Below are 57671 nucleotides of genomic sequence, written 5' to 3'. Positions count from 1 at the left end.
GGACGTCTGGCGGGACACCGTACGGGCCAAGGGGCTGATCGGCGTGCTGCCCGACGGCAACGCCATGCCGGAACGGCTGACCGGCCGCGAGGTCCTCACCTACCTCGGCCTGCTGCGCGGCCTCCAGCCCGACGTGGTCGCCGACCGCACCGACGAGCTCCTCCAGATCCTGGAGCTCGACGCCGCCGAGCGGACCCTGGTCATCGAGTACTCCACGGGCATGCGCAAGAAGATCGGCCTGGCCGTCGCCCTCCTGCACGCGCCCCGCCTGCTCGTCCTGGACGAACCGTTCGAGGCCGTCGACCCCGTCTCCGCGGCCACGATCAGGACGATCCTGCGCAGATTCGCGGCCAACGGCGGCTCGGTGATCATCTCCAGCCACGTCATGGCCCTCGTCGAGCAGCTCTGCGACCACGTCGGCGTCATCTCCGACGGCCGGGTGGTGGCCGCGGGCCCGCTGGCCGACGTACGCGGCGCCGGAACCCTGGAGGACGCCTTCATCGACCTCGTCGGCGCCCGCGCCGGCGGAACGGAGGGGCTGGCATGGCTCACCTCGTGACCCCGGGCCCGGCCGCACTGGCCCGGCACATGGTCCGCATGCGGCTGGCCCTCACCCGCAACTCCCTGCGCGGCGACAACGCCACCAACCTCTACGGCGGCGCCTCGCTCGGGCTGGTCCTGGCCTTCGGGACGATCGCGGTCGCCGTCCTGTGGCCCGCCTACCTGCCCGTCACCCTGGCGGTGTGGCTCTCCGGCTGGATCTTCGGCCCCATCTTCATCGGCGGCGGCAACGAGGCCCTGCGGCCCGAGTACTTCTCGATGCTCCCGGCCACGCCGGGCCGGATCGCGGCGGCACTGCTCGCCGGGGCCTTCGCGGGCCCCGCGCCCGCGGTCAACCTCGTCGCCCTGCTGTCCCTGCCCGTGTACGGCTGGCGCTTCGGCCCGGCCGGAGTGCTCATCGGCCTGGTCGCGGCGGTCGCCACGCTCGTCACCATGGTGATGGTCTCCCGCGTCATCGTGGCGCTCATCGGCCTGTTCGTCAGGTCCCGTGCCACCGCGGTCGCCGTGGGCGTCCTGACCGGCACCGCCATCGCCCTGTGCAGCAACGGCTGGGCGCTCCTCGTAGCTCTCGGCGGTGCCGACACCGCCGCCTGGTCCGAGATCCTGGTCCGCGTCCTGCCCTCCGGGTGGGGGGTGGCGGCCGTGGAAGCGTCCTGGCCTCTCGCCCTCGCCATCCTCGCCGGCAACGCCGGCGTGATCGCCCTCCTCCTCGCCGCCTGGGCCGCCCTGCTGTCGCGGCGCGTCGTGTCGGCCGTACGCGGCGGTGTGCCGCCCCGCCGCGGCGCGCCCCGGCCTTTCCCCACCGCCGGCGGGGCCCGCGTCGTCGCCGCCAAGGAACTGCGCGCCTGGTGGCGCGACCTCGTCCGCATCCAGCTCCTCGCCACCGCCTTCGCCTACGCGATCGTCACCCCCCTCCTGCTCGTCACCATCGGCGTCTGGGCCATGTTCCCCTTCATGGGGCTCATCGCGATCGTGATGGCCGCCGCGTCCTCGGCCAACCTCTACGGCGCCGACGGGACCGCCCTGTGGCTCACCCTCATGACGCCGGGGGCGGAGCGGGCCGACGTACGCGGCCGTCAGCTGGCCTGGTTCCTCATCGTGGGCCCGGCGGCCGTCGTCCTGTCCGTGGCCGGCACCCTCGTCAGCGGCGAGACCTGGGCCTGGCCGTGGGTGCTCGGCCTGCTCCCCGCCCTCCTCGGCGGCGGCGCGGGAGTCGTCATCCTGCTCGCCGTCACCTCGCTCGTCCCCGGCACCGACCCCCACAAGCGCGGCGGCAACCCGCTCAGCACCGGCGCCGACGAGACCGCCGAGACCAGCCTCGCCTGGCTCGTGCTCGTCGCGGTCCCCACGACCGCCCTTCCCACGGCCGCCGCCGTCCTCCTGCACCCCTGGGCCGGCATCGCCACCGGGGTGCTGACCGGCGTGCTCTGCGCCTGGGGGTTCGGCCGGATCGCCCACCGCAGGCTGGAGAGCCACGGGATCGAGCTGCTCAACCTCATGAAGCACGGCCCGGCGCCCCAGGCCGACAAACCCTCCACCGCGGACCTGCCCACCCAGCACCGCATCGGCGTCACGGTCTGCTACACCATCGCCTGGCTTCCCCTGTTCCCCCAGGGACTCGTGCCCCTGGTCATGAAGATCGTCGGCATCCAGGACCCCGTGTGGTTCCTCGCCCTCCATCTCCCGCCGGTCTGGCAATGGCCCACGATCATCTTCATGATCGCCCTGGGGCTGCTCATGTACGGCTACGCGATCTTGATCCCCATGCGCCTAAGCTCGTCCTCGTCGGCCACCGCCACCGGGTGAAGCGATCCGAGAGAAGGGGCACTATCCCCATGGACGACCCTTTCCCGCCCTCGACCTGGGAACGACGCTTCGAGCGCGTCGCCGAGATCGTCCCCTACATCACCCTCGCCGCCTCCCTCGTCATCAGCCTGGCCGCACCCGAGCGGCCGGCGGACGAGATCCCCCGCACCCTCGCGCTCACCGCGCTGGCCCTCGCCTGGCTGCTCGGCACCCGCCCCCTGCTCCGTGCCTTGCGCAGGCGGCGGGTCGCCGTCACCGTTCACTTCGCCGGCGTCCTGGCCACCGCCGCGCTGCTGAGCTTCCACGACCCGATCTTCGTCATCTACTGCATCTCCGGCTACTTCCTCGCCGCCCACTTCGCTCCCTCCAAGTGGACCTTCGCCGCCGTCGCCGCCACCTCCGTCGTCCTGTACGGATCCACGCTCGACTGGACCCAGGCCACCCCTCAGCTCGTCGTCTTCCATCTGGCGATCGTCGCCGTGCAGACCGTCGCCATCGGCGGCGGTCACATCGCCGGCATCAGGATCGAGGACCGGCAGCGCAAATATCGCAAAGCGGTCAGCGACCTGCAGACCGCCCTGGAGGAGAACGCCGACCTGCACGCCCAGCTCCTCACCCAGGCCCACCAGGCCGGCATCCTCGACGAACGCCAGCGCATGGCACGCGAGATCCACGACACCCTCGCCCAGGGCCTCACCGGCATCATCACCCAGCTCCGCGCCGCCCAGCGCGTCGAGGACTCGGGCACCCACCTCGAACTCGCCCTCGACCTCGCCCAGGACAGCCTCACCGAGGCCCGCCGCTCCGTCGCCGCCCTCCAGCCCCACCAGCTGGAGGACGCCCATCTCCCCGAAGCCATGACCACCCTGGCCCGCAACTGGGCCCAGACCACCGGCGTCGACCTCCACGTCGAGGTGACCGGCGACCGCGTCCCCCTCAGCCCGGCCATCGAGGTCACCCTGTTCCGCGTCGCCCAGGAGGCCCTCGCCAACGTCGCCAAGCACGCGGGCGCCACCCGCGCCGGCCTCACCCTCTCCTACACCGGCGCCGTCGTGCTGCTCGACATCCGCGACGACGGCACCGGCATCGACAATCCCGACAGCGGCGGATTCGGCCTCAGCAGCATGAGACAACGCCTGCGCGGCGTCGGCGGCACCCTCGAGGTCGAGAGCACGCCCGGCGAGGGCACCGCCGTCAGCGCCACCGTCCCCGCCCTCCAAGGAAACCCCCGGTGATCCGCCTCCTCATCGTCGACGACCACCCCATCGTCCGCCACGGCCTGCGCGCCGCCTTCGAAGCCGAGCCCGACATCCACGTCGCCGGCGAGGCCGGCAACGGCCGCGAAGCCGTCGACCGGGCCGCCGCGCTCCAGGTCGACATCGTCCTCATGGACCTGCGCATGCCCGAGATGGACGGCGTCACCGCCATCACCGCCCTGCGCCACTCCCACCCCCACATCAAGACCCTCGTCCTGACCACCTTCGACGGCGACTCCGACGTCCTGCCGGCCATCGAGGCCGGCGCCTCCGGCTATCTCCTCAAGGACGCCCCCACCGACGAGCTCCTGCGCGCCGTCCGCGCCGCGGCGGCCGGCGAGCCGGTCCTGTCGCCGTCCGTCGCCGGCCGCCTCATGGGCCAGGTACGCAAACCGGTCAAGGCCGCACTCACCGACCGCGAACTCCAGGTCCTCGCCCTCGTCGCCGACGGCGCATCCAACCGCCAGGCCGCCGCCAAGCTCTTCATCAGCGAGGCCAGCATCAAGACCCACCTGCTGCACATCTACGACAAGCTGGGCGTCCGCGACCGCGCCGCGGCCGTCGGCGAGGGGTATCGCCGAGGCTTGCTCAGCTAGCCGCCGAAGGGTTCTTCCAGTTTGCGGGCGAGCTCTTCCAGGGCGGACAGGTCGGCGGGCGAGAGCCGGTCGATGACGTGGCGGCGGACCGATTCCAGGTGGGCGGGGGCGGCGTCCTCCAACGTCTCCAGGCCGTGCTCGGTGAGGACGAGGTAGCAGCCCCGGCCGTCGTCCGGGTCGGGCTCGCGGCGCAGCAGGCCGCGGGCCTCCATGCGGGTGGCGTGCCGGGACAGCCGGCTGCGCGACCAGCCCATCTTGGCGGCCTGCTCGTGCAGGGTGCTGGTGCGGCCGGGACGTTCGGAGAGCGTGCTCAGCACCTCGTAGTCGGGCTCGGACAGGCCGAGCGCGGCCAGGTCGTGGGCGGTGCGGGTCTGGATCGCGATCATCATGCGGCGCAGGGCGCGCCAGGCGCGTTCCTCGTCCGCGTCGAGCCAGCGCACCGTCTCGTGGGACCGCTTCGTTGACATGTAAACAAGATACCAGCTACGTTCGTTTCCATGTCAACGAAACCTCTTCGGGTCCTCGTCCTCGTGTGCAGCACCCGTCCCGGCGCCCTCGGCCCGGCGGTCGGCCGGTGGCTCATCGACGCGATCGCGCCGCAGGCCGCGGAGCTGGGCGTGGAGCTCCTGCCGGTGAGCCTCGGCGACCTCGCCCTGCCGTTCCTCGACGAGGAGGGCGAGCCGGGGGCCGGCGTCTACCAGCACGAGCACACCAAGCGGTGGAGCGCGACGGTGGACGCCGCGGACGGCTTCATCGCCATCACCCCCGAGTACAACTACGGCATGCCGGCCGCCTTCAAGAACGCCCTCGACTACCTCGGCCGCGAATGGGCGTGGAAGCCGATGGGATTCGTCAGCTACGGCAACACCTCGGCCGGCACCCGGTCGGTCCAGCACGCCAAGCAGGTCGTGACCACGCTGCGGCTGGTGCCGCTGGGCGCCACGGTCGCCCTGCGCATCGCCGACACGGTGGACGGCGGGCGGCTGCGCCCGGACGCCCGCCGCGACAAGGCCGCCGTCGGGGTCCTCGACGAGCTCGTCCGCCTCGCCCACGCCCTGCGGCCGATGCGTGAGCGGGTCCGCCCGGCCTCGCGGCCGGCGCCCCTGCCGGGCTCGTACGTGCGGACGCTGACCCCCGACGACGCCCCGGACGTCCTGGTGCTCCAGCGCTGCTGCTGGGTGGAGGAGGCGCTGGCCAACGACACCCTGGCCATCCCCGCGCTGGAGGAGTCGCTGGAGCAGGTGCGCGCCTGGCTGGCCACCTGGCGGACGACGGGCCTGTGGCGGGACGGCCGGCTCCTCGGCATGGTGCGCACCCGCCGCGTGGCCGACGACTGGCACGTGGGCCGCCTCGGCGTCGTCCCCGACCTGCGCGGCCAGGGCGTCGGCCGCTGGCTGCTGCACGAGGCCGAAGCCGCCGCCGAGGCCGGCTGCCGCCGCGTCGTGCTGTCCACCGGCGCCAGGAGCGAGCGCAACATCCGCCTCTACCAGGCCGAGGGCTACCGCACGGAGTCGTCCGACGCCACGACGACCACCCTCACCAAGCCGGTGCCCGCCGACGTGTCCCGGTTGACGGGGGCTCCGGCTGGCGCGTAACGACTTTTCCCGACTTGTCACGAGATTTGCTGATCTCTGTGATCCTGGGCTTCGCGACTTTCAGGACGCCCAGAAGGGAACTCTTCGTGCGACTGTTAACCCGCCTGATCGCGGTGGCCACGACCGTGACCGCGTTGTCCGCAGTCCCTGCCGCCGCGGCGCCCCAGCTGGTGGTCAACGGCACGTTCACGGCCGGCACCGCGCCCTGGTGGAACTCGGCGAACACCTCGACGGCCGTGGACGCGGGCCGGCTGCGGGTCACCGTGACGGGCGGCACCGCCAACCCGTGGGACGCGATGGTGGCCCAGAACGACATCCCCCTGGCCCAGGGCAAGGCGTACACCCTCTCGTTCGACGCCTCGGCCTCGGCCGCGGTCACCGCGGTCACCACCGTGCAGCTCGCCGACGCCCCCTACACCAACACGCTGACCAGGTCGCTCTCGCTCTCCACGACGAGCAAGCGCTTCAGCTTCCCCTTCACCTCCGGCCTCGGCACCACGGCCGGGCAGGTGTCGTTCCAGCTCGGCAAGAACGCCGGCTTCAGCTTCTACCTGGACAACGTCTCGCTGACCGAGCAGTCCCCGTCGGGGCCGGTCGCCATGACCGACGGCTTCTACGTCGACCCCGGCTCCAACCCGGCGACCTGGGTGCGGAGCAACCCCGGCGACTCCCGGGCCGCGCGCATCCAGTCGGCCATCGCGTCCAAGCCGATGGCCCGCTGGATCGGCGGCTGGAGCGGCGACGTCGGGGCCGCCGTGTCCGCGTACGTGTCCGCGGCGGACGCGGCCGACAAGCTCCCGGTGCTGGTCGCGTACAACATCCCGGGCCGCGACGCGTGCGGCGGGCACTCCGGGGGAGGGGCCGGCAGCGAGGCCGAGTACAAGAACTGGATCTCCGCGTTCGCGTCCGGCATCGGCGCCCGGCCCGCCGTCGTGATCATCGAGCCCGACTCCCTGGGCGACTTCGCCTGCATGGACGACGCCGCCGTGCAGGCGCGCAACCGCATGCTGACGTACGCGACCGAGCAGTTCCGCGACAAGGCGCCCAACACCTGGGCCTACCTCGACGCGGGCAACGCCGGCTGGGTCGCGGCGGGGACGATGGCGACCCGGCTGAGCAACGCGGGCGTGGGCAACATCCGCGGCTTCGCCGTAAACGTCTCCAACTACTACCCGACCGCCCAGTCGGCCGCCTACGCCTCCTCGGTCAGCGGGGCGCTCGGCGGCGGGGCCAAGTGGGTGATCGACACCAGCCGCAACGGCAAGGGCTCCAACGGCGAGTGGTGCAACCCCGCAGGCCGCCAGCTCGGCACGCCCGCCCAGGTCGGCGGCGACGGCGGCACCGAGATGCTGCTGTGGGTGAAGGTCCCCGGCGACTCCGACGGCAACTGCGGCATCGCCCCGGACACACCGGCCGGTCAGTTCAGCCCGGCCCTCGCCGTCCGCCTGATCGACGGCACCTGATGATCTCGCGGGGGTCTCGCCCAGGACCCCCGCACCTAGCCGGGGCGGCGGTGCTCGCCCACCAGATGGCCGTTGTGGCGGACGCGCGCGGCCGCGTAGGGGCTGAGGGAACGGGTGACGAACGACTCGGCGATGCTGTCGGCGTGCCGGCGGTCCACGCCCCAGCCGATCGTGTGCCAGTCGCCCTGGCCGTCGCCGTCGGCGAGGTCGAGCACGGTGATCTCGAAGAGCTGGTCGGCCGGAGCAGGGGTGCAGGAAACGTGCCTGGTGCCCGTGTCGGTAGCCGGTCGCTCCATGCGGCACTCCTTTCGGTTCCGGAAGAAGGTGTTACCGCGCTGCGGCCACGGAAACATCTCCGGCCCCGCCAGGCGCGGTGGCTCGCTGATACCGGAAGAGAAGTTCGTTATAGGATCTTCCGCAGAAGAGCCTCAAGTCTCGTTCGAACAGGGCTGGGGCACCGCCCGAGCCGGGAGCATGAGATCAGGTGAGCGCCTCGCAGGAACGTCCTTCCACCTGGACCTTCCTCACCCATCACGCCCGGGTCCTGCTGGAGATCGCGCGGGACCCGGAGGCGCGGCTGCGTGACATCGCCGCCACCATCGGCATCACCGAGCGGGCGGTGCAGGGCATCGTGTCCGACCTGCACGACGCCGGCTACCTGTCGCGCGAGCGCGTGGGCCGGCGCAACCACTACAGCCTCAACCTCGACCAGTCCTTCCGCTATCCGACCGAGGCCAACCTGCCGGTCCGCCTGCTCATCGACATGTTCACCCAGCACGACCTGCCGGGCGGCAAGACCTCCTAGCGGCGACGCCCGCGCCCGCGGGCTTGCCAATCCTTGGCGTGATGGGGGTAGAGTGGACTCGGTACCAAGAAGGACGAGATCGGTTGTGATGGTTTCGTTACCTGGAACCGTGATAAAAAAGAACTGATTGGGAATCTCCCTTCACGAAGTCCAGCAGAGGGCTTCAGCTCACGCGACAAACGTGGTGTGCCTCTGCCTGGGCTTTTTTGCCGTCCGCAGGGGCGCCTCAGATCTACTCTCGGAGTATCAGATGGCAGTCCTGGACATCGCACTCGAAGAGATGACGGCCGAGCAGCTTCTGGTCGAGATGAACCGGCCCGAGACCTCCGACCTGCACCAGGTGCGGATCCGCGAGCGTCTTGTGGACATGTACAGCGGCCTGGTCAACGAGGTCACCCGCCGCTACTACCATCGCGGTGAGCCCATGGAGGACCTGCGTCAGGCCGCGTACGTCGGCCTGATGAAGGCCATCAACGGTTTCGACCCGGAGCTCGGGCACGAGTTCCGCGGCTACGCGATGATCACCATGGTCGGCGAGGTCAAGCGCCACTTCCGCGACCGCACCTGGGCCATCCGGGTGCCGCGCGTCTACCAGGAGCGCCGGCTTGAGCTGAACAAGGCCACCGCCGAGCTGACCCAGACGCTCGGCCACTCGCCGACCGTCGCCGAGTTGGCCGCGAAGATGGGCATCTCCGAGGAGGACGTGCTGCTCACGCTCGACGCGTCGTCGGCGTACAACACGCTGTCGCTGGACGCGCCGGTCGGCGGCGAGGAGGACGCGGCCGACCTGGGCGACTTCATCCCCGCCCAGGACGACGCGCTGGACAACATGCTGGGCGCGCACGCGGTCAAGCCGCTCATCGACGCCCTGCCGGAGCGGGAGCGCAACATCCTGCTGATGCGCTTCTACGGCAACATGACCCAGTCCGAGATCGCGGCCGAGTTCGGGATCTCCCAGATGCACGTCTCCCGCATCCTGCGCGCCGTGCTGGCCAAGCTGCGCAAGGCTCTGCAGGACTGACCCCCGGTCTCCGGCCCCCTCCGACGGGGCCGGGGCCGCGGAGGGCTCAGGCGGAGACCTCGGCGTCGGCACGGGATCCTCGCCCGAGCGGCGGGCGGCGGGCCCAGGTGGCCCAGCGCCAGAGCCACTCGACGGGGCCGTAGTGGTGGCGACGCAGCCAGAAGGCGGAGAACAACCACTGGACGGTGAGGATGGGGGCGGCGATCAGGATGACCGTCGTGGAGGGCCAGTCGCCCGGCCGGCCGCCGATGAGGTGACCGCCCGCCAGGACGAGGAGCGTGGCGGTCAGATAGTTGGTCAGCGCCATGCGGCCGAGCGGTGCGAACACGGCCTGCAGCGCCGGCCGGAGCGGTGTCCTGAGCAGCAGCAGGACGAGGCATACGTACACGCCCGCGAGGAGTAGTCCGGCCACGACGGAAGCGAGCCGGACGACCGGGCCGGCGGGTGACCCTGATGCCTGGACCCACAGAGCGGGCGCCCCCCGCCGCGAAGGCGTCGATGCCACCGGCGATCGGCTGGATGTTGGCGAGCAGGATGCCGCACAGGGCGAAGCCGCGCAGCACGTCGAGCGCGGCGATACGGGTGCTCTCTGATCGCATGGGGTGATTCTGCGATCTTGGGGCTCCGCGCGGATATCGGCCGAAAGGCAGAACCGGCGCGAGGACGGTCGTCCTTTCGATCGATTGCACGGCACGGAGACTGGCAGGCTGATCCTGTGACAGGTGACCGGTTCCGGGATCGGCGCGAGCGGAAGTACGCGTACGACTTCATCGACGAGGTGCGCCTGTGCTGCGGGGAGTGCGGCTACGTCGACGACGAGCCGGACGGCTCCGTCGTCGTCGGCGGCCCGGTCGATCCCTTCTTCCGGCGGCCGGTCTGGTTGCAGGCGAGCTGCCGCGGACACGTGCTGTGGGCGTACAACGTCCGGCATCTCGACCTCCTCGAGTCCTACGTCGCCGCGAAGCTGCGCGAACGCGGGGACGTCGTGGCCGGGGCTCCGGCCAGCCTGGTCGAGCGGCTGCCGACGTGGCTCAAGACCGCCAAGAACCGGGCCGAGGTCCTGCACACGATCGCGCGCCTGCGCGCGACGCTTCGACCGGGGCTTGAATGTCGCCTTCCTAGGCTGCCTTCATGACCGCACCTCATATCGCCATCAACCCCAGCATCCTGTACTTCGGAACCCCGGTCGTGCTCCTGACGACCGAGAACGCGGACGGCTCGGCCAACCTCGCGCCGATCTCCTCGGCGTGGGCGCTCGGCCAGGTGGTGGTGCTCGGGCTCGGCGCCGAGGGTCAGAGCGCGCGCAACCTCGCCGAGCGCGCCGGCCTGGTGATCAACCTGCCCGCCCCGCACCAGTGGGAGGCGGTGGAGCGGCTCGCCCCGCTCACCGGCCGTGACCCGGTGCCGGCGAGCAAGCCCGCCGGCTGCCGGTTCGAGCCCGACAAGTTCGGCGCGGCGGGGCTGCGGGCCGAACCGTCGGACACGGTACGGCCCCCGCGCGTGGCCGAGTGCCCCATCCAGCTGGAGGCCAGGGCCGAGCGGGTGGGGGAGGCGGTCTCGGGCGGGTTCGTCATCGTCGAGGCCGCGGTCGGCAGGGTGCACGCCGATCCGCGCCTCGTCGTCCCCGGCACCGACCATGTGGACCCGGCCGCGTGGAGCCCGCTCATCTACAACTTCCGCCACTACTTCGGGCTCGGCGCCGAGCTGGGCCACTCCTACCGCAGCCAGACGCCACGGGAGGCGGTCGCCGGGTGAGCACGGCTACTGGGCGCCGACGTTCTGGGCCGCCCGGTAGACGGCCATCGCCTCGTTGCCGAAGAACGGGCCGAACATGAAGTTCGGCGCGAAGTCGTACTTGAAGCTGTTGACCGAGTTGAGCCAGCCCTGCCCGGTGGAGGCGTTGAAACCGGCGAACCAGGGGCCGCCGCTGGAGCCGCCGGTCATGTTGCAGCGCAGCCCGAGGTCCCTGGTCTGCACGGTGTCGTCGATGGCGCGCCCGCTGCAGTAGATGAGCCGCGAGCCGTCGAACGGGGCCGCCGCCGGATAGCCGAAGGAGAACATCTGCCGTCTCCTCGGCTGGTTGAACGCCACGCCCTGCCCGCCCACGACGTCCGTGAGCGAACGTCCCTGGAGCGGCGCGACCACGGCGGCGGCGACGTCGAAGTTGATGTTCTCGTTGGCGTTCCACTGCTGGGTGGTCAGCAGCGTGGTCGCCACCCAGGTCCCGAACGGGCGGCGGCCGTTGTCGAAGCCGGGCACGAACACCCAGTTGCGGTGCGCGGCCCCGTTGAGCTTCACGCAGTGCCCCGCGGTCATCACGACGCTCTCGTTGGCGCTGGTGACGGCGGTGCCGGAGCAGGCGGAGTTGCGGCCGTCGGCCGTGGTGAAGAAGACCCGGCCGACGGTGCGGGTCACCGCGCCGCCGTCGGTCCAGCGCAGGCCGGGGCTGTTCTGCAGCACCTCGGCCGTGCGCTGGGCCGACACCGGGCGGACCGCGTACGAGCGGCCCTGCGTCGGGGTGGACGACGCGCCGCGGGTCGCCCACGGGGTGCCCTGGGTGGGCCCGGATCCGCCGGAGCGGCGGATCTCGGGCGTGTCCAGCGGCTGCGCCGCCAGCATGCGCTGGGGCGTCCAGTACGACAGGACGGTCCTGCGTTCCGAGGCCGAGTCCGCGCCCGCCCAGCCGACGGGGTTGCGGTCGAACCCGCTGGTGGTGCTGCCAGTGATGCTGGACGCCTGGGCCGAGGCCGCCGGGACGAGTGCGCCGGCCACGGCGATCGCGGCGGCGGAGAGCAGGGCGACTCTGCGGTGCATGACGTACCTCCTGAAACCGAATAGTTGCCGTTTGGAGGTACGTACGAGAAAGAGCAAGTTCCTCAAGACATGCCGGAATGGATATGGATCCCCCGGAGCTCGGGGTCAGTGGCCCGGCCAGTACGGGGCGAGCAGGTCGAACCGGTTGGGCAGGCCGAGCAGGTAGCGGATGTCGTCGGAGTCGTGGATGGGCTTGAACTCGCGCGGCAGGTAGAGCTCGTACAGCCGGGCGCGGCTCGCCGAGGACCCGGCCGCGTCGAGGATGGCGTTGGCCGCCATCCGGCCCGCCTCGTTGCCGCCCTCCATGGTGGCCAGGTTGATGCTGTTGCGTACGTAGTCGGCGGCCAGGTAGAAGTTCGGGATCGCGGTCGTGGCGTCCGGGCGGTTGGACCAGGACGAGGTGCTGTTGATGAGCAGCGGCTCGTCGTTGGCCACGGCCGAGGTGCCCTCGCCGGTGATCGCCGGGTCCACGAACCACGAGTGCACGATCGAGTCGGGCAGCAGCGCCGCGCCGTTGGGCAGGGCCGAGCGCACCTGGGCCAGCACCTCCTGGACGATCTGCGGCCGGGTGCACTGCTTGGCGGTCTTGCCGAACAGGATGCCGGGCGTGTTCCAGTCCGACAGGTCCAGCGACAGGCAGTCGACGGCGGTGCCGTCGCCGTAGGTCGCGGGGAAGCTCGTGGTCCAGAACTGCGCCTGGCTGATCGAGGTGAGCGCCCACGGCGTGGCCGCGTAGATGAGGTGGCCCTCGGCGATCGGCCGGGGCTGCTTGAGATAGATCATCACCCCGTTCATCCAGTCGGTCTGCAGGTGGTCGAGCCGGGCCAGCGCCGGGTCCGCCGTCTTCATGGCGGACGACAGCAGCGGCCGGATCCGCTCGACCGGCAGGGCGGCCACGTAGTGGTCGGCCGTGACGGTGGAGGCGGCGCCGGTGGGGCCGGTCACCTGGGCGCCGGTGACGCGGCCGCCGGAGTAGGTGAAGTCGGTCGCGGTCCAGCCGAGCTTGAACTGCACGCCCATCGAGGTGAGGTGGTCGATCCAAGGGGTGAGCCACACGTCGCTGGAGGGGCCGTTCAGCACCATGTCCGGCGGGCCGTACGGGCCGAGGCCGAGCCCGCTGTAGATGAGGGCCTCGAACATCAGGCCCATGGTGCGGGTGTTGGCGAGGTCCGGCTGCGCGGCGACCAGGGAGGCGGTGAACATGCGCACCAGCAGGTCCTGGTACTGCTGCGACATCTGGCTCGCCTTGATGAAGTCGGAGAAGCCCATGTTCTCCCACTGGCCGAGCCGCCGCCGCGGGCCGCTGGTGATGAACGTGACCAGCTTCGAGATGAAGAAATTGATCTCGGTGAGCGGGACCGTGGTGAGGGCCGTCAGCGCGGTGCGTAAGTAGTCGCCGATGGCGTCGGGGGTGATCGCGCCGAGGTCGCCGGGGATGGGGACGCGCAGCTCCTTCCCCTTGTACGCGATCACCTCCAGGCTCGCGGGGACCAGGTTGTCGCGGACGGTGCCGGAGCCGTACGGGATGCGGCTCATCGTCTCGGGCAGGTTCTGGTAGAAGCCGGGGAAGAACCGGAAGCCGTGCTCGCCGGGCAGGTCCTTGCGGCCGCCCGCGCCGGTGCCGGGGACGGGGATGCTCCGCGACTTGCCGCCGAGCGCCTTGCGCTCGTACACGGTGACCTGGAAGCCGCGCTCGGCCAGCTCGTGGGCGGCGCTCAGGCCGCCCATGCCGGCGCCGAAGATCGCCACGTTCTTGCCCGCCGCGGCGCTCACCAGGGCCGGGGCGGCGGCCCTCGCGCCCGGCATGCCCCATAGCGGGCCGGTCGCCGCGCCGGCCGCGGTGGCCATCGCCCCCGTCACGAACCGCCGCCGCCCGATGCCGTCCCGGCTCTGCTGTTGCTCCATGGCCGTTCCCTTCGCACCCGCTAACCGACACTGCTGTTGGTTCAGCTAGCCGTGACGATGAACGGCCGGATCACACCTGTCAAGGGTGTGGTGTGCGGACCAGGACGCTAGTGGGCCTCGGGCTCGGGCAGCGTGGACAGGCCGTTCCAGAGCACGAGCATGGCCGCCTCCACGAGCCGGTCGCGCGGCACCGCCGGATGCCGCTCCCACCACTGGGCCAGGCCGTCGGTGCCGGAGATCAGCAGCTCGACCACCGCCTGGGCGGCCTCGCTGTCCGGGTCGAGGCCGAGCCTGCGCAGGTCGCGGCCCAGCATGACGGCCACCGAGCGGGTGCGGGCCTCCCTGATGCCCCAGCGCACCGCCTTGATCTCGGGGTCGTCCTCGTCGGTGTGGTCGAACAGCAGCCGGCGGGCGGCCGGGCGGTCCTGGGCGAAGCTGAAGTAGGCGTCCAGCGTGGCGCGCAGCCGCCTGCCCGGCGAGCCGCTGCCCGTGATGCGGGCGCCGACGTGGGCCACGAGCCCGGCGTTCTGCTCCTGCAGGACGGTGATCAGCAGCACCCGCTTGGACGGGAAGTGGTCGTAGAGCACCGACCGGGTCACCCCGGCGGCGGACGCGATCTCCTCCATGGCGGTGGCGTGGTAGCCGCGCGCGGCGAAGACGTCCAGTGCGGCCTCGGTGATCCGGGCCCGGCGGGCCGTGCCCGGCATGCGCTTCTTCGGCTCGCTGGTCGCCATGTCCCGCACCCTACCGTCCGTGAGGCGTTGACTCCGGTCTCGGGAGCGCTTACGTTCCTCGTAACCGACACTCCAGTCGGTTATGGCTGTCCGCCGGGAGGGTCCGATGGCCGAGCAGGCCGACGTCGTCATCGCCGGAGCACGCTGCGCGGGCGCGGTGGCCGCCGCGACCCTCGCCCGCCAGGGGCTGCGGGTGATCGCCGTGGACCCGGCGCACTTCCCTTCCACCACCGTCTCCACCCACCTGCTCTTCGCGGGCGGCGTGGCCGAGCTGGCGCGGGCCGGGGTGCTGGAACGGGTGGAGAAGATCGGCGCGCCCCGGCTGTCGCGCGCCTTCATCGGCGGCCCCGGGCACGGCGCGGCCGGCGGCTACACGCCGGTGGACGGGCTGGACTACGGCATGTGCGTACGCCGCGCGCCCCTCGACGCGGCCCTCGTCGACGCCGCCCGCGAGGCCGGGGCGGACGTCAGGGAAGGCCACCGCGTCACCGAAGTGCTCTGGGAGAACGGGCGGGCCGTCGGCGTCCGCGTACGCTCCCGCGCCGGCGGCGACCACCCGGAGGAGCCCGGCGGGCAGAGCGGGTCAGCCGGCTCCGGCGATCAAGGCGGCTTCGGCTCGTCCGGCGGTCGGGGTGGCTCCGGCGCGTCCGGCGGCGCCCGAGGCTCGGCCGGCCCCCAGGGCTCCCGCGCCTCCGGCGAGTACGAGGTCCGCGCCCGGCTGGTCATCGGCGCCGACGGGCGGCGCTCCACCCTGGCCCGGCTGCTCGGCGTCGAGCAGCCGCGCGTCACCCACGCCAACGGCCGGGCCTGCTACTACGCCTACTACGAGGACCCGCGCGAGGAGTGGCGGAACACCGCCGCCATGTGGCTGACCGGCCGCGAGCTGGGCAACGCCTTCCCCTGCGACGGCGGTCTGTCGCTGGTGCTGCTGATGCCGCCGGTCGAGCGGGTGCCGGACTTCCGCGGCAACCTGGAGGCGGAGTTCGAGCGGACCGTGACCCTGGTGCCGGGCCTCGCCGAGCGCCTGTCCGGCTGCTCCAGGGCGACGAAGGTGGTCAGCTCCACCACGCACCCGTCCTACTTCCGCCGCTCGTCCGGCCCGGGATGGGCGCTCGTCGGCGACGCCGGCCACTTCAAGGACCCGGTCACCGCCCAGGGCATCCGCGACGCGATCCGGTTCGCCCGGCTGCTCGGTGAGCGCGCCGGCGGCGTCATCGGCGACCCGGCCGCGCTCGACGACGCCATACGGGCGTGGGAGCGCCGCCGCGACGCCGAATGCGTGCACACCTACCACTGGACGAACCTGCTCGGCCGCGGTGACGCCCTGGCCCCCGTGCAGTTCGAGCTGCTGCGGGTGCTCACCGACGGTCCCGGCGGGGTGCGGCGCGTCCTCGACGTCTACTCCCGGCTGCGCGACCCGAGGGAGACCCTCGCCCTGCCCGGCCTGCTCCGCGCCACGGTCCGCGCCCTCGCGCACGGGGCGGGGGAGCGGCCGGCCATCCTGCGCAGCGCCACGGAGGCGCTGCGGGAGCTGGCCGGCAACCGCCGCGAGGCCCGGCGGCTGATCCTCCCCTGAGCGCCGGGCCCTGACCGACGAGCGCAGTGCCGCAACGCACGCCCGTACTGAGTATTGCGCCACAGAACCGATGGGACCCGGTGCGCTCTAATCGGCGTAGGCGGAAGACCGCCCCTCCCCGCCAAAGGGGATGATCTGTCACAGGGGACCCACAATGCGAAACCGCATCGGAGCCGTCCGCGCCATGGGGCTGCGCGCGCTTCTCGTCGGCGCGGCGGCGGCCGCGCCGCTGCTCGTCCTCGCCGGGCCGGCGAGCGCCGCCGGCACCGTCGACAACTCGAGCGGCCGCCTGGTCATCAGCTCGACGACCACCAACAACGCCGTCACCGTGAGCGTGTCCGGCACGAACTACGTCGTGGTGAACACGCTCACCACGCTCTCTCCCGGAGGGACGTGCACGCAGGTCGACTCCCACACCGTACGGTGCCCGTCGGCGAGCGTCACCGACCTGAGCGCCGTCCTCGGCTCGGGCACCGACCTGTTCACCAACAACACCGCCCTGCCGTCGCTGGTCTTCCTCGGCGACGGCGCGGACTTCTTCCAGGGCGGCTCGGACAGTGACCTGGTCAGCGGCGGCGGCGGGAACGACACCATGAACGGCAACGGCGGCGACGACACGCTGCTCGGCGGCGCGGGCACCTCCGACCGCGCCTCCGGCGGGCCCGGCACCGACACCTGCGTCGCCGAGATCGTGGACACCTGCGAGAGCTGACCAGCGGGCGGCCGGGTCAGACGGTGAACTCGACGCCCTGGGCCAGGGGCAGCTCACCGGAGTAGTTGACGGTGTTCGTGGCGCGGCGCATGTAGCCGCGCCACGCATCCGACCCCGACTCCCGGCCGCCCCCGGTCTCCTTCTCGCCGCCGAACGCCCCGCCGATCTCGGCGCCCGAGGTGCCGATGTTGACGTTGACGATCCCGCAGTCGGAGCCCTCGGCCGACAGGAACAGCTCGGCCTCGCCCTGGTCGCGGGTGAAGATGCTGGACGACAGCCCCTGCGGCACCGCGTTGTTGAGCGCGATCGCCTCCTCCAGCGTCTCGTACGGCAGCACGTACAGGATGGGGGCGAACGTCTCGCGCGTCACGACCGGCACCTGCGCGCCGACCCGGACCAGCGCCGGCTCGGCATAGTAGGCGTCGGGCGCCTGGTCGGCGAGGCGCCGGCCGCCCCCGGCCACCAGCGTGCCGCCCTGCTCGCCCGCCTCCCGCAGCGCCTCCCGCATGGCCTCGTACGCCCGCCCCGAGATGAGCGGCCCCACGAGCGTCCCGGCGGCGAGCGGGTTGCCGATCGGCAGCCGGCCGTAGGCGCCGGCCAGCCGCTCGGTCAGGGCGTCCACGACGGAGGAGTGCGCGATGACCCGCCGCATCGTGGTGCACCGCTGGCCCGCCGTGCCCGCCGCGGAGAACACGATGCCGCGTACGGCGAGGTCGAGGTCGGCCGACGGGCACACCACGGCGGCGTTGTTGCCGCCGAGCTCCAGCAGCGAGCGGCCGAACCTGGCGGCCACGCGCGGCCCCACCTCGCGGCCCATCCGGGTCGAGCCGGTGGCGCTGACCAGCGCGATCCCCGGATGGTCGACCAGCGCCTCGCCGAGGTCGGGCCCGCCCAGCAGGACCTGGCCGAGGTGCGCGGGCGCGCCCTGCTCGGCGGCGGCCCGGTCGAGCAGCGCCGCGCAGGCGAGCGCGGTCAGCGGCGCCAGCTCGGACGGCTTCCAGATGACGGGGTCGCCGCAGACCAGGGCGATCGCGGTGTTCCACGACCACACGGCGGCGGGGAAGTTGAAGGCGCTGATGACGCCGACCACGCCGAGCGGATGCCAGGTCTCCATGAGCCGGTGGCCGGGCCGTTCCGAGCTGATCGTGCGGCCGTAGAGCTGGCGGGACAGGCCCACGGCGAAGTCGCAGATGTCGATCATCTCCTGGATCTCGCCCAGCGCCTCGGAGGTGATCTTGCCGACCTCCAGGCTGACCAGCGTCGCCAGGTCGGCCTTGTGCGTTGTCAGCAGCTCGCCGAAGCGCTTGACCAGCGCGCCGCGCACCGGCGCGGGCACCACCCGCCAGGCCAGGAACGCGGCCCGCGCCCGCGCGACGGCCTCGTCCACCGCCTCGGGCCCGGCCCAGCCGACGCGGGCCAGCGGCGCGCCGTTGATCGGCGAGGTCGTGGTGACGCCGTCGCCCAGCGCGTCCACGTCCACCCCGCAGCGTTTCGCGGTCTCCCGCGCGGTCGCGGCCAGCTCGGCGGCGCTCGGCAGCATCATGAAAGGCTCCTTGTTCACGATCACACGATGTTGAGCTCGGGACGGGCCGCGGACCGCGCGAAGCGGCGCGCGTTGAAGCCGGACACGTCCGTGAACGGCTCGCGTCCCAGGTAGAGGTCGCGCACGACCTCGCCGACCGCCGGGCCCATGAGGAAGCCGTGGCCGGAGAAGCCGGTGGCGTAGAGGAACCGCTCGACGCCGGGGGCGGCGCCGATGAGCGCGTTGTGGTCGGGCGTCACCTCGTACAGGCCGGCCCATCCGGTGGCGACGCCGGTCTCCATCAGCGCGGGCGCGCGGCGGGCCATGGCCTCGCCGAGCCGCGGCAGCCAGGCGTCGGAGCGGTCGAGCTTGAAGCCGGGCGTCTCGTCCGGGTCGGACATGCCGAGCAGCAGCCCCGGCCCCTCCCGGTGGAAGTAGAAGGTGGTGCCGAAGTCGATGGTGAACGCCGTCGGCGGCAGGCCGGGCACCGGCTCGGTCACCAGGACCTGCCGGCGCAGCGGCGTCACCGGCAGGTCCACGCCCGCCCACGCCCCGACCTCGCGCGACCAGGCCCCGGCCGCGCAGATCACGGTTTCGGTCTCGATCCGGCCGCCCTCGGTCAGCACCGCGGTGACGGCCCCGTCCGCGACCTCGATGCCGGTCGCCGCGCAGCCGGGCAGCAGCCGCGCGCCCAGCCGCCGGGCCGCGCCCGCGTAGCCGAGCACCACGGACTCGGGCGTGCAGTGGCCGTCGCTGGGGGAGAAGGCGGCGGCGAGCAGCCCGTCGGTGGAGATGAGCGGCGACAGCGCGGCGGCCTCGCGCACCGGGATCATCCGGCTGGGCACGCCGAGGTCGTTCTGCACGGCGACGTTGCGCTCGAACTCCGCGACCGCCTCGGGCGTGTCCAGCAGGAACAGGTAGCCGGGGCGGTGCAGGTCGATCTCCTGCCCGAAGCGCTCGGCGAAGTGCTCGAACGTCTCCAGGCTGCGTACGGCCAGCTCGATGTTGACCCGGTCGGAGAACTGCGCCCGCACGCCCCCGGCCGCCTTGCAGGTCGAGCCGGAGCCGAGCGGCCCCTTGTCGAGCAGCACCACGTCGCGCACCCCGGCCGCGGCCAGCTCGTACGCGATGCTGACCCCCATGACGCCGCCGCCGATGATGACCACCGCGGCCCGCCGGGGCAGTTCTCGTCCCATCGATTCAGTTCCCTTCTGGCGTGAGCCGGTCGGCGAGGAGCTGAGCCAGGTGGACGCCGCGCCTGGGGGACAGGTCGGCGATCTGGGTGCGGCAGGAGAAGCCGTCGGCGAGCACGGCCGTGTCCGGCGCGGCCTCCCGCAGCGCGGGCAGGAGCTGCTGCCCGGCGACCGCCACCGACACGTCGTAGTGGCCCTTCTCGACGCCGAAGTTGCCGGCCAGGCCGCAGCAGCCGCCGAGCCTGCGCACCTCGGCGCCGGCCGCGCGCAGCAGCCGCAGGTCCGGCTCCCAGGTCATGACGGCGTGGTGGTGGCAGTGCGGCTGGGCCACCACGCGCACGTCGTCGAGCGGCGGCGGGCGCCAGCCGGGGGTGGCGGCCAGCAGCTCGGCGAGGGTTCTGGTGGCGCGGGCGACGGGCGCGGCGGTGTCCTCGTCCAGCAGCTCCAGGGCGTCCGAGCGCAGGACGGCCGTGCAGGACGGCTCCAGGCCCACGATCGGCACGCCGTCACCGGCCTCCGCCGCGAGGTCGCGTACGGTCCGGCCGAGAATGCGCCTGGCCTGGTCGAGCTGGCCGGTGGAGATCCAGGTCAGCGCGCAGCAGCCGCGCCGCGCGGTGACGCGGGGCGCGTAGCCGGCCGCCTCCAGCACGGCGACGGCGGCCCGGCCGACCTCGGGCGCGAAGTGGTCGGTGAAGGTGTCCACGAACAGCAGCACCGGCGCGCCCTCCGCCGGAGGCCGGCGCGCGAACCAGGAGCGGAACGTGCGCGGCGCGAACGCGGGCAGCGTGCGCCGCGCGTCCACCCCGGCCAGCGCGAGCGCCGGGCGGCGCAGCGCGGGCACGCGCAGGGCGGCGTTGGCCACGCGCGGCATCCGGGACGCCAGTCCCGCCCACAGCGGCAGCCGCCCCAGCGAGTAGTGGGAGGCCGGGCGCAGCCGCCCCCGGTAGCTCTGGTGCAGCACCTCCGCCTTGTAAGCCGCCATGTCCACGCCGGTCGGGCAGTCGGAGGCGCAGCCCTTGCAGGCCAGGCACAGGTCCAGGGCCTCGTGAACCTCGGGCGAACGCCAGCCGCCCGAGACGTCCCCGCCGTTGAGCATTTCCTGGAGGGCCCGCGCCCGGCCCCGGGTGGAGTCCTTCTCCTCCTTGGTCGCCAGATAGGAGGGGCACATGACGCCGCCGGTCCCGGTGTTGTCGGCCCGGCACTTGCCCACGCCCGTGCAGCGGTGCACGGCCTGGGTGAAGTCGCCGCCGTCGTGCCGGTAGGCCAGGGCGAGCCGGCCGGGGGCCGGGCGGGCCGCGGGGACGCGCAGGTCGGCGTCGAACGGGCGGGGCCGGACCAGCACGCCGGGATTGAGCGTGCCGGCCGGATCGAAGACGCCCTTCACCTGCTCGAACAGGCCGATCGCGGCGGGGGAGTACATGAGCGGCAGCAGCTCGCTCCTGGCGCGGCCGTCGCCGTGCTCGCCGGACAGCGAGCCGCCGTAGCCGGCGACGAGCGTGGCGGCGGCGACCAGGAACTCGCGCAGCACCCGAGCCCCGCCGGGCCGTTCCAGCGGCAGGTCGATCCTGATGTGCAGGCAGCCGTCGCCGAAGTGCCCGTACGGCAGGCCGGTCAGCCCGTGACCGGCCATCAGCTCCTCGAAGTCGCGCAGGTAGCGGCCGAGCATCGCGGGCGGCACCGCGGCGTCCTCCCAGCCCGCGTGCGCCGGCCGCCCGGCCGGGCTGCGGCCGGACAGGCCCGCGCCGTCCTCCCTGATCCGCCAGAGCGCCGCGGCCTTGGCCGGGTCGGTGACGACGAGCGCGTCCGGGTGCCCCGCGGCCAGGCGGGCGGCCCGCTCGCGCACCTCGGCCTCGTCGTCGCCGGCGATCTCGGTGAACAGCCAGGCGGCGCCGCCCGGCAGCGGCGGCACCGCGCCGGGGCCGCGGCGGGCGCGGACCACGTCCACGATGCGGGCGTCGAGGCCCTCGCACGCGGTGGGCAGGAAGGCGAGCAGGCCGGGCGCGGCGTCCCCGGCCTCGGCGATGTCGGCGTAGCCGAGCACGACCAGCACGCGGTGCGCGGGGTCGGCGACCAGCCGCACCGTCGCCTCGGTGAGCACGGCGAGCGTGCCCTCGCTGCCGACCAGCAGCCGGGTCACGTCGAAGCCGTTCTCGGGGAGCAGGTGCTCCAGCGCGTAGCCGGACACCTGGCGGCCGAACCTGCCGAACTCGGTGCGGATCGTCGCCAGGTTCGCCGCCACGAGGTCGCGCAGCGCGGCCGGCCCGGCCTGCGCGGGCAGGTCCAGAAGCGTGCCGTCGCCGGCCACGGCCTGGAGTCCCGTCACGTTGTCGGAGGTGCGGCCGTAGCCGAGCGCGCGCGAGCCGCAGGCGTTGTTGCCGATCATCCCGCCGATCGTGCAGCGGGTGTGGCTGGACGGGTCGGGGCCGAAGCGCAGCCCGTGCGGGGCCGCCGCCCGCTGGAGCGCGGCCTGGACCACGCCGGGCTGGACCACCGCCGTGCGGGCCTCGGGGTCGAGATCGAGCACCCGGTCCATGTGCCGGCTGAAGTCGAGCACCAGGCCGGGGCCGACGGCGTTGCCGGCGATCGAGGTGCCCGCGCCGCGCGCGGTCAGCGGGATCTCGTGCCGGGCGCACAGCTCCACGGCGGCCTGGACGTCCTCGGCGGTCCTCGGCCGGGCGACCAGCAGCGGCGGCACCCGGTAGAGGGAGGCGTCGGAGGAGTGGATCGCGCGGGTGGTGCCGTCGGTCAGCACGTCGGCGACGCCGCGCCGGCGCAGGTCGCTCGCGAGAGCCGCCGCTTGATCCATACGTAGCATGTTACATGCGACTTGGGTACGATGCCAGCCATCACGACCCAGAGAAGGGACGGCACGATGGTGGACGCGACCGCGCTGCGGGCGGCCTTCGCCCGGCGCCTGTCGGCCATGTACGGCACCGAGGTCCCCGCCTACACCACGCTCGTCGAGGTCTCCCAGGAGGTGAACCGCGAGGTCCTGGCCCGCATGGGCGCGGACGCCGAACGGCTCGGCTCGATCGGCCGGGTCACCGCCGAGCGGCACGGCGCGATCCGCGTCGGCACCCCCGCCGAGCTGGCCCAGGTCGCGCGGATCTTCGGCGCGATGGGGATGTACCCGGTCGGCTTCTACGACCTGCGGGAGGCGGCCAGCAGCTCGGTGCCGGTCGTCTCGACGGCGTTCCGGCCCGTGGACGCCGGCGAGCTGGCCGCGAACCCGTTCCGCGTCTTCACCTCCATGCTGGTCACCGGCGACCGGCGGTTCTTCGGCGAGGATCTGCGGCGGAGGCTGGAGGCGTTCCTGGAGGCGCGGCGGCTGTTCCCGCCCCGGCTGCTGGAGCTGGCCGACCGCGCCGAGGCCGAGGGCGGCCTGGACGACGCGGCGGCCGAGGAGTTCCTGACGCTCGCCACGCGCTCGTTCGAGCTGTCGCGCGAGCCGGTCTCGCGCGGCTGGTACGCCGAGCTGGAGCGGGTCTCGGCCGTGGCCGCCGACATCGGCGGCGTCCCGAGCACGCACGTCAACCACCTGACCCCGCGCGTGCTCGACATCGACGCCCTCTACGCCCGCATGTCCGCGCGCGGCATCACCATGATCGACGCCATCCAGGGCCCGCCCCGCTGGTCCGGCCCCGACCTGCTGCTGCGCCAGACCTCCTTCCGCGCGCTCGCCGAGCCCCGCCTGTTCCGCGAGGACGACGGCCGGATCGCCGAGGACGACCTGCGGGTGCGCTTCGGCGAGGTCGAGGCGCGCGGGATCGCGGTGACCCCGGCCGGGCGGGCGCTCTACGACGAGCTGGCCGCCGCGCTGGACGACGCCCTCGCCGGGCGGCGCGTGGACGCGGAGGAGCGCAACGCGGTGGCCGCCGGGCTGTGGGAGACGCGGGTGCCGCGCACGGAGGCGGAGCTGGCCGCGCGGGACCTGGCGTACTTCACCTTCCACGCCGCGCCGGAGCGGCCCTCGGGGCCGCCCCCGGCCGGGCTCGCCGAGCTGCTGGCGGGCGGCTGGGTGAGCGCCCGGCCCATCGTGTACGAGGACTTCCTGCCGCGTTCGGCCGCCGGGATCTTCCAGTCGAACCTCACCTCCGACGGCGCCAAGGACGTCACGGCGGCCGGCGCCGACTTCGGCCCCGACGAGCTCGCCGGGGTGCTCGGGCGGACCCTGCACGACCCGTACGAGCTGTACGCCGCGATCCGCGCCGAGTCGCTGGCCCGCGTGCGGGAGGAGCTGGGCCTGCCCGGCGAGGTCGGCTAGAGGTCGTCGACGACGGCGGCCCAGAGCGCGGCCACGTCCACCGGCTCGCCCTGGGCGCGGGCCGCCTGCGCGGCGAGGATGAGCCCGGTGTTGGTCAGGTGGGCGCGCATCGCCCGCACCGCGCCCCCGGCGTCGCCCGCGGCCACCGCCGCCACGATCGGCTCGTGCTCCTCGTGGACCTGACGCAGCGTGCGCGAGGCGTCGTCGGTGGAGGTGCCGAGGATGCGCATGGTGTCGCGCAGGCCGCCGACGATCGCGCGGGCCCGCCCGTTGCCCGCGGCGACCAGCACGCGGTCGTGCAGCGCCTGGTCGAGGTGGAAGAACAGCTCCTCGTCGCCGGCCTCGACCGCCTCCGCCATCCGCTCCATCGTCTCCCGCAGCGCCGCGCCCAGCCCGGCGGGCCCGGCCCCGGCCGCGCGCCGCACGGCGGGCAGCTCCAGCGCGAGCCGGACCCCGAAGATCTCGACGATCTCGCGCGGGTGCGGCAGCACGACCCGGAACCCGCGGTTGCGCTCGACCTGCACCAGCCCGGCCTCCACCAGGCGCAGCATGGCCTCGCGGACCGGGCTGCGGGAGACGTTGAGCTGCTCGGCGATCTGGTAGACGGAGTAGAGCCGGCCGGGGACCATCGCGCCGGTGTGCACCGCCCGGCGCACCTCGGAGATCACCTGCTCGGCCAGTGACCGGCCCGCCTGCGGCAGCGGCTGCAGCTTCAGCTCGGCGTGTTCGCGGGTGGGCGGCATGGAGGCATGGTACCCGTACGGGTGCGCCATACGTTCTTCACCAATTCTTGCCCGGTACGGGATATTCAAGTCCGGTGTGGCGGTCGGGTGGGATTCGTGCCTCCTGCGAGCATCGTGCAGCAGGCATTTCCGAAAGGAACAGCACATGTTCGCGCCCATTCACCTTCGCCGCGGAATGCGGAAGGCCGCCGCGTGCGGCACGCTCTCGATCGTCCTCGCCGCCACGCTGGCTCCGGCATGGGCGGACAACCGGACGGACAACCCGACGGACAGCCGGACGGGCGACGACGACGACGTCGACAACACCGTCGCCGAGGCCGCCGACGAGACCGCCGAGGACACCGTCGACAACCGCCGCCGTCACCGCAACCGCGTCAAGGACACCGACCACCCCGTGTGCACGCCGCGGATCTTCTTCAAGCGCGGGCACGTCTCACCGCGCAACTTCTTCGTCCCGCGCACCCGCTTCACCGACGGCCCCGGCGGCTCGATGACGGTGTCGGTGACGAGGGAGCACGAGGTGCTCGCGTTCCTGGAGACGGAGAAGGAGTGGGTCAGGACCAGCAACCCCATCGAGCCCGGCGAGGTGATCCGCGCGCTGCGCAAGAACGGCATCCCGCACCTGGAGGAGCGGCACATGGTGTTCACGGGGCACGAGTACTCGCGCGACATCAAAGAGGGAATGTACGGCAACATGTGGTACCGGGTGTTCGGCTACCGCATCGGCTGGTCGGCGTGGTCGGTCCTTTCCACGTGCCGGCATGTGGAGATCGCCTCGGGCATCGCCAACGTGCCGGCCCGCTTCGAGGGCTGGAAGTACTGGGAGTCCAAGCACCCCTCCTACAAGGGGAGGAGACTCCCCTGGAAGTGACCCTGGCGAGTCAGCGGCGGCGACGGCGGCGACGTCGGCCCTGGTCGGCGCCGCCGTCAGGCCAGGGCGGGCCGGGCAGGCTTGGCAGCGCCAAGCATGCCCGTATCGCCGTGAGACGGCGTAGTTCGATCATGGCGCAACTCCCCTCCGGATATCCAAACCGTAGACGTACCCGCCGCAAACGTGAGGATTCTCTTGTCTGAGTAATTTTCACTGGTAAATAGGTTCATCCCGTCCCATGCTGTAGCGGCACGGACTCCAGTCCATTTGGCTAGGGAATGGGAGTTACCTATGCCGCCGGTGATCGTGGGGCTCGAGGGCCCTCAGTCCGGAAGACGGTTCCCGCTCGGCGATCGGCCGCTGACGTTCGGCCGCAGGGGCGACAGCGGCGTGGTGATCGCCGGCGGCCGGGCCTCGCGCTCGCACGCCGAGGTGCGCCACGAGGAGGGCCGCTACGTCCTGCGCGACCTGGGCAGCCGCAACGGCACCCTGGTCAACGGCGCCCGCGTGGCCACGCACGTGCTGCGCCCCGGCGACCTGATCACCGTCGGCGACGAGGTCTTCTGCTTCGAGCTCGCGGGCGAGGACGCCGACACCATCATGGACCCCGGGACGGTGCGGAGCGTCGTACGGGCGGTGGACCCCGGGCAGGTCCTGCGCGTCACGATCAGCGGCGGCGGCCCCGTCGGGCTCAGCCTCGCCCTGCTCCTCGACCAGCTCATGGGCGAGCGGGTGGCGATCACCGTGTACGACGGCCGCTGGAAGAGCGACGGCGCCCGCGTCGTGTGGAAGGGCAGGGCGGAGGGCAACGTCCGGCGGCAGCAGGTCGTGACCGTCCAGAGCCGCCAGTACCTCAACCTGCCGGAACGGGCGCAAGCCCGGCTGTTCGCGCCCGGCGCGTACACCGAGATGTGGCCCACCGGCCCCGACTCCATCCGCGGCCAGGGCCCGCGCAACCTGCGCATCGCCTACATCGAGGACACGCTGCTGGAGCTGGCGAACGAGCGACCCGACCGGATCCGGCTGGTCCCCGCGCGGTTCTCGCCCGACGAGCACCGCGAGGCCACCGCCCGCGACCACGTGCTCGCCATCTGCGAGGGCGGGCGCTCGCGCACCCGCGCCCACTTCGCCGCCAAGTTCGGCAACGCCGACACCTCGATCTACTCGCTCGACGGCCACCACCTGCAGGACGTCGTCCTCGGGCTGCGCGTCAGATCCGAGCTGCCGGACCCGATGACCGTGCTGCTCACCGTCGCACAGAACCGCTTCCTGCTGAACGCCCTGCGCGGCGAGGGCTTCCTCAACATGCGGCTGACCGACGAGGAGGCCAAGGAGGTCATCGGCATCGACCCGGTCCGGCACGTGTTCGAGCAGTGCGTCGCCGCCAGCCCGTGCCTGATGGACCGGACCGAGCACGGCGAGTTCCATTGCTCCACGCACGGCACGCTGTTCCTGCCCGCGCTGGTCAGAGGCTCGCGGCTGTGGACGCGGGTGCTGGAGGGGCTGCGCTTCTTCGGCGTCGCCGAGGAGAACCTGAGCGCGGTCACCGCGTTCCGGCTCGACATGGTCCAGCGGCCGCGCTTCACCGCCCAGCTCCACCCGCCGACCGCCGGGACGCCCGGCACGTACGGGTTCCTGCTCGGCGACGCCGCCAACGCCATCCACTTCTGGCCGGGGCGCGGGCTCAACAGCGGGCTGGCCTCGGCCATCTCGCTGGCGCGTACGCTCAGCCAGAGCTGGCGCGGCCGGCCGTTCCGCGACGCCGACTTCATCCGGCACGAGGCGGCCATGTCGATGCTGCAGTACCGGCACAAGAGCCGCGCGTGGCAGGCGATGGTGGCCACGGACGGCCACGGCGTCACCCGGGCGATCAAGGACCTGATCGCCGACGGCCTCACGCCTCCTGAGCCGGGCACTGAGGCCGGTTCGAGGGAGGCCGATCTGGACGCCTTCATGGACCGGCTCAGGCAGATCCGCGACCGGCTGGCCTCCCGCATCCCCGGCCTGCCCGACGACGCCACGCTCCGGGCCCACCTGCGCGACCTCAGCCCCGAGGCGCTGCGCGCGTTCCTCGCCAGCGGGGCGTGGGACACGCTGGTCATGGGCGGCGAGGAGGTGGACATCGACATCTTCTACCGGCAGGACCCGCCGGACGTGCTGGTGTCCGCCCCGCCGCAGCCGCCCGACGACCGCCGCCAGGCCACCCGCGTGATCCGCCGGGGGCCGAGCGGCCAGATGGTCTGACCCCGCGAGGTCAGGGGATGCGGCGGAGGGCCCACTCGACGCCGGGGCAGCGGTCCATCACCACGTCGAGCCCGGCCTCGCGGGCCCGCCGCCCGGCGGCCTCGTCGACGACGCCGAGCGGCAGCCACACCGCCCCCGCCCCGATCGCGACGGCCTCGTCCACGAACCGCCCGGCGTGCCCGGCCCGCCGGTAGACCGCGACGACGTCCACTTTCTCCGGCACCTCGGCGAGCGTGGCGTACCCCGGCTCGCCGAGCACCGTCCCGGCGGCCGGGTGGACGGGGATGATCCGCTTGCCGCGCGTCTGGAGCAGGCCCGCCTGGTCGTACGCCGTGCGGTCGGGGTTGTCCGACAGCCCGACGAAGGCCCACGTCCGCGTCTCGGTGAGGAGCCGGCGGATGACGTTCTCGTCCGCGAAAGCATTGCCCATGTCCGGGCAACACGACCACCCCGCGGGGAATTTCCGCCTCAGCGCTTCATGAACGCCAGCAAGGCGGCCGCCAGCTCCTCGGGGGCGTCCTCGGCCATGTGGTGGCCGCTGTCGATCGGATGACCGGTCACGTCGTCGGCCCAGGTGCGCCAGATGGCCAGCGGGTCCCCGTACAGGTCCTCCATGTCGTCCCTCGACGACCAGAGGAACAGCGTCGGGCAGGCGACGCGGCGGCCCGCCGCCCGGTCGGCGTCGTCGGCGGCCCGGTCCACCGTGAGCCCGGCCCGGTAGTCCTCGCACATGGCGTGGACCGTGGCCGGGTCGTGGATGGCGCGGCGGAAGTCCAGGTACGCCTCCGGCCCCATCTGCTCCTCCGTGGTCCGGTACCAGGCGTCGGGGTCGGCGCTGATGAGGTGCTCGGCCGGCTTGTCGGTCTGGCCGAGGAAGAACCAGTGCCACCAGGCCGCGGCGAAGCGCGCGTCGGCGCGGGCCAGCGCCTCGCCGATGGGGATCGCGTCCATCACGACCAGGCGGGTGACCTCGCCGGGATGGTCGACGGCCAGGCGGTGGGCGACGTACGCGCCCCGGTCGTGCCCCGCCACGGCGAAGCGGTCGTGGCCGAGCGCCCGCATGAGGGCGGCCATGTCCCGCGCCATCGCGCGCTTGCCGTAGGGGGCGTGGTCGGGGGTGGTGGGCGGCTTGCCGGAACGGCCGTAGCCGCGCAGGTCCGGGCAGATCACGTAGTGGTGAGGGGAGAGGAGAGGGGCGACGCGGTGCCAGGTGGCGTGCGTGCGCGGGTGGCCGTGCAGGAGCAGCAGCGGGGTGCCGGAGCCGCCGTGCCGGACGTACAGCTCCGTCTCGCCCACGTCGATCACGTCGGTCGCGAAGTCGTCGAACATCCGCGGCCACTACCCAGCGGAGCGGCTACCCGATCATCGCGGCCCCGGCGCGGAACGGGCGCCCTCCACCGCGTACGTGACGAGCGTGGTCAGCACCTCCTTGACCGAATCGCGCCGCCGCACGTCGCACAGCACGATCGGGGTCGTCTCGTTCAGCCCGAGCGCCCGCCGGACCTTGGCGGGGTCGTACCTGCGGGCCCCGTCGAAGCAGTTCACCCCCACGACGAACGGGATGCCGCGCTGCTCGAAGTAGTCCACGGCCGGGAAGCACTCCTGGAGGCGGCGGGTGTCGGCCAGCACCACGGCGCCGAGCGCGCCGAGCGCCAGCTCGTCCCACATGAACCAGAAGCGGTCCTGCCCCGGCGTCCCGAACAGGTACAGCCACAACCCGTCGCGGATCGTGATGCGGCCGAAGTCGAGCGCCACGGTGGTGGTGGTCTTGGACTCCACGCCCGACAGGTCGTCCACCCCGACGCCCCGCTCGCTCAGCAGCTCCTCGGTGTGCAGAGGACGGATCTCGCTGATGGTGCCGACCATGGTCGTCTTGCCGACGCCGAAGCCACCCGCGATGAGGATCTTGATGGCCAAGGCCGAGGCGACGGCCGTCGACCCCGGCTCAGAGGCTGCGTAGCCCATGCAGCACTTCCCTGTAGATGCGTTCGTCGATCGTCTGCGCCACCGGGCGCGGCCGTTCGATGGTGACCAGGCCCTCGCGCCGCAGGTCGCCCAGGATCACCCGGGTGATGTTGAGCGGCAGCCTGAGATGCGCCGCGACGTCGGCCACCGGCGTGGGCCGGCGGCACAGCGACAGCACGGCGCGGTGCTCGGGGATCAGGTCCGCGAACTCGTGCGAGCCGGCGACCGTCGCGACGATGGCCACCAGGTCGAACGTCTCCCCCTGCGGGCGCGCCCGGCCCCCGGTCAGCCCATACAGCCGGATCAGGGGGCCGGGATCCTCTCCTGTCACGGTCTCGCGCCGTTCCAGGCGGGTGCCGGTGCCGCTCCCCTCGGCTGCGCGGAGAGGTGCTCGCCGACCCTCTTGACCATCAGCGCCATCTCGTACGTGACCATGCCGAGCTCGGCGTCGGCCGCCGCGAGCACCGCCAGCCGGGCTCCCTGGCCCGCGGCGGTGACGAACAGGAAGCCCCCTTCCATCTCGATGATCGTCTGCCGTACGCCGCCCAGGCCGAAATGCCGGCCCGCGCCCATGGCGAGGCTGTGGCTGCCGGCGGAGATGGCGGACAGGTGCTCGGAGTCCTCACGGGTCAGGTCACGGGAGCCGCCCATGGCGAGCCCGTCGGCGGACAGCACGATGGCGTGCCGGATGCCGGGGACGCGCTGGGTGAGGTCGTCGAGGAGCCAGCTCAGTTCACTTCTGGGGTCGGGCATCGGGATGGTCGTCCTTTCGGTTCCACACGTCTTGTCCTTGCGGCTCGTCGGCCAGGCGGCGTCCTTGCTGCCAGCCTTGCTGCATGGACGACATGAGCTGTGCGAGCTCCTCCGGCGAGCGTACGGAGACGCCACGCGCCTGGGTCCGTCGCGCGGTGCGGAGCTGAGGGGCGAGGCTGGCCTGCGGGACCCGCATGGGCAGCCCGTCCAGGTCCTCGTCGGCCTCCTGGGGCGGAACGGTCACGCTCCAGCCCGGAGGCGGGCCCGGCGGGACGGCGGGAGCGGGCCGCGCGGGCGGCGGCACGGGCGGCGGCGCGGCGGGAGCGCCGTTGCCGTTGCGCGCCGGGGGAGCGGCCTCGAACCAGGTGCCGCGCTCGGGCCGCGCTGGCTCCTCCGCCACCGGGTCCGGCACGCGCTCGGCCGCCTTCTCCTCCGGTTCGTCGCCGGGCAGGTCGCTGAGGTCGTCGGGGAGGCGGACCGGGTGGCCGTTGAGCACCTTGGCGTCGAGGGGCGGGTCGAGGGGCGAGCGGGGCTCGGGCGCGCGGTGCCGCGGCTCGCCGGGCGCGGAGTCGAGCGCCCGCATGGGCCGGCCCGCGACCACCCGCTCGGCCGGCCGCGCCGGGCTCTCCATGCCGGCCAGCAGGCCGATGGGCAGCAGCACGATCGCGGTCGTCCCGTCGTACGGCGAGCGCCGCAGGGAGATCTTGATGCCGTGCCGGGCCGCGAGGCGGGACACCACGAACAGCCCGAGCCGGTCGCTGTCGGCCAGGTCGAACTCCGGCGGCTCGGTGAGCCGCGCGTTCAGCTCGTCCAGCGTGGTCTGGTTCAGCCCGAGGCCGCGGTCCTCCACCTCCAGGGCGAAGCCGTTGGCCGCGGTCATGCCGCGCACCTGCACGGAGGTGTCCGGCGGGGAGAAGACGGTGGCGTTCTCGACCAGCTCGGCCACGAGGTGGATGACGTCGGTGACCGCCGCCCCGACCAGCATCGGGGCCTGCGGCATCGGCGCGACGGTGACCCGGGTGTAGTCCTCGACCTCCAGGACCGCGGCCCGTACGACGTCGAACAGCGGCACCGGGTCGCGCCAGCGGCGCGCGGGCGCGGAGTCGGACAGGATGATGAGGTTCTCGGCGTGCCGCCGCATGCGGGTGGTGAGGTGGTCGAGCTTGAACAGGTCCTCCAGCACCTCCGGCTCGTCCACCCGGCGCTCCATCGTGTCGAGCAGCGCGAGCTGGCGGTGCAGCAGCGCCTGGTTGCGCCGCGCCAGGTTGAGGAACACCTGGCCGACGCCCTTGCGCAGCGTCGCCTGCCCGACCGCGGCCTCGACCGCGGTGCGGCGCACCGCCGCGAAGGCGTCCACGACGCGGTCCACCTCGGCGGTGTCGGCCGGGTCGAGGGGAGGGGCCTCGGTGGCGGGGTCCACGTCGTCGCCGCGGCGCAGCCGTTCCACCAGGCGGGGCAGCCGCTCCTCGGCCAGCTCCACGGCCGAGCCCTGGAGCCTGCGCAGCTCGGAGATGAGCGAGCGGCCGAACCGGTACGACAGCGCGAGCGACAGCAGCATCGCGGCGAGCCCCGCGAGCAGGACCAGGCCGATCCGCCAGTAGGCGCCGCTCTTCTGCGCCTCGGCCTCCTCGGCGGCGCGGGCCAGCTCGCTCTGGGTGCCCCGGTTGATGAGGCCGAGCAGCGCCTCGGCGTCGCCCTTCCACTGGGCGGCCTCGACCGGCGGCGCCCCGCCGGTGTCGAAGGTGAACAGCTCGTCCTCGGTCTCGATCAGCCGCCGGTACTGCGGGCTGCCGACGAGCGCGTCGTAGTTGGCCTTCAGCTCGGGGCCGGCGTCGCGCTCGGCGTTGGCGAAGACCAGCCGCCGGGCGGTGAACGCGGCCACGAACGCGGCCCGGTCGGTGGGCGACATCCGGCGGTGGACGATGGTGGTGGTGAGCACCGCGTGCTCGCGGCCCAGATACTCGGCGGTGGCCGCGTACGCCGCCATGCCGCGCACCGAGCGGAAGGAGGAGACGTCGCTCAGCGCGTCGCGGTCGTTGAACTGCCGGTTGGCGACGGCGATGACGTTGTTGTACGCGTCGATGATGGCCAGCGGCGGGGCCAGGACGCCGCCGTCGGCGGAGGCGCGCAGCGACTGCAGCCCGTCGAGGGCCTGTACGAGCGCGCGCACCTGGGCGGGGGTCTCCTCGCCGCCCTCGGTGACGTCCACGGTGCCGATGACCTCGCGCAGCCGTTCGACCTTGGCGTCGGTGTTGCGGCGCTGGTCGACGAGGGGCGCGTACGAGCCGGTGCTGCGCGGCGCCTCGGCCGAGAGCTGCCGCTCGCGCTGGAGCTCGACGATGAGCTGCAGCACCGGAGAGCCGATGGCCTCCCAGCGGTCCTGCGTCTGCGAGACGTCCACGATCTCCTGGACGCTGGAGTAGGCGATGAAGCCCCACAGTGCCACCATCGACACCAGCGGGAGTAAGAGGATCCGGAGCAGCTTGGCACGGATCGGAGGGGGCGAACTCATACGATCATGTCCAATTCCGCCGAGCAGCCGCGAAGCCGGTATCGCCCCCCGAGGATGCCCGTCACGACTGATTACTCCTTACAGGTCCGTCCACTATGCCGATGGGGCAGATGTACTTCAAGGTACGGATGCGAAGAAACAGGCTTATAGCGGGTTGACTCTTTGTCAACACACCGATCGTGAACGTAACGGTTAGCATGTCACCTAATGTGACGAATCTTGGTCCATTTTCCGAACATTGTTCCGGAGTGACCGGTGGGGTCAGGCGGCCTCGGCGGCGGCCAGCAGGGACGAGAGCTTGTGCAGGCCGCGTGAGGTGCGAGCCTTGACGGTGCCCAGGGGCACGCGGAGGCGTTCGGCGATCTCCTGCTGGGTCAGTCCGCCGTAGTAGGCGAGCTCGATGACCTGGCGCTGGGCGTGGGAGAGCTCGGCCAGGGCGCGGCGGACGCGGTCGCGGTCGGCGAGGCCGTCGTCCGCCGGGCGCTGCGCGGGCACGGCCGCCTCGGTCGCGGCGTCCAGGGGGACCGTGGACGGGCGGCGGGCGCGCAGGTGGTCCACGGCGCGGCGGCGGGCGATCACGTAGAGCCAGGCGGCCTGGCTCCTGGACGGGTCGTAGCGCTCGCGGGAGCGCCAGGCGTCGGCGAACACCACCTGGAGCAGGTCGTCCACGTCCTGCGGGGAGATGAAGCGCCGCAGGTAGGAGCGGAGGGCGGGCGCGTGCGCGCGGTAGCTGTCGCTCAGGGTCTCCTCGTCGTCGCGCCCTGAGCGCTGCTGATGGCTGGTGGTCGGAGTCATCCCCATGGTCCGTCCCGCTCCCCTGGAAAAACCTATTCAAAACCTATTCATAACGGGAGGAGCGGGACGGCACAACGTCATCGGGGGAAAGACACGCTCAAGGCAGGGTCCGCCGGAGTTGGGACAGCGCCTCGCGGAAGGTATCTACCCTGATCACGCCCTCGGGAAGAGCCTCACGCCAGCCCCGGCCGCCGACGATCAGCCACGCCGCCGGGCGCAGCCGCGGCAGCGCGGCCAGGGGAGCGGTCGCGCCCGTGAGCTCCTGCTGCGACCACACGAACACCGCCGCCGGATGCAGCCGGCGCATCGCGTGCGCCAGCGCGGCGTAGGGGGTGCGGGCCCCGAGGACACGGGTCTCCACGCCCTCCTCGGCCAGGGCGGCGGCCAGGGCGTGCACGGGGAGGGTGTGCTGCTCGTCCTCGGCGCAGGCGAGCAGCACGGGGCGGCGGCCCGCCGGGGCGGCCTGCCGGAGCGCGTGCCGGTGCAGGGCGGCGAGGACGCGGTCGGAGAGCAGGTGCTCGACGTCGATGCCCGCGCCCGAGTCGTCCTGGCGGCGGCAGACGGCGTCGAGGGCGGGCAGCACCAGCCGCTCCCACGTCGGCCGGACCCCGTGCGCCGCCAGCGAGGACTCCAGCAGGTGGGTGACGGCGTGACTGTCCAGCACGAACGCGGCCCGTACGAGCGAGGTCACCCCGGCTCGGCCGGGCCCGGCTCCCGCGGGTCCGGCTCCCGTGGGTCCGGCCTCCGTCGGGCGAGTGGCGGAGGTGCGCTGGGAGGCCAGGGGCGTCGGCGGCTCGCCGGTGAGGGTGAGGGCGTGGCGGGCGGCCTCGGCGGGCGGCAGGCCCTCGGCGATCAGGCGCTTCATCTCCCGCAGCCGGTGCAGGTCGGCGGCGCTGTAGCGGCGGTGGCCGCCCGCGCTGCGGCGGCTCGGGCCGAGCCCGTACCGCAGGTTCCAGGTGCGCAGCGTGGGCGCGGGCACGCCGAGCAGCCGCGAGACGGCCCCGATGCCGTACCCGGCCTCTTCCTCACTCACCGAACGTTCCTCACTCACCGACGCCCCGCTGGTCCGGACCCTTTTCCGGCACACCCGTGACCATCCTTTCGCGATCCGCCGACCGCCGGATGCAACCGGCGGGGGATGCCTTCGCGAAGACATATGTACCGACAAGGAGACAGGACGCATGACAATCGTGACCTCGCACACCGTCACCCCGGCCGGCGGCGCAGGGAACGGCCGGGTGCGCCACCTGGTCGACCAGCGGCTCGGCGAACTGCTCGACCAGGAGCTCGCCCGGCTGGGCTTCCTCGGTGAGGAGGGCGTCGGCCTGGTCCGCCGCCACCTCGCCGCGTTCGCGCGGGACGGCGGCAAGCGGCTGCGGCCGGCGTTCGTGTACTGGGGGCACCGCGCGGCCGGCGGCACGGCGGCGGACCTCGGCGCGGTGCTGAACGCCGCCTGCGCCGTCGAGCTGGTGCACGTCGCGGCGCTGCTCCTGGACGACGTCATGGACGAGGCCCCCGGCCGCCGGGGCCGCCCGGCGGCGCACGTCGCGCTGGCCGCCGAGCACCGCCGCGCGGGCCTGCGCGGCGACCCGGCCCGCTACGGCGAGTCGCAGACCACGCTGCTCGCCCTGCTGGCCCTGGCCTGGGCCGACGCCGCGCTGCTCGGGTCAGGGCCGCACCTCGCCGACGCGCTCGGCGTCCTCACGCGGCTGCGCGTGGAGGTCACGGCCGGGCAGCAGCTCGACCTCGCCGGCACCGCCGCCGGAGCGGACACCGGCCGGACCCGTACGATCGCGCTCTACAAGTCGGCCAAGTACACCATCGAGCGCCCCCTCCACCTCGGGCACGCGGTGGCGGGCGGCGAGCCGGCGGCCAGGCGGGCGCTCAGCGCGTACGCGCTGCCGCTGGGGGAGGCGTTCCAGCTCCGCGACGACGTCCTCGGCGTCTTCGGCGACCCGGGCCGCACCGGCAAGCCCGCCGCCGACCTGCGCCAGGGCAAGCCCAACCACCTCGTCGCCGCCGCCAGGGAACGCACCGGGCCGCGCGGCGCCGCCCTCCTCGACGCCGTCCTCCTCGACACGGTCGCCACCGAGGAGGACGTCGTCGTGGCCCGCGAGCTGATCGTCTCCTGCGGCGCGCTGGACGCGGCGGAGCGGCGCATCGCCGCCCTGGCCGCGCAGGCCGTAGGTGCCCTCGACGCGCTGCCCGGCCTGCCCGGCGACGCCCGCGCGGCGCTCACCGAGCTGACCGTGCTCGCCACCGACAGGAGCCGCTGATGCCCCGGCGCGGACCCACCGTGGTGATCGGCGCCGGCCTCGCCGGTCTCGCCGCCGCCGTACGGCTGGCCGCGGCCGGACGGGAGGTCACCGTCGTCGAGGCCAGGGACGAGCCGGGCGGCTGCTGCGGGAGCGCCAGGCTCGGCCCGTACCGGTTCGACACCGGCCCGTCCGTGCTGACCATGCCCGGCGTGCTCGCCGACACCTTCGGCGCGGCGGGGGAGGAGCTGCGCGACTGGCTGCCGCTGCGCCGGCTCGACCCGGCGTACCGCATGGCCTTCCACGACGGCTCCCACCTGGACCTCACCCCGGACGGCGCGGTCATGGCCGAGCGGGTGCGCGAGCTGTGCGGGCCCGCCGAGGCGGCCCGCTACCTGCGGTACCGGCGGCTGCTCGGCGAGCTGTTCGCGGCGGAGTGGCCCGCGTTCATCGACGCGGACATGACCAGGCTGGGCGCCCTCGCCCGCCCGCTCGCGCTGGCCAGGCTCGCCGCGCTCGGCGGCTTCCGCCGCCTGGACCGGCTCGCCGCCCGCCACCTCACCGACGAGCGGCTGATCAAGGCGCACACCTTCCAGTCCCTGTACGTCGGCCTGTCCCCGCAGCGCGCCCTCGGCATCTACGCCGTCATCGCGCACATGGACACGGTCGGCGGCGTCTACTTCCCCGAACGCGGCGGCATGCACGCCATCCCGTCCGCGCTGGCCGCCCTGCTGGAGAAGCTGGGCGCGCCCGTCCGGTACGCCGCCCCCGCCCGCGAGGTCCAGACCGACCGGGACGGTGTCACCGGCGTCCTGCTGGAGGACGGCGAACGCCTGCCCGCCGGGCACGTGGTCGTCGCCTGCGACCGGTACGCGGCCCGCCGCCTGCTGCCCGGCCGGGCCGCCGACTGGCGGATGCGCCGCCCCCGCTTCTCGCCGTCCTGTCTGGTCGTCCACGCCGGGCTGGAGCGCCCGCCGGCCGGGCAGGCGCACCACACGCTGCACTTCGGGCGGGCGTGGCGGGAGACGTTCGCGGCGCTGGAGTCGGGCCGGCCGCAGCCGGACCCGAGCCTGCTCGTCACCTGCCCCGCCACGGACGAGGACGCCGCGCCGCCGGGGCACGCCACGCTCAGCGTCCTGGAGCCCGCGCCCAACCTGGAGGCCGCCGACTGGGACCGGCTCCGTCCCCGCCTGGAGGAACGCCTGCTCGCCCGGCTGGCCGCGCTCGGCTACGGCGACCTGTCCGCGACGCCCAGGCTCGTCCTCGACCCGCCCGCGTGGGCCGCGCTCGGCCACACGGCGGGCACCCCGTTCGCGCTCGACCACCGCTTCACCCAGACGGCGTGGCTGCGCCCGTCCGGCGCCGCCCGGCGGGTTCCCGGACTGCACTTCGCCGGCATGCACACCGCGCCGGGCGTCGGGGTCCCCCCGGTGCTCATCTCCGGCCGGCTCGCCGCAGAACGCATCCTGACTTTGTAAAGGGCATCCGTTGACTCTCACCGCCAGCTACGAACGCTGCCGCCAGTTGCACGCCCGCTACGGCCGGTCCTACTACCTGGCCACGCTGCTGCTGCCCGCGTGGAAACGCCGGCACGTCCACGCGCTGTACGGTTTCGCCCGCTACGCCGACGAGATCGTCGACTCCTTCACCATGACCGCCGACCGGCGGGCGGCCCTCGACGCGCTCTGCGAGCGCACCGGCAGGGGGCTGGCCGGCGAGCCGGTCGCGGACCCGGTGCTGCCCGCGTTCCTGCACACCGTGCGCTCGTTCGGGATCGCGCGCGGTGACGTGGACGCCTTCCTCGCCGCGATGCGCGCCGACCTGTCGGTCACCTCGTACGCCACCTACGACGACCTGCTCGGCTACATGGAGGGGTCGGCGGCGGTCATCGGCACCATGATGCTGCCGGTGCTGGAGGCGCTGCCCGGCGAGGAGGCCGCGGCCAGGGAGCCGGCCCGGCAGCTCGGCCTGGCCTTCCAGCTCACGAACTTCCTGCGCGACGTGCGGGAGGACCACGCCCGCGGGCGCGTCTACCTGCCCGCCAAGGACCTCGCCGCGTACGGGGTCGAGCCCGCCGACCTGGGCCGGTCGCGGACCGGGCGGGCGGTGCGCGAGCTGCTGGCCTTCGAGGCGGGCCGGGCCCGCGAGCACTACCGGGCCGCGGCGAGGGGCATCGACCTGCTGGTGCCCTCGTCCCGGCCGTGCGTGCGGGCCGCCGTCGAGCTGTACGGGGGGATCCTGGTCGCGATCGAGCGCGGCGGCTTCGCGGTGCTGGAACGGCGGGTACGCGTGCCGCGCCACCGCAGGGCCGTCGCCTTCGCCCGCCACCTGCTGGCCTCCGCAGGGGCGGGCCGGCTCGAACGCCGCGTCCGCGTGGAACTGCCATGAACGGCGCGATCGAGGCGGGCGGGCGGGACGCTGGCGGGCCGGACGCGGGCGGGCCGGACGCGAGCGGGCCGGACGCGAGCCGGCCGGACGCGAGCCGGCCGGACGTGGGCAGACCGGACGTGGGCAGACCGGACGTGGGCAGACCGGACGCGGTGGCGCTGGACGCGGTGGGGCCGGACGTGGTGGTGCTGGACGCGATGGGGCCGGGCGCGGTGGTGCTGGACGCGATGGGTGGCGACCACGGGCCCGCCGAGATCGTGGCGGGGGCGGTGGCGGCCCGGCGCGAGCACGGGGTGCCGGTCGTCCTCGTCGGCCGCGAGCCGGACCTCGCTCGCGAGCTGGCCGTCCACGACGCCGCCGGCGAGATCCCGGTCGTGCACGCCCCCGACGTCGTGCCCATGACGGAGCGGGGCGCGGGCGGCGCCGCGCTGACCGCCTCCAGCCTGGCCGTGGGCTGCGGCCTGCTCGGCGGGGGCGGGGCCGCCGCGTTCGTGTCGGCCGGCTCGACCGGCGCGGTGGTCGCCCAGGCCGTACGGCGGGTCGGCAGGGCCGAGGGCGTCCTGCGCCCCGCGCTCGCCGTCGCGCTGCCGACGCTGCCCGGCGGCGCGAGCGTGCTCGTGGACGCCGGCGCCACCGCCGACCCGACGCCGGAGATGATGGCCCAGTTCGCGCTGCTCGGCGCCGGGTACGCCCGCGCCGTGCTGGGCGTGCCCGACCCGGTGGCGGGGCTGCTGTCGATCGGCTCGGAGCCGGGCAAGGGCAACCGGCTGGCCCGGCGGGCCGAGGAGCTGCTGCGCGGCCTGCCGATGCGCTTCCACGGCAACATCGAGGGCCACGACGTGCTGTCCGGCGCGGTGGACGTCATCGTCACCGACGGTTTCACCGGCAACGTCGTGCTCAAGAGCGTCGAGGGGTGCGTACGGACCGCGCTCGCCATGGTCGCACGGGCCGGCCTCGCCGAGCCGGACGCGCTCGCGCGGGTGGCCCGGCGCTACGACCCGCAGACGCACGGCGGGGCGGCGCTGCTGGGGCTGCGCGGCACTGTGATCGTCGCGCACGGCTCCTCGACCGCCGCCACGATCGCCCGCGCCTGCGTGGTCGCCCACTCCCTGTCCGCTCTGGAACCGGCGTGACGCCCCGCCCCGGGTCAGGCCAGGGGGTCGGCGCCGTTCCAGGTGCCTTCGCTCCCGTACGGGATGAACCGGGCGAACAGCTCCTCGCTGTACCAGTCGTGCGCGCGCACCCGCGCCACCACCCGCAGGTGCTCGTCGTCCCCGTAGGCGAAGCGGCGCACCGCCGCCGCGTCCCGCCACAGGGAGAACGTCGCCTGCCGGGCCAGCGGCCACTCGCCGACCCCGATCGAGGCCAGGCAGCCGTCCTGCCGGGCCAGCAGCCGGTCCACGGGCGGCACCGACCGGTAGAAGGCCGCCAGCCGCCGCGCCCTGATCGAGGCCCGCGTGAGCACGGCGACCGGTCCCTGCCGGGCGCCATGTTCGGCGGGCCGCGGGAAGGGGTCGCGGCCGCCCCAGGTGCCGCGCGAGGCCAGCGGCGCGAGGCGGACCTGCCACCGCTCCACCGCCTCCGCCCGCCACCGCGCCGCGATGGGCGAATCGCGCAGGAACGCCTCCAGGTCGGCCTCCTCGCGCCAGACCGCGAACAGCGCCCACCGGCGCAGGTCCGCGCCCAGCGACATCGCCCGGCCGCGCCCGGTCCCGAGCAGCCGCCAGAACGTGAGCCCGCCGGTGCGCCGCAGCAGCGGGCGGTCGAAGGCCATGTGACGCATGGCGTCCGCGGAGTCATATCGGATGAGGTGGAACGAGGCCATGGACGTACTGGTGATGTCGGTCATCGTCGGCTACCTGCTGGGGTCGGTCCCGGTGGCGGTGCTGCTGGCGCGCGGGCACGGGTTCGACCCGCGCGCCGTGGGCGACCGCAATCCCGGCTTCTGGAACGTCAAGGAGCAGCTCGGCTGGCGGGCCGCCGTGCCGGTGTTCGCCGGTGACACGCTGAAGGGCGTGCTGGCGGGGCTGGCCGCGCTGCTGTTCAGCGGCGGGCACACGACCGCCGCCGGCGCGGTGACGGGGGACAGCGTCCTGCCCGTGTACCTGGCGGTGGCGGCGGCGATGGCGGGGCACGCCTGGCCGGTGTTCGCCGGGTTCCGCGGCGGGCGGTCGATCCTGACCTTCGCGGGCGGGGCCGCGGTGATCTGCCCGCCCGGGTTCGCGCTGGCCGTGGCGGTGCTGGTGGCCGTGGCGCTGGCGGCGCGGTCGTTCGCGGCGGGGGCGCGGGTGGCGGTGTTCGGGCTGCCCGTCCTGCAGTTGTTGTTCGTCCCGGCCGAGCTGGTGGCGGGGACGGGGGCGCTCATGTGCCTCATCGGCCTGCGTTTCGGTCAGGCCGCGCTGTCGGGCCGCCGGGGGTGAGATGGGGGTAGGTACGGCCGCGCCACTCGCGTACCGGGCGGAGCGTCGCCTGGGTGAGGCGGACGGCGGCGGCCGGGTCCAGCAGCGGGGACAGCAGCAGGCCGAGGCCCGGCCGGCGGTAGCTGCCGCGCAGCGCGCCGGTCAGCAGCAGGCGCACGGCCAGCAGCGCCGCGTCCAGCCTCGTCGCCCGGCCGGCGGCGAGGCGCAGCACCGGCAGCGCCGCCGTCAGCCAGATCACCGCGAGGTCGGCGGCCCGCCAGCCCGCGCCGGTCACGTCCGCGAGCGGCAGCGAACGGCCCCACTCGCGCCACAGCTCGGCCGTCGAGTCGTGCATGTCGACCTCCAGCAGCGCGCCGCCGTCCAGGAAGCCGACCCGCCAGCCACGTCCCGCCAGGAACCGGGCGAGTGCCACGTCGTCGGTCATGTGCCCGCGTACGGCGGCGAAGGCGTCGATCTCCGTCATCGCCGTCCGGCGGAAGGCCAGGCACTGGCCGTTGGCCAGGGTCCGGTGCGGCGGGGGCGGCGTCGCCGGGCCGACGGGGCCGAACCGGTAGACGAGCGTGGCCAGCATCGAGGCGTGCAGCGCCTGTTCGAGCGGGCCGTCGCAGGCGAACCGGGGGGCGGCGCTGACCAGGTCGTGCCCGTCCAGGGCGCGGGCCAGCGCGCCGAACAGGCCGGGCTCGGGGCGCGTGTCGGCGTCGAGGGTCACGACGACGTCGCCGCGCGCGGCGGCCACGCCCTGCCGCAGCGCCCACTGCTTGCCGACCCATCCCGGGGGGAGCGGCTCGCCGCGTACGACGGTCGCGCCCAGGCCGGCGGCCAGCGCGGCGGTGCCGTCGGTGGAGCGGTCGTCCACGACGATGACTTCCGCGACGTCCGGGTCGGCGAGCACGGCCCGCAGACACGGCCCGATCCTGGCCGCCTCGTTCCGCGCGGGCACCACGACGGAGATGCCCTGCTCGCCGCTGATAGGCGTCGCCGTCCCGCGCCCGGCAGCCGTGGCGGGGGCCGCGGCGGCGGCCGCAAGCGCCGGAAGCCGCCGCCGCCCCCGTGCCAGCCGCGCGACCACAACCCCCGCCGCCACCACCTGCGCCACGGCCACCAGCCCGCCCTTCACCGGCCCGGTTTTCGTCGGCCAGGCCGTCGCCAGCCCGGCCTTCAGCGGCTCGGCTTTGATCAGCCCGCCCGCCAGCAGCCCACCCGTCGCCAGCCGGCGTGTCACCGGCCCGCCCTTCACCGGCCCGCCCTTCACCAGCCCGCCCCTCAGCAGCCGACCCCTCACCAGCCCGCCTCTCATTGGCCCGCCTCCCTCGGAGGGGCTGTGCGGGGGTGGGTGAAGTCGTGGCCGATGAGGTCGGTGACGATGTGGGCGCCCAAGGTCACCATGGGGAGGCCGCCGCCGGGGTGGGCCGTGCCGCCGACCACGTACAGGCCGCGTTTCGGCCCTCGGTTGCCCGGTCGCAGGAACGGCGCCAGCCGCCCCCGGTACGCGCTGCCGTAGATCGCCCCCGCCCAGGCTCCGTACCGGTCGCGCAGGTCGGCGGGCGTCAGGACGTCCACGAAGCGGAGCCGCCCGGACAGGTCGAGCCCGCGCCCCGCGAGCCGTTCCAGCACCAGGTCCCGGTAGGCGTCCACGCCGACGCGCCACCGGCCGGGGTCGCGGGCGGGGACGTTGACCAGCATCGTGAGGTTCTCCGTCCCGGCCGGCGCCTGGCCGGGGTCGTCGACGGCGGAGCAGCCGACGTACACGGTCGGGTCGTCCGGCGGCTGGCGCCGGTCGAAGATGTCGGCGAACTCCCGCTCGTAGTCGCCCGAGAAGAACACGGTGTGGTGCGCCAGCCCGGGGGTGCGCCCCTCGACCCCGGCCATCAGCAGGAACGCCGACGACGACAACCCGAGCCCGGCGAGCCGCCGGAACCGCCGCCGGTCCGGCAGCAGGCGGCCGTAGAGCGCGGCGGCGTCCACGTTCGCCACCACGACGTCGGCCCGCTCGTGGCCGCCGCCCGCGAGCCGCACCCCGGTGACCCGCCCGCCGTCCACGGTGACCGCCTCGACGGGCGCGGACAGGCGCACCTCGACCCCGGCCTCCTTCAGCAGGGCCGCCAAATCCTCGGCGAGTCTCGGCAGGCCGCCGGGGACGTACCAGCCGCCCTGGCCGTGCTCCAGCGCGGGCACGCAGGCGAGCGCGGCCGGCGCCCGGTACGGGCTGGACCCGGCGTACGTGGCGTAGCGGCCGACGTACTGGCGCAGGCGCGGGTCGCGGAAGAAGCGGCGGGCCAGCCCGTCGAGGGTGCGGGCGGGCGCGACGGCGAGCAGGTCGCGCGGCCGGGCCTCGCGGGGCGGGCGGCCGAGCGGCCCGGCGAAGAAGGTACGGCCCGCGGCCCGCAGGCATCCCTCCGCCCAGGCGTGGAAGGCCCGCCAGGCCGCGCCCTCGCCCGGCGCGAGCCGTTCGACCTCGGCCGCCATGAGCTCCGGGTCGCGGCGGGCGGTCAGCGCGGAGCCGTCGGCGAACCGGTAGCGGCACAGCTCGGCCGGCTCGACCAGCTCGCGCTCCACCCCCAGCTCGCGGAAGAGCGCGGGCATGGTGAGCAGCGACGGCCCCATGGAGAAGGTGAACCCGTCCCGCCGGTGCTCGGCCAGTTTGCCGCCGAGCCGGGGCAGCTGCTCGTACAGCCGCACCCGGTGCCCCCGGCGGGCGAGCAGCAGCGCCGACGCCATGCCCCCGACGCCGCCGCCGATCACGATCACTTCCGCCACAGCCGCCTCCACGCGAGCGCCGCGAACGCGCCCATCGACATGCCCCCGGCCGCGGCGACCAGCGGGTCCGGCGGCTGGAACACCGCGGCGAACCCGGCCGTCTCCATGACCGCCATCGTGGTGTAGACGCCCGCCAGGCCGCGCGGCGGGCGGGCCTGGTGGGACCGCCCGCCGCCGAGTATCCGCTCCAGCAGCAGCATGACCAGCGCGGACACCAGCAGCCAGCCCGCGAAGTTGGTCAGGGGGATGCCCCGGTACCCGCCGTGCACGGCCCACGTCCACAGGCCGAGCCCGACCATCTGCGGGTCGAGGAAGAGGTCCCACGCCGTCAGCGCGAGCGCCCCCACGGCGATCCGCGCCCCGCCGGTCGTGACCGCCGCCGCCACCCCGTACGCGGCCAGCCCCATCCCGCCCCACGCCAGCGCCACCACGACGGGCACGCCGCCGAGCTGCGGCCACAGCAGGCCGGTGTAGTGGTACTCGCCGAACGGGAACCCGGTGCGCACGCCGACGGCCTCGGCCGCGTACCCGGCCGCGACCACCGCCCCGAACGCGGCGAGCGTCCGCCGCGTGCCCCAGCCGGCGGCGGCGAACCCGATGGCGCTGACCGCCAGCACCGCCACGACGATCCCGGTGAAGCGCACCGGCTCCGCGCTGATCCCGGAGGCGACCTGGAGGGCCACCATGGCCGCCAGCGCCGCCAGCCCCACCGCCCGTGCCGCCCTGGCCGTGGTCACCGGCGGGGCCGTCACCCGGGCGCTTCGCGTCTCACTCACACCTTTGTCTTTCGGGGGCCCGGTGCGAGCGGTTGCATGAGACAGGAACCAGGCAAATTGCCGGATAGCAAATGATGCGAACGCATCAGTCGCCCTGATCTAGTAACCTCACATACGGATCCACGGAGACATCTGCCTGTGTGTCCTGTTCCAGCTGTGATGATCACCGGGCGAGTTCCGGGTCTGTGTGGAAGCCCGCTGTCGGGTCATCGAAGGCGCTTGGTCAGAGAATCTCGACGACGAGGGCGGACATGAGTGACACGACAGCCGGCGGGCCGGGCACGACCACCCGCGCGGGCGCCGAGGTCGGCGAGTCCGAGCTGCGGCTGCTCCTCGCGGGCCTGACAGCGGTCAGGGACGGCGACTTCCGCACCAGGCTTCCCGAGGACGCCGACGGACTGCTGGGCGAGATCGCCTCGGTCTTCAACGGCATGGTGGACCAGCTCTCGCTGTTCACCTCGGAGGTCACCCGCGTGTCCCGCGAGGTCGGCACCGAGGGGCGGCTGGGCGGCCAGGCCGAGGTGCCCGCGGTGTCGGGCACGTGGAAGGACCTCACCGAGTCCGTCAACGCGATGGCCGGCAACCTCACCGACCAGGTGCGCAGCATCGCCCAGGTCACCACGGCGGTCGCCCGGGGCGACCTGTCGCAGAAGATCACCGTGGACGCCCGCGGCGAGATCCTGGAGCTGAAGAACACCGTCAACACGATGGTCGACCAGCTCTCGTCGTTCGCCGACGAGGTGACCCGCGTGGCCCGCGAGGTCGGCACCGAGGGGCAGCTCGGCGGCCAGGCGGACGTCAAGGGCGTGGCGGGCACCTGGCGCGACCTCACCGACTCGGTCAACTTCATGGCCGGCAACCTCACCGACCAGGTCCGCAACATCTCGCAGGTCGCGACCGCGGTCGCGCGGGGCGACCTGTCGCAGCGCATCACGGTCTCGGCCCGAGGCGAGATCCTGGAGCTGAAGAACACCCTCAACACGATGGTCGACCAGCTCTCGTCGTTCGCCGACGAGGTGACCCGCGTGGCCCGCGAGGTCGGCACCGAGGGCCGCCTCGGCGGCCAGGCCGACGTCAAGGGCGTCTCCGGCACCTGGAAGGCGCTCACCGAGTCGGTCAACGTCATGGCCGACAACCTCACGGCCCAGGTGCGCAGCATCGCCCAGGTCACCACGGCGGTCGCCAAGGGCGACCTGTCGCAGAAGATCCGCGTGGACGCGCGCGGCGAGATCCTGGAGCTGAAGGAGACCATCAACACGATGGTCGACCAGCTCTCGGCCTTCGCCGACGAGGTCACCCGTGTGGCCCGCGAGGTCGGCACCGAGGGCAACCTGGGCGGCCAGGCCACCGTGCGCGGCGTGTCCGGCACGTGGAAGGACCTCACCGACAACGTCAACGTCATGGCCTCCAACCTGACGAGCCAGGTGCGCAGCATCGCCCAGGTGGCCACGGCCGTGGCCCGGGGCGACCTGTCGCAGAAGATCACCGTGGAGGCCAAGGGCGAGGTCGCCGCGCTGGCCCAGACGATCAACACGATGGTCGACACGCTCGGCGCGTTCGCCGACGAGGTGACCCGCGTGGCCCGCGAGGTCGGCACCGAGGGCCAGCTCGGCGGCCAGGCCCGGGTGCCCAACGTGGCCGGCACCTGGAAGAACCTCACCGACAACGTCAACTCCATGGCCGACAACCTGACCAACCAGGTGCGCAGCATCGCCCAGGTCACCACGGCCGTCGCCCGCGGCGACCTGACCCGCAAGATCGACGTGGACGCGCGCGGCGAGATCCTGGAGCTGAAGACCACCATCAACACGATGGTCGACCAGCTGTCCTCGTTCGCCGCCGAGGTCACCCGCGTGGCCCGCGAGGTGGGCTCGGAGGGCAGGCTCGGCGGCCAGGCCGAGGTGGAGGGCGTCTCCGGCACCTGGAAGCGGCTGACCGAGAACGTCAACGAGCTGGCCGGCAACCTCACCAGGCAGGTGCGCGCGATCGCCGAGGTGACCAGCGCGGTGACCTCCGGCGACCTGACCCGCTCGATCACCGTCGACGCCGAGGGCGAGCTGGCCGACCTCAAGGACAACATCAACTCGATGGTCAAGTCGCTGCGCGAGACCACCACGGCCAACGAGCAGCAGGACTGGCTGAAGTCCAACCTCGCCCGCATGTCCGGCCTCATGCAGGGCCACCGCGACCTGGCGACGGTCGCCGAGCTGGTGATGAACGAGCTCGCGCCGCTCGTCTCGGCCCAGTACGGCGCGTTCTTCCTCGCCGAGGAGAGCGAGCTGAAGCTGATCAGCGCCTACGGCTACCCGGTGGAGGCCGAGCGCGCCCCCCGGTTCCGGCTCGGCGACGGGCTCATCGGCCAGGCCGCGCGCAGCCGCCGCACGATCGCGCTGACCGAGAACATCCCCTCCGGCGTCATCACCATCGACTCCGGCCTCGGCCGGATCGAGCCCGCCTCGCTCGTCGTGCTGCCCGTGGTCGTCGAGGAGCAGGTGCTCGGCGTGATCGAGCTGGCCTCGGTCCAGGAGTTCACGCCCGTGCACCGGGCGTTCCTGGAGCAGCTGATGGAGACGATCGGGGTCAACCTCAACACGATCGTCGCCAACGCCCGCACCGACGAGCTGCTGAAGGAGTCGCAGCGGCTCGCCGCCGAGCTCCAGGCCCGCTCCGAGGAGCTGCAGAGCCAGCAGGAGGAGCTCCAGCGCTCCAACGCCGAGCTGGAGGAGAAGGCCCGCCTCCTGGTCAGCCAGAACCAGGACATCGAGGCCAAGAACCTCGAGATCGAGCAGGCCAGGCAGGAGCTGGAGGACCGCGCCCAGCAGCTCGCCCTCGCCTCGAAGTACAAGAGCGAGTTCCTCGCGAACATGAGCCACGAGCTGCGCACCCCGCTCAACTCGCTGCTCATCCTGGCCCAGCTCCTGGCCCAGAACCACACGCGCAACCTCACCCCGAAGCAGGTCGAGTACGCCGAGATCATCCACTCGGCCGGCTCCGACCTCCTGCAGCTCATCAACGACATCCTCGACCTGTCGAAGGTCGAGGCGGGCAAGATGGACGTCAACCCCGAGTGGGTGCAGCTGCGCCGCCTGCTCGACTACGTCGAGGCCACCTTCCAGCCGATGACCAGCGAGAAGAGCCTCGACTTCACCATCGCCACCGCCCCCGGCATCCCCAACGAGCTGCTGACCGACGACTCCCGGCTGCGCCAGGTGCTGCGCAACCTGCTGTCGAACGCGGTCAAGTTCACCGAGACCGGCCGGGTCGAGCTGCGCATCGAGCCCGCCGCCCCGGCCGAGCTGCCCGCGACCGTGCGGGCCAACGGCCCGGCGCTCGCGCTGCGGGTCATCGACACCGGCATCGGCATCCCCGAGCAGCAGCTCGAAGTCATCTTCGGGGCGTTCCAGCAGGCCGACGGCACCACCAGCCGCAAGTACGGTGGCACCGGCCTCGGCCTTTCCATCTCGCGGGAGATCGCCTACCTGCTCGGCGGCGCGATCAGCGTGCAGAGCACGCCGGGACAGGGCAGCGTCTTCACGCTCTTCCTGCCGGTCGCCCACCCCGCCTTCACCGACGGCCCCGCCCGCGCCGCCGCCGCTGCCGCGGCGCTGCCGGAGGGCGCGGAGGAGAGCGGCCCGGCCATCGCGTCCGGCGCCGGCTCGGACGCGGGCGGCGGCACGCAGCACCGGCGGCTGCTGGTGATCGAGCAGCGCGCGGGCGGTCTGCTGTCGCTGGTCGCCGAGAGCGTCGTACGCGAGCTGACCGACAGCAGGGACGACACCGTCGAGATCATCAGGGCCGCGGGCGCCGAGGAGGCCGCGGCCACGCTCGCCGCCCAGCCCTGCCACTGCATGGTGCTCGACCTCGACATGCCCGACCTGGCGGCGTTCCAGCTCCTGGAGGCCATGGACGGCGACCCCGCGCTCGCGGTCGTGCCCGTCCTCGCCTACAGCAACTGGCGCACCACCTCCCAGCAGAAGGCCCGCCTGCGCGAGCGCGCCGAGAACCAGGCGCTGGAGCTGCTGTCCAGCCTCGACGAGCTGCGCGAGCGGATCGCCCTGCACCTCACGGCCGAGCAGCCCGGCGACGTGCTGCCGCTGATCCGGCCCGAGGCCGTCGGCACGCTTCCCCGCCAGGAGGTGGACGGCGAGCTCGCCGGCCGTACGGTGCTCGTCGTGGACGACGACACGCGCAACCTCTACGCGATCACCAGCATCCTGGAGATCCACGGCATGACCGTCCTGCACGCCGAGAACGGCCGGCTGGGCATCGAGACGCTGCTCAGCCACCCCGACATCGACATCGTGCTGATGGACGTGATGATGCCGGAGATGGACGGCTACGTCGCCACCGCCAAGATCCGCGAGATGCCGCAGTACGCCGAACTGCCGATCATCGCGGTGACCGCGAAGGCCATGCCGGGCGACCAGGAGAAGGCCCTGAGCGCCGGTTCCAGCGACTACGTCACCAAGCCGGTGGACGCCGACCACCTGCTCACCCGGATGAGGCACTGGCTCGACGTGCGGGAGCAGCCCGGCTCATAGGCGTACCGCGCGACGAGATCCCGACCATCCACCATCCGGCCCGACCGGCGAGGAGTGACCCCACAGTGGGACCCACAGTGCACAGCCCGCAGGAGCCGGGCCTTCCGGCGCCCGCCCCGTCCGAGGCCGCGGCGGTGAGCAACCTCGGGCGGCTGGCCGTCACCATCGACCGGTTGCGCAGGCAGATCCAGGAGGCCCAGCGCGCCGCCGAGGGCCGCGCGCTCATCGAGGTGGCCAAGGGCATCCTCATCGAGCGGCTGCAGTGCGGCCTGGCGGGGGCCGCGCAGCAGCTCGAACTCCTCGCCGAGCAGGCCGGGGTGACCCAGCTCGAACTGGCCGCCGAGATCATCAACCAGGCCGCCCAGGACCGCATCAGCGAGGCCACGCGCGAGTTCCTCGACTCCGCCCGCGCCGCCGCCGAGGCGGAGGCGGCGGAGGCGGCCGAGGTGGCCGTGCGGCTGCGCTCGGCGGAGAACGGCATGGTGGAGGCCCCGGACGCGCAGGCCGTGGCCGCCTCGCTGCTGGAGCACGCGCTGAAGCCGCTCGGCGCGACGAACGTCGCCGTCTGGACGGTCGGCTCCGACGGCTCGCTCACCCTGGCCGCCAGCGCCGGCTTCAGCGCCGTCGAGGCCGACCGGTGGCGCTACGTGCCGCCCGGCGTCAACACCCCGGCCCGCAGCGCGCTCGTCGAGCGCCAGGCCGTGTGGATCCGCTCGCTCGAGGACGTCGGGCTGCCGTCGATCGGGATGACGCTCACGCCCGACGGGGGCCGGGTGACCGTGCCCGCGGGCACCGGCGGCCGCATCATGGGCGTGCTGGAGATCGGCTGGCCGGGCCCGGTCGGCCCGCAGCCGCCGCAGGTCCACAAGCAGGTCGAGGCGCTGGCCGAGCTCTGCTCCCACGTCCTCGAACGGCCCGTCGAGCCGGGCGGCGGCGCCGGGCAGGCGGAGCTGATCGGCCTCGCCGAGGCGCTGCCGGACGCCGCGCTCGTGCTGCAGCCGCACCTCGACGCCGACGGCCGGCTCACCGACTTCCGCATCACGCACGCCAACCCGCACTTCGTGGACCCGGCGGGCCGGCCCAAGGGCGCGGTGACCGGGTCGCTGCTGCTGGAGGCGTACCCGCTGGCGGCCGACGAGGGCGGCCTGTTCTCCGTGGTGGAGAACGTGCACGCCACCGGCGAGCCGTTCAAGGCGGAGAACATGACGCTCACCGCGCTCGTGGACGACGTGCCGCTGCCGAGCCTCGCCAGCGTCAGCATCACCCGGCACGGCGACGGCGTGCTGCTCATCTGGCGGCTCCAGGACGAGATCACCCGCCTGGCGAGCCTGCTCCAGCACGCCCAGCGGCTCGGCCGCATCGGCGGGTTCGAGGAGAACACGCTGTCGGGCGAGATCACCTGGAACCGGCAGCTCTACGACCTGTACGGGATGAAGCCCGGCGAGTCGCCCATCCCGCTCGAACGGCTGGCCGACCACGCCCACCCCGACGACGCCGTGCTCATCGGCCGGTTCCTGCGGACGCTGCTGCACCACCGGCGGCCCGCCTCGACCGCGTTCCGGCTGCAGCGCTCCGACGGCATGGCCCGCCACATCCGGGTGGTGGCCGAGCCCGTGCTGTCGCCCGACGGGCGGCTGCTCGCGGTGCGGGGGGCCTACCAGGACGTGTCCTCCCAGCACTGGACGGAGGTGGCGCTGGCCGCCACCCGCGACCAGCTCGCCCACACCGAGCAGCAGGCCGCCGAACGCAACCGGCTGGCGCTCCAGCTCCAGCAGGCCATCATGCCGCCCAGCCGCGGCCCGATGGAGGCGTTCGACCTCAACATCGCCGTCCGCTACCGCCCCGCCGAGAAGGAGCACCTGGTCGGCGGCGACTGGTACGACGCCGTGGTCCTCCCGTCCAAGCAGATCCTGCTGTCCGTCGGCGACGTGGCCGGGCACGGCATCGAGGCGGCCACCGGCATGGTCGTCCTGCGCAACGCGCTGCGCGGCCTCGCCGCCACCGGCGCCGGCCCCGGCCAGCTCCTGACCTGGCTCAACATGGTGGCCCACCACCTGACGGAGAACGTCACGGCCACCGCCATCTGCGGCCTGTACGACCCGGAGACCGGCGTGCTGCGCTGGGCGCGGGGCGGGCACCTGCCGCCCATCCTGATCCGTGGCGACGAGGTGGCCGAGCTCGACCTCATCGGCGGCGTCCTGCTGGGGGCGCTGTCGGAGGTCACGTACGAGGAGAGCCGGATCCAGCTCATGCCGGGCGACACGCTCCTCATGTACACCGACGGGCTGATCGAGCGCCGCGACCGCTCCCTGCAGCACTCCCAGCAGCAGCTCCTGCGGACGGCCGGCCATCCGGCGGCCTCGCTGGAGCACCGCCTCGACCACATGCTGACCCACAGCAACTCCGACACCGACGACGACACCTGTCTGGTCGGCATCCAGCTCATCGCGCCGGGCTCGTCATGACTCCCGCCTTAGAAGCGGCCGGGACGTTATGGCGGTTCGCGCATGGGCGGGCATTGATCGGGTAGGCCGGGCGCTATGTCCGATTCGCGTTACGAAGGCCTGCTGCTGGCCGGTCGCTACCGGCTCCAGGCCGAGCTGGGCCACGGCGGCATGGGCCGGGTCTGGCGCGGCCACGACGAACTCCTCGACCGCGCGGTCGCGGTCAAGGAGGTCACCCTCGACCAGCGGCCGCCGTCCGAACGCGAGGCGCTGCTCGGGCGCACCATGAGCGAGGCCCGCCTCGCGGCGCGGCTGAGCCACCCGAACGTCGCCACCGTCTACGACGTGGTCGTGGCCGACGAGCGGCCGTGGATCGTGCTCCAGCTCGTCCCGGCGCCCACCCTGGCCGACGTGCTCGGCGAGAGCGGGTCGCTGCCGCCCGCCGCCGTCGCCGCGCTCGGCCTGCAGGTGCTGGACGCCCTGGAGGCGGCGCACGCCGCAGGCATCGTGCACCGGGACGTCAAGCCCGCCAACATCCTGCTCGACTCCGGCGGGAGTCACGCCGTGCTCACCGACTTCGGCCTGGCCACCAGCGTGGAGCGGCGGGTCGAGCTCACCGAGGCGGGCATGGTGGTGGGGACGCCCGCGTACATCGCCCCCGAACGGGCGCGCGGCGGGCCGCCGACGCCCGAGGCGGACCTGTGGTCGCTGGGCGTGACGCTCTACACGGCGGTGGAGGGGCGTTCGCCGTTCGAACAGGGGAACGCGCTGGCCACGATCAGCGCGGTGCTCACCACCGCGCCGGCGCCGTTCGAGCTGGCCGGGCCGCTGGCGCCGCTGCTCATGGGGCTTCTGGAGAAGGACCCGGAACAGCGCTGGACCGCCGAGGTCGCCCGCCGCCACCTCCGCCGCGTCGCCGCGGCCGACCCCTCAGCCCCGCTCACGTCCCGGCCGCAGCCGGCCACCCCCGCCGGCCCCCAGACCCAGAGCCTCGTCCTCCCTGTCCCGCCCCCGCAGACGGGGACCATCGCCCCCGATCCCGATGAGCACGCCGCGCTCCCGCTGTCCGGCCCGAGGACGGGCAGCGTCATGCCCGAGTCCGTCGTGGCCGCTGCGGGAGGCGTCAGGAGCGGCGCGGCCGAGATGCTGGGGCGGTGGCTCGGGAGCGGGCAACTGCGGCAGGTGGCGGGGGTGGCGGCGCTGATCGTGGCCGTGCTCGCGGTCACCGGCTGGCCCGCCGACGGCGGCCCGCCCGGCGCCGCCGGCGTCGAGCAGCGGGTCGAGGCGGCACTGCCCGCGACCACCACCGACCAGCGCCAGAAGCCCGAGCAGCCCGCGACCCCCAAGCAGACCGGCACTCCCGAACAGCGCGACACCCCCGACCAACGCAGCACCCCCGACCAGCGCAGCACCCCCGACCAGCCGGGTGCGAAGCGGGAAGCCGACCTGCGGGTACGGTCCGTCGCCGTCCAGCGGACCGGGGGGACCGACACCAGGCGGAACACCGGCAAGAGCACCAGGGAGAGCACCGGAAGGACCACCACCGGCGTCACGCCGGGCCAGTCCGCCCGCGGCAGGCACGCCGCCCCCTTCGTACCGCCCGGCCAGGCCAAGAAGGGCCTGACGGCCTCTCCGGGAAAGGGACACGCCAAGGGCCACGGCAAGTGACGGGCCACCGGCCCAGGTTCGGTCCATGTGCCCTCGGCGGCGGCAACATGTGCTCCCAAAGTGAGGTCGAGCACGCACCGCCCAAGGAACATACGAGGCATGGACACGAATAAGGGGAACTGCTCCTGCGGTCACGGCTCGTCCTGCTCATGCTCATCCGACTGCTCCTGCGGCTGCAACTCCTGACGGCAGCCCGGCCGGGCCGCGGCGCGCGACGAGCGCCGCGGCACCGGCCCCCCGCCGGAGCGGCGTTCAGAGCGGGAGGACCGCCTCCACCTGCGTGCCCGTCCCCGGCGAGGTGATGAGGCAGGTGCCGCCGAGTTCGGCGGCCCGTTCGCGCATCGAGGCGAAGCCCACGCCGGAGCGCCGCGCCGCGGGCAGCCCTCTGCCGTCGTCGCGCACCCGTACGACCAGCGCCCGCTCCGAGCGGGCCAGCGTCACGGTGACGTGCCCGGCGGCGGCGTGCTTGCGCGCGTTCGTGAGGGCCTCCTGCGCGATCCGGTACGCGGCCACCTCCACCGCCGCGGGCAGGGCGTCGGTCTCGCCCTCGGCCACGACCTCCACGGGCGGGCCGGGCTCGGCGGCGAGCGCGCGCACCGCCCCGGCCAGGCCGAGGTCGTCGAGGGTGGGCGGGCGCAGGCCGTACACCAGCTCGCGGACCTCCTGGCTGACCGCGTCCATGCCGCTGCGCAGGTCCAGCAGCAGCGCGTCGGCCGCGCTGGGCGCCTGGCGCAGGTTGGTCCTGGCGATGGAGAGCGACATCGCCATGTTGGTCAGCGCCATGCCGAGCCCGTCGTGCAGGTCACGGCGGAGCCTGCGGCGTTCCTCCTCGCGGGCGGTCAGGATGCGCTCCCTGGAACGTTGCAGGTCGGCGGCCATCAGCACGGCGTGCGCCACGTCGGCGACGTAGGGGACCGCCGTCCCGATCAGCCGTTCGGTGTAGGCGGCCGAGAAGCGGCGCGGCCCCGGCGGGCCGATGAGCATGCGGCCGACCGGTTCGCCGTGCCACACCAGCGGCACCACCCGCGGCTCCGCCCCGGCCACGCCCAGCTCCACCCGCATCTCGGGCCTCGCGGGCCCGTCCGCGCCCGCCCCGCCGACCTCGACGACGACGCCGGTCACGCCGAGCCCGTCGCGCACCACGGAGGTGACGGCGGCCAGCGCGTTCGCCGGCTCCCTGGCGCCCACCTCGATCGTGAGCCGCCTGGCCAGCTCCTCGGGGCGGCCGTGCCGGCCGTACAGCATGGCGTCGGTCATCCGGCGCAGCCGGGCGCGCAGCGGCTGGAACAGCGCGCCCGCCGCGAGCGTGGCCGCGAGGCCGGCGAGCTGGTCGTAGTCCGACAGCAGCAGCCCGGCGAGCGCGCTGACGCCGAAGTAGACCGCGCCGACGGTGACGATGAGGCCGGTCGCGACGACCGTACGGCTGATGACGGTGTCGATGCCGTACAGGCGGTGGCGCAGCACCGCGAACGCGATCGCCACCGGGATCGCCGCCGTCCAGATCGTCACGAGCGCCCAGTAGTCCTGCCCGAGCAGCAGGAACGCGGTGTAGACGACGAACGCCGACAGCGGCCAGGCGATCTGCCGCCGCCCGGCAGGGGCCGCCTGCCGCATGCGCCCGACCAGCGACAGCAGCCCGAGCACCACGCAGGCGTTCATCACCAGCGTCAGCCCGGTCTGCAGGCTCGCGTTGTAGGGGGCCAGGGCCTCGACGGCGAGCGGGTTGGGGACGACCTCGGGGTAGCGGCTCGTGGGCGGCGCGGGCCGTACGGCGCCGCGCACGCCCTCGGCGAGGTTCACCGCCACGGCCAGGACCGCCACCGGCAGCCACCGCCGCGACGGCAGCCGGTCGTCGGGGGAGAGCAGCGGCAGCAGGGCCGACAGCGTGCACGCGGCCACCGTCCAGCCCGCCACGGCCGCGACGCGCAGCCAGCCGGCGCTCTCCAGGTCGCCGCCGGCGGCCGAGGCGTTCTGCAGCCCGACGGCCATGACGGCGACGGAGGAGCCGAGCCCGCCCACGCACATCAGCCAGGCGAGGCGCAGCCGCGGCCGGTGCCGGATCAGGAACGCCCCGGTCAGCGGGAACGCCAGCCCCGCCGCGTGGTCCGGCACGAACGGCGGCCACGGCGCCCACTCCCGGGGCACCGACAACTGCACGACGGTTCCCGCGACGGTCAGCGTCACCGCGAGCGCGGCCAGCGCCCCGGCCGCCCACCGCGCTCCGCCCACGTCCGAGCCAGCCCGCGAACCGGATAGCGTGTCCGTCACCGTGCCCGTCCCGTCTGCCTGGGGAAGCCGCACGTCATCCCCGGTCCTGCCGGCCACCATCGTACGACGCCGCAGATTAGAACGATCTACCGTGTTCTCGGCCGGAGATTCCCTGGTTACACTCCAGTCCGGAGCCCAGCCGCCCCCACCGGGGCGGACGCTCCGCTCGTCACCCACCGGGGAGGGGTCGCTCTCTTCGGCATGCCTTCGCGCCGGGTGACGCGACGCCTCCGCGAGCGGGCAGGACGAGGTCCACGCAGCCCCTCGACGAGGAGGTTCTCGTGTCATCCAGCGCCCAGTTACCCCGTGTGCGCAGGCTCGTGGCGGTCGCCGCGGGCCTGAGCGCCGTCCTGGCCCTGAGCCCGGCGGCGCTCGCCACCCCGCAACCGTCACCGTCGCCGCCCGGGAAGTGGACGGCCATCCCGCTCACCGGCGCCGAGCTGGTGGACGGCGCCAAGTCCCCGTCCGGCAAGCTCGCCAAGAGCGACGCCGCCCTGCTCCGCGGCACCTCCACGAAGCCCGTCAACGTCGTCGTCAAGCTCGACTACGACTCGCTCGCCGCCTACCGCGGCGGCCTGCCCGGACTGCCCGGCACCAGCCCCGCCGTCACCGGCAAGGCCCTGGACACCGGCAGCGCCGACGCCCGCAAGTACACCGGCCACATCCAGAAGGTCGAGGACGCCTTCCTCGCCGAGCTGGCCGCGAAGGTGCCCGGCGCGAGCGTCGGCCAGCGCATCAGGACCGTGTACGGCGGCATCGCGCTGCGCATCCCCGGCGACAAGGCCGACGAGGTGCTGAAGCTGCCCGGCGTCGCCGCCGTCCAGGAGGACAGGCTGGAGCAGCTGCTCACCGACTCCAGCCCGGCCTTCATCGGCGCCGACACCGTCTGGCCGAAGCTCGGCGGCAGCGGCACGGCCGGCAAGGGCGTGATCGTCGGCGTCCTGGACAGCGGCGCCTGGCCCGAGCACCCGTCCTTCGCCGCCCGGCCGGGGTTGCCCGCCCCGCCGCCCACGAAGGACGGCGCGCCGCGTGAGTGCGACTTCGGCGACAACCCGCTGACGCCCGCCAACGACCCGTTCACCTGCAACAACAAGCTCATCGGCGGGCGGGCGTTCCTGGAGACGTACAACGAGGTCGTCGGCGGGGACGTCTACCCCGACAGCGCCCGCGACTCCAACGGCCACGGCACCCACACCGCCACCACGTCGGCCGGGGGTCCGGTGGCCGACGCCAACCCGCTCGGCATCAGCCGCGGCCCGATCAACGGCATCGCGCCCGGCGCGGCCGTGTCGGTCTACAAGGTGTGCGGCGCGGAGGGCTGCTACCAGTCCGACTCGGCGCAGGCGGTCGCGCGGGCCGTCCTCGACGGCGTCCGGGTGATCAACTTCTCCATCTCCGGCGGCAGCGACCCCTACAGCGACCCGGTCGAGCTGGCCTTCCTCGACGCGTACGCGGCCGGCGTGCTCGTCTCGGCCTCGGCCGGCAACTCCGGGCCCGGCGCCAACACCACCGACCACCGCAGCCCGTGGGTCACCACGGTCGCCGCGTCCACGCAGGGCCGTACGTTCCAGTCGACGCTCACGCTGAGCGGCGGCGGCGCGACGGCCACGGTCAAGGGCGCCTCCATCACCGCGGGGCTCGCCTCGCCGCTGCCCGTGGTGCTCGCCTCGGCGCCGCCGTACTCGCGGCCGCTGTGCGACGCGCCCGCGCCCCCCGGGCTGTTCACCGGCAAGATCGTCGCCTGTGAGCGAGGGCCCAACCGGGTGCTGAAGGGCTACAACGTCAAGCAGGGCGGCGCGGCCGGGATGATCCTCTACAACGCCGTACCGTTCGACGTCTTCACCGACGCCCACTGGCTCCCGACGGTGCACCTCGACAAGCCGGAGGCGGACGCGCTGCTGGCGTTCCTGTCCTCCCACCCGGGCACCACCGCCTCCTTCACCCAGGGCACGAAGACGGCCTGGCAGGGCGACCGGATGACGTACTTCTCCTCGCGCGGCCCCGGCGGCGACTTCCTCAAGCCGGACGTGACCGCGCCGGGTCTGCACATCATGGCCGGCATGACCCCGACCCCCGAGTCACCGCTCGAAGGGCCGCCCGGCAACTCCTTCCAGGTCATCTCGGGCACCTCGATGTCGGCCCCGCACGTGGCCGGCGCGGCGGCGCTCGTCTTCGCCCTGCACCCGGACTGGACGCCGGGCCAGGTCAAGTCGGCGCTGGAGACCACCGGCAAGACGTCGGTCACCAAGCCGGACGGGACCACCCCGGCCGACCCGTTCGACATGGGCGGCGGGCGCATCGACCTGACCAAGGCCGGCGACCCCGGCCTGACCCTGGACGAGAGCGCCGCGAACTTCGCCGCCTCCGCGACCGACCCCGCCGGCCGCATCGACCTCAACCTGCCGTCGGTGAACGCCCCTGTCATGCCGGGCGTCATCACCGTCAAGC

47 protein-coding genes (2 of these 47 only partly in view) are annotated in these 57671 nt (G+C 73.6%); 24 read left to right on the top strand and 23 right to left on the bottom strand.

The window, feature by feature from the left end:
* The 4 genes in view from AC27IY_RS10215 to AC27IY_RS10200 are tightly spaced (at most 29 nt apart) and all read left to right on the top strand, a layout consistent with a single transcriptional unit that may run on beyond the window.
* Nucleotides 1-559: the 3' portion of an ABC transporter ATP-binding protein gene (locus AC27IY_RS10215; protein ID WP_449943831.1), read on the top strand. Its footprint begins 209 nt before the window's first position; the window shows 559 of its 768 coding nt (coding positions 210-768); its start codon lies beyond the left edge, outside the window; its stop codon occupies nt 557-559.
* A complete protein-coding gene (locus AC27IY_RS10210; protein WP_487177766.1) occupies nt 544-2367 on the top strand; it encodes a hypothetical protein in 1824 nt (607 codons plus the stop codon). Before AC27IY_RS10215 ends, AC27IY_RS10210 begins: the two co-directional genes overlap by 16 nt.
* 29 nt (nt 2368-2396) lie before the next feature.
* Complete coding sequence (locus AC27IY_RS10205; RefSeq protein ID WP_449943837.1) at nt 2397-3602, top strand: sensor histidine kinase; 1206 nt, start codon at nt 2397-2399, stop codon at nt 3600-3602.
* Nucleotides 3599-4219, top strand: coding sequence for a response regulator (locus AC27IY_RS10200; protein WP_344204427.1), 621 nt, complete (start codon nt 3599-3601; stop codon nt 4217-4219). Before AC27IY_RS10205 ends, AC27IY_RS10200 begins: the two co-directional genes overlap by 4 nt.
* Here AC27IY_RS10200 and AC27IY_RS10195 read toward each other — a convergent pair.
* The gene (locus tag AC27IY_RS10195) at nt 4216-4686 is read right to left on the bottom strand and encodes a MarR family winged helix-turn-helix transcriptional regulator (protein WP_423472958.1); all 471 of its coding nucleotides are present in this window, start codon (nt 4684-4686) and stop codon (nt 4216-4218) included. The genes AC27IY_RS10200 and AC27IY_RS10195 overlap by 4 nt on opposite strands.
* 30 nt (nt 4687-4716) lie before the next feature.
* Between AC27IY_RS10195 and AC27IY_RS10190 the strand changes: the two genes are divergently transcribed.
* Both AC27IY_RS10190 and AC27IY_RS10185 read left to right on the top strand, forming a co-directional pair.
* A complete protein-coding gene (locus AC27IY_RS10190) occupies nt 4717-5814 on the top strand; it encodes a GNAT family N-acetyltransferase (RefSeq protein WP_449943841.1) in 1098 nt (365 codons plus the stop codon).
* A gap of 86 nt (nt 5815-5900) precedes the next feature.
* Nucleotides 5901-7277: a glycoside hydrolase family 6 protein gene (locus AC27IY_RS10185; RefSeq protein ID WP_487177765.1), complete on the top strand. Its 1377-nt coding sequence runs from the start codon at nt 5901-5903 to the stop codon at nt 7275-7277.
* 35 nt (nt 7278-7312) lie between these two features.
* Here AC27IY_RS10185 and AC27IY_RS10180 read toward each other — a convergent pair whose 3' ends face one another.
* Entirely contained in the window at nt 7313-7573 is a 261-nt protein-coding gene (locus AC27IY_RS10180; protein WP_423444958.1) for a hypothetical protein, read from the bottom strand.
* Nucleotides 7574-7761: 188 nt separating this feature from the next.
* Between AC27IY_RS10180 and AC27IY_RS10175 the strand changes: the two genes are divergently transcribed.
* Nucleotides 7762-8082, top strand: a complete 321-nt coding sequence (locus tag AC27IY_RS10175) for a helix-turn-helix transcriptional regulator (protein ID WP_364458723.1) — start codon at nt 7762-7764, stop codon at nt 8080-8082.
* 250 nt (nt 8083-8332) lie between these two features.
* Nucleotides 8333-9103 carry a SigB/SigF/SigG family RNA polymerase sigma factor gene (locus AC27IY_RS10170; protein ID WP_020546016.1) on the top strand — a complete coding sequence of 257 codons (771 nt, stop codon included), beginning with the start codon at nt 8333-8335 and terminating at the stop codon, nt 9101-9103.
* A 46-nt stretch (nt 9104-9149) separates the two neighbouring features.
* Here the strand turns inward: AC27IY_RS10170 and AC27IY_RS10165 are convergent, their stop codons facing one another.
* A complete protein-coding gene (locus AC27IY_RS10165; protein WP_487177764.1) occupies nt 9150-9515 on the bottom strand; it encodes a DUF418 domain-containing protein in 366 nt (121 codons plus the stop codon).
* 303 nt (nt 9516-9818) lie between these two features.
* On the opposite strand from AC27IY_RS10165, the gene AC27IY_RS10160 reads away from it, so the two are divergent.
* On the top strand, nt 9819-10238 hold the full coding sequence (locus tag AC27IY_RS10160) for a hypothetical protein (protein ID WP_487177763.1): 420 nt from the start codon (nt 9819-9821) through the stop codon (nt 10236-10238).
* Nucleotides 10235-10858 (top strand): flavin reductase family protein, encoded by a 624-nt coding sequence (locus tag AC27IY_RS10155; RefSeq protein ID WP_423472952.1) that lies wholly within the window; start codon nt 10235-10237, stop codon nt 10856-10858. The genes AC27IY_RS10160 and AC27IY_RS10155 overlap by 4 nt, the downstream gene beginning before the upstream one ends.
* 6 nt (nt 10859-10864) lie before the next feature.
* Here AC27IY_RS10155 and AC27IY_RS10150 read toward each other — a convergent pair whose 3' ends face one another.
* From AC27IY_RS10150 to AC27IY_RS10140, 3 genes are all read right to left on the bottom strand, one after another.
* Nucleotides 10865-11917 carry a trypsin-like serine peptidase gene (locus AC27IY_RS10150; protein WP_487177762.1) on the bottom strand — a complete coding sequence of 351 codons (1053 nt, stop codon included), beginning with the start codon at nt 11915-11917 and terminating at the stop codon, nt 10865-10867.
* Nucleotides 11918-12022: 105 nt separating this feature from the next.
* Nucleotides 12023-13822, bottom strand: coding sequence for a hydroxysqualene dehydroxylase (locus AC27IY_RS10145; RefSeq protein ID WP_487177761.1), 1800 nt, complete (start codon nt 13820-13822; stop codon nt 12023-12025).
* Between the two features lie 107 nt (nt 13823-13929).
* Nucleotides 13930-14556, bottom strand: coding sequence for a TetR/AcrR family transcriptional regulator (locus tag AC27IY_RS10140; protein WP_449943859.1), 627 nt, complete (start codon nt 14554-14556; stop codon nt 13930-13932).
* A 106-nt stretch (nt 14557-14662) separates the two neighbouring features.
* On the opposite strand from AC27IY_RS10140, the gene AC27IY_RS10135 reads away from it, so the two are divergent.
* Together AC27IY_RS10135 and AC27IY_RS10130 are read left to right on the top strand one after the other, a co-directional pair.
* Entirely contained in the window at nt 14663-16132 is a 1470-nt protein-coding gene (locus AC27IY_RS10135; protein WP_487177760.1) for an NAD(P)/FAD-dependent oxidoreductase, read from the top strand.
* 154 nt (nt 16133-16286) lie between these two features.
* Nucleotides 16287-16844, top strand: a complete 558-nt coding sequence (locus tag AC27IY_RS10130; RefSeq protein ID WP_487177759.1) for a calcium-binding protein — start codon at nt 16287-16289, stop codon at nt 16842-16844.
* Between the two features lie 16 nt (nt 16845-16860).
* Here AC27IY_RS10130 and amaB read toward each other — a convergent pair whose 3' ends face one another.
* The 3 genes from amaB to AC27IY_RS10115 are packed head-to-tail and all read right to left on the bottom strand — an operon-like array spanning nt 16861 to nt 22365.
* The gene (gene amaB / locus AC27IY_RS10125; protein ID WP_487177758.1) at nt 16861-18387 is read right to left on the bottom strand and encodes an L-piperidine-6-carboxylate dehydrogenase; all 1527 of its coding nucleotides are present in this window, start codon (nt 18385-18387) and stop codon (nt 16861-16863) included.
* A 20-nt stretch (nt 18388-18407) separates the two neighbouring features.
* Nucleotides 18408-19562, bottom strand: a complete 1155-nt coding sequence (locus AC27IY_RS10120) for an NAD(P)/FAD-dependent oxidoreductase (protein ID WP_487177757.1) — start codon at nt 19560-19562, stop codon at nt 18408-18410.
* A 4-nt stretch (nt 19563-19566) separates the two neighbouring features.
* Nucleotides 19567-22365 (bottom strand): FAD-binding and (Fe-S)-binding domain-containing protein, encoded by a 2799-nt coding sequence (locus AC27IY_RS10115; protein ID WP_487177756.1) that lies wholly within the window; start codon nt 22363-22365, stop codon nt 19567-19569.
* A 66-nt stretch (nt 22366-22431) separates the two neighbouring features.
* Between AC27IY_RS10115 and hglS the strand changes: the two genes are divergently transcribed.
* Nucleotides 22432-23823, top strand: a complete 1392-nt coding sequence (gene hglS / locus AC27IY_RS10110) for a 2-oxoadipate dioxygenase/decarboxylase (protein ID WP_423472943.1) — start codon at nt 22432-22434, stop codon at nt 23821-23823.
* Here the strand turns inward: hglS and AC27IY_RS10105 are convergent.
* Nucleotides 23820-24566, bottom strand: a complete 747-nt coding sequence (locus AC27IY_RS10105; RefSeq protein ID WP_344204386.1) for a GntR family transcriptional regulator — start codon at nt 24564-24566, stop codon at nt 23820-23822. The two genes, hglS and AC27IY_RS10105, sit on opposite strands and share 4 nt — an antisense overlap.
* A gap of 175 nt (nt 24567-24741) precedes the next feature.
* On the opposite strand from AC27IY_RS10105, the gene AC27IY_RS10100 reads away from it, so the two are divergent.
* On the top strand, nt 24742-25437 hold the full coding sequence (locus AC27IY_RS10100; protein WP_487177755.1) for a hypothetical protein: 696 nt from the start codon (nt 24742-24744) through the stop codon (nt 25435-25437).
* A 291-nt stretch (nt 25438-25728) separates the two neighbouring features.
* Complete coding sequence (locus tag AC27IY_RS10095; RefSeq protein ID WP_487177754.1) at nt 25729-27681, top strand: FHA domain-containing protein; 1953 nt, start codon at nt 25729-25731, stop codon at nt 27679-27681.
* 10 nt (nt 27682-27691) lie between these two features.
* Here the strand turns inward: AC27IY_RS10095 and AC27IY_RS10090 are convergent, their stop codons facing one another.
* From AC27IY_RS10090 to AC27IY_RS10055, 8 genes are all read right to left on the bottom strand, one after another.
* Nucleotides 27692-28111, bottom strand: a complete 420-nt coding sequence (locus AC27IY_RS10090) for a CoA-binding protein (protein ID WP_423444944.1) — start codon at nt 28109-28111, stop codon at nt 27692-27694.
* A gap of 38 nt (nt 28112-28149) precedes the next feature.
* On the bottom strand, nt 28150-29010 hold the full coding sequence (locus AC27IY_RS10085) for an alpha/beta fold hydrolase (protein WP_423444943.1): 861 nt from the start codon (nt 29008-29010) through the stop codon (nt 28150-28152).
* 33 nt (nt 29011-29043) lie between these two features.
* Nucleotides 29044-29646 carry a GTP-binding protein gene (locus AC27IY_RS10080; protein WP_344204376.1) on the bottom strand — a complete coding sequence of 201 codons (603 nt, stop codon included), beginning with the start codon at nt 29644-29646 and terminating at the stop codon, nt 29044-29046.
* Entirely contained in the window at nt 29627-29977 is a 351-nt protein-coding gene (locus AC27IY_RS10075; protein ID WP_344204374.1) for a DUF742 domain-containing protein, read from the bottom strand. Before AC27IY_RS10075 ends, AC27IY_RS10080 begins: the two co-directional genes overlap by 20 nt.
* Complete coding sequence (locus tag AC27IY_RS10070; protein WP_344204372.1) at nt 29974-30399, bottom strand: roadblock/LC7 domain-containing protein; 426 nt, start codon at nt 30397-30399, stop codon at nt 29974-29976. The genes AC27IY_RS10075 and AC27IY_RS10070 overlap by 4 nt, the downstream gene beginning before the upstream one ends.
* On the bottom strand, nt 30380-32848 hold the full coding sequence (locus tag AC27IY_RS10065; protein ID WP_487177769.1) for a sensor histidine kinase: 2469 nt from the start codon (nt 32846-32848) through the stop codon (nt 30380-30382). Before AC27IY_RS10065 ends, AC27IY_RS10070 begins: the two co-directional genes overlap by 20 nt.
* A gap of 324 nt (nt 32849-33172) precedes the next feature.
* Nucleotides 33173-33712, bottom strand: a complete 540-nt coding sequence (locus AC27IY_RS10060) for an RNA polymerase sigma factor (protein ID WP_449943891.1) — start codon at nt 33710-33712, stop codon at nt 33173-33175.
* Between the two features lie 91 nt (nt 33713-33803).
* Nucleotides 33804-34739, bottom strand: coding sequence for a MerR family transcriptional regulator (locus tag AC27IY_RS10055; protein WP_487177753.1), 936 nt, complete (start codon nt 34737-34739; stop codon nt 33804-33806).
* 148 nt (nt 34740-34887) lie between these two features.
* On the opposite strand from AC27IY_RS10055, the gene AC27IY_RS10050 reads away from it, so the two are divergent.
* The 4 genes from AC27IY_RS10050 to plsX are packed head-to-tail and all read left to right on the top strand — an operon-like array spanning nt 34888 to nt 39482.
* The gene (locus tag AC27IY_RS10050) at nt 34888-35982 is read left to right on the top strand and encodes a polyprenyl synthetase family protein (RefSeq protein ID WP_487177752.1); all 1095 of its coding nucleotides are present in this window, start codon (nt 34888-34890) and stop codon (nt 35980-35982) included.
* The gene (locus tag AC27IY_RS10045) at nt 35982-37439 is read left to right on the top strand and encodes a phytoene desaturase family protein (protein ID WP_423472933.1); all 1458 of its coding nucleotides are present in this window, start codon (nt 35982-35984) and stop codon (nt 37437-37439) included. Before AC27IY_RS10050 ends, AC27IY_RS10045 begins: the two co-directional genes overlap by 1 nt.
* Before the next feature lie 10 nt (nt 37440-37449).
* Nucleotides 37450-38349 (top strand): phytoene/squalene synthase family protein, encoded by a 900-nt coding sequence (locus AC27IY_RS10040; RefSeq protein ID WP_487177751.1) that lies wholly within the window; start codon nt 37450-37452, stop codon nt 38347-38349.
* Nucleotides 38346-39482: a phosphate acyltransferase PlsX gene (gene plsX, locus AC27IY_RS10035; protein ID WP_487177750.1), complete on the top strand. Its 1137-nt coding sequence runs from the start codon at nt 38346-38348 to the stop codon at nt 39480-39482. The genes AC27IY_RS10040 and plsX overlap by 4 nt, the downstream gene beginning before the upstream one ends.
* A 14-nt stretch (nt 39483-39496) precedes the next feature.
* On the opposite strand, the gene AC27IY_RS10030 is transcribed toward plsX, so the two are convergent.
* Nucleotides 39497-40123, bottom strand: a complete 627-nt coding sequence (locus AC27IY_RS10030) for a spheroidene monooxygenase (RefSeq protein WP_487177749.1) — start codon at nt 40121-40123, stop codon at nt 39497-39499.
* Between the two features lie 49 nt (nt 40124-40172).
* On the opposite strand from AC27IY_RS10030, the gene AC27IY_RS10025 reads away from it, so the two are divergent.
* Nucleotides 40173-40769: a glycerol-3-phosphate acyltransferase gene (locus AC27IY_RS10025; protein WP_371249215.1), complete on the top strand. Its 597-nt coding sequence runs from the start codon at nt 40173-40175 to the stop codon at nt 40767-40769.
* Here the strand turns inward: AC27IY_RS10025 and AC27IY_RS10020 are convergent.
* Genes AC27IY_RS10020 through AC27IY_RS10010 form a run of 3 tightly spaced genes read right to left on the bottom strand, consistent with a single transcriptional unit; the run spans nt 40720 to nt 44302 of the window.
* A complete protein-coding gene (locus AC27IY_RS10020; protein WP_487177748.1) occupies nt 40720-42051 on the bottom strand; it encodes a glycosyltransferase family 2 protein in 1332 nt (443 codons plus the stop codon). The two genes, AC27IY_RS10025 and AC27IY_RS10020, sit on opposite strands and share 50 nt — an antisense overlap.
* Before the next feature lie 11 nt (nt 42052-42062).
* Nucleotides 42063-43526 carry a phytoene desaturase family protein gene (locus AC27IY_RS10015; protein ID WP_364458638.1) on the bottom strand — a complete coding sequence of 488 codons (1464 nt, stop codon included), beginning with the start codon at nt 43524-43526 and terminating at the stop codon, nt 42063-42065.
* The gene (locus AC27IY_RS10010; protein WP_423444933.1) at nt 43514-44302 is read right to left on the bottom strand and encodes a carotenoid biosynthesis protein; all 789 of its coding nucleotides are present in this window, start codon (nt 44300-44302) and stop codon (nt 43514-43516) included. The genes AC27IY_RS10015 and AC27IY_RS10010 overlap by 13 nt, the downstream gene beginning before the upstream one ends.
* A gap of 251 nt (nt 44303-44553) precedes the next feature.
* On the opposite strand from AC27IY_RS10010, the gene AC27IY_RS10005 reads away from it, so the two are divergent.
* From AC27IY_RS10005 to AC27IY_RS09995, 3 genes are all read left to right on the top strand, one after another.
* The gene (locus AC27IY_RS10005) at nt 44554-48843 is read left to right on the top strand and encodes a HAMP domain-containing protein (protein WP_423444932.1); all 4290 of its coding nucleotides are present in this window, start codon (nt 44554-44556) and stop codon (nt 48841-48843) included.
* Nucleotides 48844-48908: 65 nt separating this feature from the next.
* The gene (locus AC27IY_RS10000) at nt 48909-51308 is read left to right on the top strand and encodes a SpoIIE family protein phosphatase (protein ID WP_487177747.1); all 2400 of its coding nucleotides are present in this window, start codon (nt 48909-48911) and stop codon (nt 51306-51308) included.
* A gap of 75 nt (nt 51309-51383) precedes the next feature.
* Nucleotides 51384-52955, top strand: a complete 1572-nt coding sequence (locus AC27IY_RS09995) for a serine/threonine-protein kinase (RefSeq protein WP_487177746.1) — start codon at nt 51384-51386, stop codon at nt 52953-52955.
* Between the two features lie 252 nt (nt 52956-53207).
* On the opposite strand, the gene AC27IY_RS09990 is transcribed toward AC27IY_RS09995, so the two are convergent.
* Entirely contained in the window at nt 53208-55184 is a 1977-nt protein-coding gene (locus AC27IY_RS09990) for a sensor histidine kinase (RefSeq protein WP_487177745.1), read from the bottom strand.
* A gap of 320 nt (nt 55185-55504) precedes the next feature.
* Between AC27IY_RS09990 and AC27IY_RS09985 the strand changes: the two genes are divergently transcribed.
* Nucleotides 55505-57671, top strand: partial view of a S8 family serine peptidase gene (locus AC27IY_RS09985; RefSeq protein WP_487177744.1) — the 5' portion only. 1175 nt of this gene lie beyond the right edge of the window; 2167 of the gene's 3342 nt are visible here — the first part of the coding sequence; its start codon is at nt 55505-55507; its stop codon lies off the right edge, out of view.

The organism is Nonomuraea sp. B208 (assembly GCF_057536035.1).
Note: the sequence above shows the minus strand (reverse complement) of the source record. Positions and strands in the feature narration are given on the sequence as shown.

What these genes read in the sequence shown, in the direction of transcription:
- AC27IY_RS10210 (WP_487177766.1), top strand. Translation starts at nt 544, where the DNA reads ATGGCTCACCTCGTGACCCCGGGCCCGGCCGCACTGGCCCGGCACATG.
- AC27IY_RS10205 (WP_449943837.1), top strand. Translation starts at nt 2,397, where the DNA reads ATGGACGACCCTTTCCCGCCCTCGACCTGGGAACGACGCTTCGAGCGC.
- AC27IY_RS10195 (WP_423472958.1), bottom strand. Translation starts at nt 4,686, where the DNA reads ATGTCAACGAAGCGGTCCCACGAGACGGTGCGCTGGCTCGACGCGGAC.
- AC27IY_RS10190 (WP_449943841.1), top strand. Translation starts at nt 4,717, where the DNA reads ATGTCAACGAAACCTCTTCGGGTCCTCGTCCTCGTGTGCAGCACCCGT.
- AC27IY_RS10180 (WP_423444958.1), bottom strand. Translation starts at nt 7,573, where the DNA reads ATGGAGCGACCGGCTACCGACACGGGCACCAGGCACGTTTCCTGCACC.
- AC27IY_RS10170 (WP_020546016.1), top strand. Translation starts at nt 8,333, where the DNA reads ATGGCAGTCCTGGACATCGCACTCGAAGAGATGACGGCCGAGCAGCTT.
- AC27IY_RS10155 (WP_423472952.1), top strand. Translation starts at nt 10,235, where the DNA reads ATGACCGCACCTCATATCGCCATCAACCCCAGCATCCTGTACTTCGGA.
- AC27IY_RS10150 (WP_487177762.1), bottom strand. Translation starts at nt 11,917, where the DNA reads ATGCACCGCAGAGTCGCCCTGCTCTCCGCCGCCGCGATCGCCGTGGCC.
- AC27IY_RS10145 (WP_487177761.1), bottom strand. Translation starts at nt 13,822, where the DNA reads ATGGAGCAACAGCAGAGCCGGGACGGCATCGGGCGGCGGCGGTTCGTG.
- AC27IY_RS10140 (WP_449943859.1), bottom strand. Translation starts at nt 14,556, where the DNA reads ATGGCGACCAGCGAGCCGAAGAAGCGCATGCCGGGCACGGCCCGCCGG.
- AC27IY_RS10135 (WP_487177760.1), top strand. Translation starts at nt 14,663, where the DNA reads ATGGCCGAGCAGGCCGACGTCGTCATCGCCGGAGCACGCTGCGCGGGC.
- AC27IY_RS10130 (WP_487177759.1), top strand. Translation starts at nt 16,287, where the DNA reads ATGCGAAACCGCATCGGAGCCGTCCGCGCCATGGGGCTGCGCGCGCTT.
- amaB (WP_487177758.1), bottom strand. Translation starts at nt 18,387, where the DNA reads ATGATGCTGCCGAGCGCCGCCGAGCTGGCCGCGACCGCGCGGGAGACC.
- AC27IY_RS10120 (WP_487177757.1), bottom strand. Translation starts at nt 19,562, where the DNA reads ATGGGACGAGAACTGCCCCGGCGGGCCGCGGTGGTCATCATCGGCGGC.
- AC27IY_RS10115 (WP_487177756.1), bottom strand. Translation starts at nt 22,365, where the DNA reads ATGGATCAAGCGGCGGCTCTCGCGAGCGACCTGCGCCGGCGCGGCGTC.
- hglS (WP_423472943.1), top strand. Translation starts at nt 22,432, where the DNA reads ATGGTGGACGCGACCGCGCTGCGGGCGGCCTTCGCCCGGCGCCTGTCG.
- AC27IY_RS10105 (WP_344204386.1), bottom strand. Translation starts at nt 24,566, where the DNA reads ATGCCGCCCACCCGCGAACACGCCGAGCTGAAGCTGCAGCCGCTGCCG.
- AC27IY_RS10100 (WP_487177755.1), top strand. Translation starts at nt 24,742, where the DNA reads ATGCGGAAGGCCGCCGCGTGCGGCACGCTCTCGATCGTCCTCGCCGCC.
- AC27IY_RS10095 (WP_487177754.1), top strand. Translation starts at nt 25,729, where the DNA reads ATGCCGCCGGTGATCGTGGGGCTCGAGGGCCCTCAGTCCGGAAGACGG.
- AC27IY_RS10090 (WP_423444944.1), bottom strand. Translation starts at nt 28,111, where the DNA reads ATGGGCAATGCTTTCGCGGACGAGAACGTCATCCGCCGGCTCCTCACC.
- AC27IY_RS10085 (WP_423444943.1), bottom strand. Translation starts at nt 29,010, where the DNA reads ATGTTCGACGACTTCGCGACCGACGTGATCGACGTGGGCGAGACGGAG.
- AC27IY_RS10080 (WP_344204376.1), bottom strand. Translation starts at nt 29,646, where the DNA reads ATGGGCTACGCAGCCTCTGAGCCGGGGTCGACGGCCGTCGCCTCGGCC.
- AC27IY_RS10070 (WP_344204372.1), bottom strand. Translation starts at nt 30,399, where the DNA reads ATGCCCGACCCCAGAAGTGAACTGAGCTGGCTCCTCGACGACCTCACC.
- AC27IY_RS10065 (WP_487177769.1), bottom strand. Translation starts at nt 32,848, where the DNA reads ATGGTGGCACTGTGGGGCTTCATCGCCTACTCCAGCGTCCAGGAGATC.
- AC27IY_RS10060 (WP_449943891.1), bottom strand. Translation starts at nt 33,712, where the DNA reads ATGGGGATGACTCCGACCACCAGCCATCAGCAGCGCTCAGGGCGCGAC.
- AC27IY_RS10050 (WP_487177752.1), top strand. Translation starts at nt 34,888, where the DNA reads ATGACAATCGTGACCTCGCACACCGTCACCCCGGCCGGCGGCGCAGGG.
- AC27IY_RS10045 (WP_423472933.1), top strand. Translation starts at nt 35,982, where the DNA reads ATGCCCCGGCGCGGACCCACCGTGGTGATCGGCGCCGGCCTCGCCGGT.
- plsX (WP_487177750.1), top strand. Translation starts at nt 38,346, where the DNA reads ATGAACGGCGCGATCGAGGCGGGCGGGCGGGACGCTGGCGGGCCGGAC.
- AC27IY_RS10030 (WP_487177749.1), bottom strand. Translation starts at nt 40,123, where the DNA reads ATGGCCTTCGACCGCCCGCTGCTGCGGCGCACCGGCGGGCTCACGTTC.
- AC27IY_RS10025 (WP_371249215.1), top strand. Translation starts at nt 40,173, where the DNA reads ATGGACGTACTGGTGATGTCGGTCATCGTCGGCTACCTGCTGGGGTCG.
- AC27IY_RS10005 (WP_423444932.1), top strand. Translation starts at nt 44,554, where the DNA reads ATGAGTGACACGACAGCCGGCGGGCCGGGCACGACCACCCGCGCGGGC.
- AC27IY_RS09995 (WP_487177746.1), top strand. Translation starts at nt 51,384, where the DNA reads ATGTCCGATTCGCGTTACGAAGGCCTGCTGCTGGCCGGTCGCTACCGG.